We start from the raw sequence: 56282 nt of genomic DNA on the forward strand, positions 1-56282 counted from the left end.
TCAACTTCGCCATGGGCGTGGTCACCGGAATCGTGCAGGAGTTTCAGTTCGGCATGAACTGGTCGGCCTACTCCCGCTTCGTCGGCGACGTCTTCGGCGCACCTCTCGCCTTCGAGGGGCTGCTCGCGTTCTTCCTCGAGGCGACCTTCATCGGCCTCTGGATCTTCGGGTGGGACAAGCTCCCCCGCCTCGCGCACCTGGCGAGCATCTGGATGGCCGGCATCGGCGCCACCCTGTCGGCGTACTTCATCATCGCCGCCAACGCCTTCATGCAGAACCCGGTCGGGTACCAGATGTCGGCCGACGGCCACCGCGCCGAACTCGTGGACTTCTGGGCGATGCTCACGAACCCCGTCGCCCTCGCCGCCTTCCCGCACACGATCTTCGCGGGCTGGATGTTCGCCGCGATGGTCGTCGTCGCCGTCTCGGCCTGGCACATGGCGCGCGGTCGCAACACCGACATGATGCGCAAGACGCTCCGTTTCGGTCTGTGGTCGACGCTGGTGTCTTTCGTGCTCGTCGCGATCGTGGGCGACCAACTGAGCCTGGTCATGGTGGCCACGCAGCCGATGAAGATGGCGGCGGCCGAGGCGACGTTCAACACCGTCTGCGGCCAGGACGCGTCGTTCTCGATCTTCACACTCGGCACGCCCGATGGAACGAGCGAGCTGTTCTCCATCCGCGTGCCCTTCCTGCTCAGCATCCTGTCCACGCACTCCCTCGACGGCTGCGTCGAGGGCATCAACGACCTCAACACCCTCTACAGCCAGCAGATGTTCCCGCAGTTCGCCGACCAGGTCGACGGCAACTTCGCCCCCGTCCTCTGGGTCACCTACTGGGCGTTCCGCTGGATGATCGCCCTCGGCGGCATCGCGGCGCTCGTCAGTGTCGTCGGCCTCTGGGTGACCCGAAAGAAGGCGACCCGCCCGGTCGCCCCGTGGATGTGGCGCGTGGCGATCTGGGCCGCTCCGCTGCCGATGCTCGCGAGCCTCGTCGGCTGGCTCTTCACCGAGATGGGCCGGCAGCCGTGGATCGTCTTCGGGCTCATGCTCACGCAGGACGGCGTCTCGCCCAGCGTGCCCGGCTGGAGCGTGCTGATCTCGCTGATCGCCTTCACCCTCGTCTACGCCACCCTCGCCGTCGTGGAGTTCGGTCTCATCGTGAAGTTCGCGCAGAAGGGCCCCGAGCCCCTGCCCGATCCGGATGCCGAGCACGACGACTCCATCGAGAACACCCCGACCACGGTCTACTAGGAGCCCCTCATGGACCTCGCACACCTCTGGTTCTGGATCGTCGCCTTCCTCTTCGTCGGCTACTTCGTGCTCGACGGCTTCGATTTCGGCGTCGGCATGTCGCTCCCCTTCCTCGGCAAGGACGACATCGCGCGCCGCCAGATCATCAACACGATCGGCCCCGTCTGGGACCTCAACGAGACCTGGGTCATCGTCGCCGGCGCGGCCCTGTTCGCGTCGTTCCCGGAGTGGTACGCGACACTGTTCAGCGGCTTCTACCTCCCGCTGCTCGCGATCCTGCTGGCCCTCATCGCCCGCGGCGTCTCGTTCGAGTACCGCCACCAGCGCGACTCACTGAAGTGGAAGCGGACCTTCGACCGCATGATCGTCGCAGGATCCGCCGCCCCCGCCTTCCTCTGGGGCGTCGCGTTCGCGAACATCGTGCAGGGCGTGCCCCTGGATGCCGACCACGAGTACGTCGGCACCGTTCTGACGCTGCTGAACCCCTATGGCATCCTCGGCGGGCTCACGACCCTGAGCCTGTTCTTCCTGCACGGCGTGTACTTCGTGGCGCTGAAGACCGACGGCCAGGTGCGCGCCGACGCTCGACGCCTCGCGGGCCGCGCGGGCCTCGTCACGATCGCCCTGGCCGCGCTCTTCCTCATCTGGACGATCGCGAACGCCGCGGACGCTCCGCTGTTCCTCGGCGTGGTCGCCCTCTCCGGCGTCGCCGCGCTGACGCTGATCGGCTCGTGGGTCTCGAACGCCCGCGACCGAGAAGGCACCGCCTTCACCCTGGGAGCGGTGACCATCGTCGCCGCGGTCGCCGCGCTGTTCTTCGCGCTGTTCCCGAACGTCATGCCCTCCACGCTCGGGGCGGGCTCGAGCCTCACCATCGACAACGCCTCGAGCACCGAGTACACGCTGACCATCATGAGCTGGGCGGCGCTCATCTTCCTCCCGCTGATCCTCGCCTACCAGGGCTGGACCTACTGGGTGTTCCGCAAACGCGTGACCCGCGCCCGCATCGAGAAAGCCGCGCTCGTCGCCCACTGACCCATGAAACCCGTCGACCCGCGGCTGCTCCGCTACGCCACCGCCTCTCGCGCCTTCTTCGCCGTGACCGCGGCGATCGTGCTCGCGCAGACGGGGGTCGTCGTCGGGTTCGCGTGGGCACTCAGCGCCGCGCTGGTCGGCGTGATCCAGGGCCGACCGGTCGGCGAGTTGTGGGGAGACGTCGGGGTCGCGGCATCCCTCGTGCTCCTCCGGGGGGTGCTGATCGCGGCCTCGGAGCGCGCGTCGGCGCACGGCGCGGCGGCAGCGTCGCTGCAGCTGCGGGCAGCGCTCATCGGCGCGGTGAGCCGCCTCGGTCCGGGCTGGCTCGCCCGGCGCAATTCCGCGTCGTTGTCGCTCACGGCGGGTCACGGCCTCGAGGCGCTCGACGCGTACTTCGGTCGCTACCTGCCGCAGCTCGTGGCCACCGCGATCACCATGCCCATCCTCATCGGCGCCATCGCACTCGCCGACCCGCTGTCGGGCCTGATCGTCGTGCTGACGATCCCCCTGATCCCGCTGTTCATGGTGCTGATCGGCCTCGCGACCCGCGGCGTCCAGGAGCGGCAGTTCCGCACCCTCGGACGCCTCGCCGCGCGCTTCGCCGATACCGTCGAGGGACTCGGAACGCTGAAGGCGTTCGGGCGTCAGCATCGGGCGGCGCGCTCGATCGACACCATCACGCGCGACTACACGCGCGAGACGATGACGGTGCTGCGGGTGTCGTTCCTCTCGGGATTCGCGCTGGAGTTCCTCGCCTCCATCTCGGTGGCGATCGTCGCCGTCACCATCGGCTTCCGCCTGCTCTCGGGCGACCTCACGCTGCTGATCGGCCTCTTCGTGCTGCTGCTGGCGCCCGAGGCGTACCTGCCGCTGCGACAGGTCGGGGTGCAGTTCCACGCGGCCTCCGAGGGGGTCGCTGCCACCGACGAGATCTTCGACGCCCTCGACGCCGCGCGCGCGGTCGAGACGCGCGAAGAGCGGATCCCGGATGCCGGCACCCCGGCGCTCGGCTCGACCATCGCGCTCGACAGGGTCCGGGTGCACCGCGAGGGGCACGCTCTTCCGACGGTGTCGCTGTCGGTGTGGCCCGGCGAGGTGGTGCTCGTGACCGGCCCCAGCGGAGTGGGCAAGTCGTCGCTGGTCGCCGCCCTGCTCGGATGGGCGGAGCACGACGGCGAGGTGCGCGTCGACGGCGTCGCCGTGCCGCACGCCCGCGCCTCGGTGGCGTGGGCGGGACAGCGGCCGGCGCTCGTCTCGGGCAGCGTCGCCGAGAACGTCTCGCTCGGCTCGACCGCCGACCCGGCCCGGATCGTGGCGGCCTTGGCTGACGCGGGAGCGGCCGACGTCGACCCGGCCACCCCCCTCGGTGCCGGTGGAGCGGGGCTCTCGGGCGGGCAGGCGCAGCGCGTCGCCGTCGCGCGGGCGCTGTACCGCGCGCGGGTCGGCGGCACGCCCGTGCTCGTGCTCGACGAGCCCAGCAGTGCTCTGGATGCCGACACCGAGGCGCACCTGTGGACGACCCTGCGCCGCGAGGCCGACGCCGGTCGCGGGGTGCTGCTCGTCTCGCATCGCCGCTCCGCCCGGGCGATCGCCGACCGCGTGGTCGAACTGGCCTCCCCGCTCCTCGACCCGCGAACCCCGTCCCCCGAACCGGACGTCGACTTCCCGGAACCGACGCCCGAGGCTCCGGAGCCCGTCGAGGAGACCGCTGCCCGTGCGACGCGCAGCCCCCTTTGTTCCGAGGTGCGCTCGTGAACGCCCGCGTCCGCGGCATCCTGCGATCGGCGATGCCCTCGCGCCGGCGCTTCGCGCCCGCGGTGCTGTCGGGTTTCGGCACGGCGGCGAGCTCGATCGCGCTGCTCGCGGCGAGCGCCTGGCTCATCGCGCGGGCCGCCGAGCAACCGCTCGTGATGTACCTGTCGGTGGCCGTGGTCGGGGTGCGCGCGTTCGCGCTGTCGCGCGGGGTCTTCCGCTACCTCGAGCGCCTCACGAGCCACGATGCCGCCCTGCACCGGCTCGCGGGGGTCCGCTCCGACCTCGTGCGCGAGCTCGTGCCGCTCGCTCCCGACGGCCTCGCCCGCTCGCGTCGCGGGGGGCTGCTCTCGAGCGTCGTCGACGACGTCGATGAGCTGCAGAACCTCCCCCTGCGCGTCGTGCTGCCACTCACGACCGCCGCGCTGACCTCGCTCGCCGCTGTGATCTTCACCGCGTTCGTCTCGTGGCCCGCGGCTCTCGTCCTGCTGGGATGCCTCGTGGCCGCCTTCGGCCTCGCCGTCGCCCTGGGGTGGGCCGCGGGTGCTCGCGCCGAGCGCTCGATCGCGCCTCTGCGCGCCGGCGTCGCCGACGCGGTGCACGACCTTCTCACCAATCTCGACGTGCTGACCGCGTACGGAGCACTGGATGCCGCGGCCGAACGCGTCCACCGCGCCGATGCCGCCCTGCGTCGGGCCGCCGTGCGCCGCGGCGGAGCCCAGGGGCTCACCGCGGGCGCGGTGTCGGTGCTGGCGGGGGTCGCTTCTCTCGTCGCGCTGCTCGTCGCCGCCCCCGCGGTCACCGGCGGCTCGCTGTCGGGCCCGGGACTCGCGGTCGTCGTGCTGCTGCCGATGGCGGTGTTCGAGGTCTTCGGGCCGGTGCCGCTCGCCCTCGCCTCGTGGCGGCAGGTGCGGGCGGCGGCGGAGCGCATCGCCGAGGCCGTACCCGAGGCCGTCCCCGACGGACTCCCCCACGACGAACCGGCCCCGACCGATCAGGCGCCCGCCCTCGGCGCGGGGATCGAGCTCAGCGGCATCCGGGCGCACTGGCCGGCGCGCAGCGACACCGACGCAGACGCCGGCCGCCTCGACGACGTCGACCTCCGCGTCGGCCCGGGCGAGCGCGTCCTCGTGACGGGCCCGAGCGGGGCGGGAAAGACCACGCTCGCGCACGTGCTGACGCGCTTGCTGGACTACGAGGGGTCGTACCGGATCGGGGGACGCGAGGCCCGCGAGATCTCGGGAGACGACCTGCGCCGCACCGTCGGCCTGATCGAACAGGTGCCGTACCTGTTCGACGAGTCGGTGCGCCAGAACCTGCTGTTCGCGCGCGAGAGCGCGACCGACGAGGAGCTGTGGGCGGTGCTCGATCGCGTCGGACTCGCCGACTGGGCGCGAGAGCGCGGCGGCCTCGAGGCAGCCGTGGGCGATCGGGGCGGACTCGTCTCGGGCGGCCAAGCGCAACGCCTCGCTCTCGCCCGGGCGATCCTGCGCGACTTCCCGGTGCTCGTGCTCGACGAGCCCACCGCGGGCGTCGACCCCGCGGCATCCGATGCCCTTCTGCGTGACCTGCTCGGCGCGGTCGACCGCGATCGCGCCGTGGTCCTGGCCTCGCACGTCGAGGTTCCCGCGGGGCTCGTCGACCGCGCGGTGCGGCTCGAGAACGGACGGGTGGCGGCGGGCTGAATCAGGGGGCCGCCCCGCACGCCGGCAGCAGCACGTCGTCGACGATGGAGACGAAGTCGTCGCGTCTCGGGCCGGCGGGCGTCTGAGCGAAGGACAAGCCGCTCATCGCCGGGATGACCGCGGCGAGAGAGGCGACGCGATCCACGACCGACGTCGACAGAAGTCCCCTCTCCACCGCCCGGATCAGGAGCCGGCGGTACACCTCGACATACGGCTGAGTCACCTGCGTCGCGACCATGTCGCGCAGCGTCGCCGACCGATGCGACGCGGCGGAGAGCCCGGCGAAGAGCGTGAGACGACGGGATGCTCCCCCCAACCAGGGCGAGTCGATGACGGCGATCAGGTCGTCGCGCAGCGATCCTCGGTCGGGGAGCTCATCGATCTCGGGCGGGTACCCCATCGACCGGACGGCGGCGAGCACGAGATCGTCCTTCGTTCCCCAGCGCCGGTAGAGAGTGGTTTTTGCTCGGCCGGTGCGCGCGGCGACCTCGTCCAGACTGACCTGTTCGTAGGCCCGTTCCGCCAGCAGGTCGAGCGTGGCCGCCAGCACCATGCCGTCGCGGGTGAGGTCGCGGGGCCGACCCCGCTTCTTCTGGCTCGGCGGCGCGGGAGTGTCCATCCGTCGAGGATACGACAGCCACCCGCAATAACGCTACTCTGGAGTATCGTTATTCGTGTTCATCGCTTCGGTGAACCGGACGGGAGGTCCCATGCAGATCCAGAACAGCGTCGTCGTCGTGACCGGCGCCTCGTCGGGAATCGGCGCCGCGACAGCGAGAGCGTTCGCCGCCGCCGGGGCACGCGTGGTCCTCGCCGCCCGCCGCGAAGAACGCATCCGCGCCCTCGCCCTCGAACTGGGCGACGCGATCGCCGTCCGCTGCGACGTCACGAGCCAGACCGACATCTCCACGCTCGCCACGGCCGCGCTCGATCGCTTCGGCCGTATCGACGTGCTCGTGAACAACGCCGGACAGGGACTCCAGGCCACGGTCGAGCAGGTGTCGGTGAGCGACTTCCGGGACGTGCTCGAGCTCAACCTCGTCGCACCCCTCGCCATGATGCAGGCGGTCCTCCCCTCGATGAGAGCGAACGGGAGCGGAGCCGTCGTCAATGTCAGCTCGGGCACCACGTTCGCCGACGTGCCCGGCACCGGGTGCTACGTCGCGTCCAAGATCGCCCTGGAGCGGCTGTCCGCGGTCACTCGCAACGAACTGGCGGGAACGGGTGTCACCGTGTCGACCGTCATCCCCTTCGCCACGGAGACGGAATTCCTCACCTCGATCAAGGCCGGACGCTCCGACGCCGAAGCGATGACGGCGGGGGCGTCCTTCGATGACCCGCGGGTGGTCGCCGAGGCGATCGTCGACCTCGTGCGCACGGGTGAGGCCCGGAAAGACCTCGTTCCCGCGGCCTACGGCGGCACCCGCTGACGCGACGCGCCCGGAGGAGGCTACGCGGCGTCGACGCCCGGGCGCGAGAAGCGAACGGCGTCGGCGGGAACACCGATCCGCACCGGCATCCCCACGCTCACGCCGGCGGCGACGCTCGGAGCCACCTCGACCACACCCGCGTTCGTCACGACCCGCACCCCCGTCGGCGTCGACTCGAGATGGATCACCGTCGCCGGCGCCCCCTCGCCGAGTCGCGCATCCACCGCGCGATACACCGCCACGAGCGGGATCCCGTCGACCGCGGCGAGGCCGCGGGACACGGCATCCGTCGACTCGAGGCGCAGCTCACCCCGCACGAACGCCCCGCCCCGCGCCACACCCTCGAGACGCTCGAGTCCCGCGATCCGCGCCGCGACGTCGGTCACGGGGGCCGAGAGCACGTCGCGCACGGGCCCTTCCTGCGTGACCCGCCCGCGCTCCACGATGACGAGTCGATCGGCGAGGGCCGCGGCGTCGATCGCGTCGTGGGTGACGGCCACGGTCGTCACCCCGGCGAGGCGCTCGCTGAGCATGGCCCGGATCTCCGACGCCGTGACCGCGTCGAGGGCCACGAGGGGTTCATCGAGCAGCACGACCCGGGGCTCGGCCGCGAGCGCTCTCGCGACGGCCACGCGCTGCTGCTCCCCGCCCGACAACTGCGCGGGTCGACGGTCACCCATCCCCGGGAGACCCACGCGGGCGAGCCAGTCGTCGGCTCCGCTGCGAGCGGCGGATGCCGGGACCCCGGCCGATCGCGGACCGAAGGCGACGTTCTCGCGCACGGTGAGGTGTGGGAAGAGCCGGGCCTCCTGACCGAGCAGCACGATGCCGCGCTCCATCGGGGCCGTGCGCACCCGCGGCGCACGGTCGAGCACCCGGCCGTCGACGGAGATCTCGCCCTCGTCGAGCGGGGTGAGCCCGGCCAGGGCACCGAGCAGGGTGGATTTCCCGGCACCGCTGCGCCCCATCACGGCGACGGTCTCCCCCGGGGCGACGTCGAGCGCGATGTCGACGATGAAGTCACGGCGGCGCACCGCGATGTGGGCGCGGAGTTCCGCGGCATCCGGGATCGTCATCTGCCCACCCCCGGCCGCCATCCGCGTACGAGAAGCAGCACCGCGACGGCGGTGAGGAGCAGCAGCAACGACAGGGCCACCGCGGTGCCCTGCGAGACGCCCGCACCGTTGAAGGCGGTGTAGATCGCCAGCGGCATCGTCTGCGTCACCCCCGGGCGGTTGCCGGCGAACAGCGCGGTCGCCCCGAACTCCCCGATCGCGCGGGCGAAGCACAGCACGACCCCGGCGACGATGCCGGGGGCTGCCAGCGGGAGCGTGATGCGCCGCAGGATCGTCGCGCGCGAGGCCCCGAGAGAGGCCGCGGCCCTCTCGAACTCGACGCCGGTGCTGCGCAGCGCCCCCTCGACCGCGAGCACGAGGAAAGGCAGAGCGACGAACACCTGCGCCAGCACGACGGCGGGGGTCGTGAACGGCAGGCCGAGGAAGCCGAACCAGCCGTTGCGCCCGAAGAGGTACAACAGGGCGACACCGCCGACCATCGGCGGCAGCACGAGCGGCACGGTCACCAGCGCCCGCAGAGCGGCCGCCGTGCGGGCGGGACTGCGCGCGATCAGGAGGGCGAGAGGGATGCCGATCACCGCGCACCCCACGGTGGCCACGGCCCCGGTGCCGAGCGACAGTGCCAGGGCCGAGAGCGCGGCCTCGGAGGTCACGTCGCTCCACAGCGTCGCCCACTCCACGCGCGCCACCAGCGCGGTGAGCGGGACGAGGAGGAAGAGCAGGCCGGCCACCGCCGGCACGATCAGCCAGCGGGGGACGTATCCCGCCTCTCTCACGGTGCGCGGAACCCGGCGTCCGCGAGCACCCGCTGCCCGTCCTCACCGAGGACGAAGGCCACGAACGCGGCGGCGGCGTCGGGGTTCGGCGCATCGGTCAGGGCGGCGATCGGATAGCGGTTGACGACCGCATCCGCACCGGCGGGAACGATGGTCTCGACGTCGTCCCGGCCATTGACGTCGGTCGCGTAGACGAGACCGGCGTCGGCCTCGCCGGCGGCCACCTTGGTCAACACCGCGGTGACGTTCTGCTCGGAGCTGGCGGGCGTCACACGCACGCCGGCGTTCGACAGGAGGGTCGCCGAGGCGGCGCCGCACGGCACCTCGGGGGCGCACAGCACCGTCGTCACGCGGGCAAGGTCCGCGAGGGTCGCCACGCCGCCCGGGTTTCCCGTCGGCACGGCGATGACGAGCGTGTTCCCGGCGAACAGCCGGGGATCAGGGGCCTCCGCCGCCACCTTGGACATGTTCTTCTCGTCGGCCGAGGCGAAGACGTCGGCCGGAGCGCCCTCGCCGATCTGCGTCGCCAGGGTGCTCGATCCGTCGTAGACCGCGCTGACCGTGACACCGGGGTGGGCGGCCTCGAAGGCGGAGGCGATCTCGTCGAACGAGCGCTGCAGCGAGGCCGCGGCGTACACCTCGACGGTCCCCGAGAGCGAGTCCTCGGATGCCGCGGGCGCGGGCGCCGCGCTCGCACATCCGGCGAGCAGGACGGCGGTGCCGACGACGGCGAGCAGGTGGAGGGGGCGGCGCATGAGGGTCCTTTCGGCGCGGCCGGCGGCCCGCTGTCGCTTCAGTATTCCGCATCTGCGGACTTGAAGATTCGATATGTCCGTTTCTACCCGAAAGTCAGCTCGGCGGTGCGAGACGACGACGAGCCGTCTCGCGCAGGTGGCGACGAGGGGTGGACCGGCGAGTCCTGGCACGCCGGCGACCGAGGCGATAGGAACGGGGGATGCGAGGAACACCGTGAGCGACCTCCCGAGCCTGGGCGACTTCCTCCAGCGCCGACGCGAGGCCCTGCAACCCGAGGACGTCGGTCTCGCGCGCGGCGCGCGTCGGCGCACGGCGGGCCTCCGCCGCGAAGAGGTGGCCCTGCTCAGCCACATGTCCACCGATTACTACGCGCGCCTCGAGCGCGGCAACGGTCCGACCCCCTCGGAGCAGATGCTCACCGCTCTCGCGCAGGGCCTGCACCTGAGCCTCGCCGAGCGCGATCACCTCTTCCGTCTCGCGGGGCACCGGCCACCGTCTCGTCACTCGGGGACCGAGCACGTCAGTCCCGGTATGCTCCGCATCCTCGATCGCCTCGACGACACTCCCGCCGAGATCGTCACCGAGCTCGGCGAGACGCTGCGCCAGAGCCGTCTGGGCATCGCCCTCCTCGGCGACGCCGCGCTGCGGACGGGGCCGGCGCGGAGCATCGGCTACCGCTGGTTCACCGACCCCGCCTCCCGGGCCGCCTACCCGCCCGACGAGGCCGCCGACCTGTCGCGCGTCTACGCCGCGGGCCTGCGCGAGATGGTCGCCGCGCGGGGCCCGCAGTCTCGCGCCGCCGAACTGGCCGACGGCCTCCGCGCCCGCAGCCCCGAGTTCGCCACCCTCTGGGACGCGCACGAGGTCGGCGCCCGGCCGCCCGAGGTCAAGAGATTCCATCACCCCGAGGTGGGCCACCTCGACCTGTCGTGCCAGACCCTGCTCGACCCGGACCAGTCCCACCGGCTGCTCGTCTACACCGCGCAGCCCGGGAGCGAGAGTGCCGAGAAGCTGCGCCTGCTCGCCGTGATCGGATCGCCCTCGGTCCGCTGAGGGGTGGATCGCCGATCAGCGGGTGAGCGCGCACTGGCCCCCTCGGTGCGCGGACGGAAGCATCGACGTATCGACGCGAAAGGACCCGATCATGTCCCCCACCTCTTCCCCGCTCCGCGGCCGCCTGGCCCTCGTCACCGGTGCCAGCGACGGCATCGGGACGGTCATCGCGACCCGTCTCGCCGGCCTCGGCGCCGAGGTCGTCCTGCCCGTCCGTTCCCCCGAGAAGGGCCGTCGTGCGCTCGACGCCCTCCGTCGGGAGGTTCCGGATGCCGTGGCCTCGACCCGCGCCCTCGACCTGGCGGACCTGGACTCGGTGCACGCCCTCGTCGAGGCACTGCGGTCCGAGGGCCGGCCCGTGCACCTGCTGGTCAACAACGCCGGCGTCATGACCCCGCCGACGCGACAGGAGACCGCCGACGGCTTCGAGCTGCAGTGGGGCACGAACCACCTCGGTCACGCGGCCCTCACCCTCGGCCTCCTGCCGCTCCTCCGGGAGGGCCGCGCGCGCATCGTGCACCAGACGAGCATCGCCGCGCGCCGAGGCCGTTTCGACGAGGGCGCCGTCGACGCGACACCGTACGACGCCATGGCCTCGTACGTGCAGTCCAAGATCGCGGTCGGCCTGTTCGCCGAAGAGCTGCGGCGCCGCGGCCGCGCCGAGGGGTGGAACGTCACCAGCACGCTCGCGCACCCCGGGGTCTCGCCCACCAACCTGTTGGCGGCTCAGCCCGGCGTCGGCCGCACGCGCGAACTGGGCGCGCGCCGGGTCATCCGGGTGCTCTCCCGCCTGCACATCACCGGCTCCGTGGCATCCGCCGCCGAACCCGCCGTGCTCGCGGCGACCGCCACCCCCGCACAGGGGACGTTCTTCGGCCCCTCGCGCCTGATCGGTGGCCCGGCGCGTCCCTCGCCGCTCTGGTCGCCGTTCTCCGACGCCGCCGACGCTCGCCGACTGTGGGAGCTCACGGTCGACGCGATCGGGCCGCGCTTCGCGGGGTGAGGCGGTCGCCTATCCCTGGCCCGGCTGGCTCGACGTCGTCGCGTCGAATCCCCGTGTCTCAGCCGCGCGGCGCCTCGACGGTGACGACCGTCGCCTTCATCGAGGCCACCGCCAGAGAGCCCGGCTCGAGCGCGAGCTCCTCTGCCGCCTCGGCCGACATCAGCGACACCACCCGGTGCGGGCCGCACTGCAGGTCGACCTGGGCCATCACCCCGTCGATCCGCACGCGCGTGACGATCCCGACGAATCGATTGCGCGCGCTCGAGGCGATGCCGGTGGGATCGTCGGGCTCGTCGGCGAGCGCAACGGCCCGCTCGGCCAGCGCCGCCCCGGGAATCTCGGTCGGCGAGGTCCCGGTGGTGGGCAGCGCGCCCTGATCGATCCACCGACGCACGGTGTCGTCACTGACACCGAGCAGGCGTGCGGCTTGTGCGATGCGGAAGGTGTTCGGCATCCCCCGAAGGTACCCCCGCCCGCGCGACGGGAGCCGGGAGGAAGCGCGCCGACGGAAGGATCCCCGGGCCGAAATCGTCCTCCCTCCACCGAATCTCCTCCCCCGCGCACCCACGCCGCCCTCACCCTCCCCGTGCTGACCTAGGCTCGACCCATGGATGCCGAGCACGCGAGCACGACACGGGGGCCCGTGGCCGTCGCACTCGGCGCCACCGTGACCCGCGCGCCTGGCGCCACCGTGCTCCCCGCGACGGGAGCACCGGCCGTCTCGGCCTCCGGCGCGACCGTGCTCACCGAGACGCGCGCTCCCCGCGAGGGCGGTCTGCTCGACCGCTTCGGCCGTGTCGCGACCGACCTGCGCGTCTCGGTGATCGACAAATGCAACCTGCGCTGCACGTACTGCATGCCGGCCGACGGGATGCCGTGGCTCCCGCAGTCGCAGCTGATGTCGACCGACGAGATCCGGCGCATCGTCCGCGTGGCGGTGCGATCCCTCGGCGCCGAGGAACTGCGCCTCACCGGCGGAGAGCCCCTCGTCCGCAAAGACCTCGAGTTCATCATCGCCGGTATCCGGGAGGACAACCCCGACCTTCCGATCTCGATGACCACCAACGCCGTGGGCCTCGATCGCCGGGCGCAGGCGCTGAAAGACGCGGGGCTGAACCGCCTCAACGTCTCGCTCGACACCCTGCACCCCGAGACCTTCGCCGAGCTGACCCGCCGCCCCCACCTCGACAAGGTGCTCGCCGGCCTCCAGGCCGCGCGCGCGGCGGGCCTCGGCCCGATCAAGATCAACGCGGTGCTCCTGCGCGGGGTCAACGACACCGAGGTCGTCCCCCTCGTCGACTGGGCTGTCACGAACGGCTTCGAGATGCGCTTCATCGAGGACATGCCCCTCGACGGCGACCGGTCGTGGACGGCGACGAACGTCATCGCGGCGAGCGACATCCGCGCCGAGATCGAAACGGCGTTCGCCCTCGCGCCCGACCCTCGCGGTCGCGGCGCTGCCCCCGCGGAGCGATGGGAGGTGCGACGCCCCGGAGAGACCGCGGTCGCCGGACACGTCGGCATCATCTCCTCCGTCACCGAACCCTTCTGCGCCGCCTGCACGCGCACCCGCGTGACGGCCGACGGCAAGGTGCGGTCCTGCCTCTTCTCGCACGAAGAGACCGACCTGCTCTCCACCCTCCGCGCGGGCGCCGACGACGACGGCATCGCACAGGTCTGGCGGGATGCCATGTGGGCCAAGCCGCGCGCCCACGGTTCCGACCGCGTGGGACTGGCGCGCCCCGACTTCGTTCAGCCCGAGCGCACGATGAGCGCGATCGGCGGATGAGGCCGCTCGTCGAGCCGGTGGCATCCCTCGCCCCCGAAGAATTCATCCGCACCGCCCGTCATGCCGTGCTCGCCGGGATCGGCGAGGAGGGACAGCGTCGCCTCGCCGCCGCACGCATCGCCGTGGTCGGCGCGGGCGGTCTGGGTTCGCCGGTGCTGCTCTCGCTCGCGGCCGCGGGGGTGGGCGAGCTCATCGTGATCGACGACGACACCGTCGAGCGCACCAACCTGCAGCGCCAGCTCGCGCACCGCGTCGCCGACATCGGCACCGCCAAGACCGCCTCGGCCGCACGCGCCGTGCACGATCTCTCACCCCTCACCGTCGTGCAGGAACGCTCGGTACGACTGACCTCCGACAACGCCCGCGATCTGCTGCACGGTGCCGACCTCGTCATCGACGGGAGCGACACCTTCGACACGCGCGAGGCCGTCGCCGCGGCCGCCGAAACCCTCGGCATCCCGCTCGTCTGGGGAGCCGTGCAGGAGTGGGCGGCGCAGGTCACGGTGTTCTGGTCGAATCCGCCCGAGGGCCACGCCCCCGTCGTGCTCGGCGATCTCTTCCCGCCCGGGTCCGCGGGCGAACCGCCGACGTGCGCCCAGGTCGGCGTTCTCGGCTCGCTCTGCGTGCAGGTCGGCGGGCTTCTCGCGACCGAGGCGATCAAGCTCGTCACCGGGGCGGGCGAACCGCTGCTCGGCCGACTCGTCGTGATCGATGCCCTGCGCGCGCGACAGGACGCGATCCCGCTCACCCCCGCGGCGCGCCCCGCCGTTTCCCCTTGACCCCGGAGGCCCCGATGACCCCGCTGCTCACCGTGGAGGAGCACCGCGCCCGCGTGCTCGCCGCCGTCTCACGCCTCGCCCCCGAGACCGTCCGCCTCGCCGACGCGGCCGGCCGCACGCTCGCCGAGCCCGTTCTCGCCGCCCACGACCTGCCCGGCTTCGACAACTCGTCGATGGACGGCTTCGCGGTGCACGTCGCCGACGTCGAGGGGGCGGATGCCGAGAACCCGGCGACCCTCCGCGTGGTCGGCGACCTGCCGGCCGGGTCGTCGGCCGATCCGTCGTTCGGCGCCGGCGAGGCGGTGCGCATCATGACGGGCGCGCCCGTCCCCACCGCGGCCGACGCGATCGTCCCCTTCGAGGACACCACCGGTGGTCTCGCGGACTCGCTCGGCACCATCGACGTCCGTCGCGCCCCCGCCGCCGCGGGTGCGTTCATCCGCCGCCGGGGCGGTGACACCCGTGCGGGCGATGTCGTGCTCTCGGCCGGCGAGAGGCTCGGCGCCCTCGCGCTGTCCGCCGCCGCGGCCGCCGGCGTCGCCGAGCTCGTCGTGCACCGCCGCCCCCGTGTCGCCGTCGTCTCCACCGGCAGCGAGCTCGTCGCCCCCGGCACCGCGCCGGGGCGCGGCCAGACCCCCGACTCCAACTCGACACTCCTCGCGGCTCTCGTCGCGGGCGCCGACGCCGACGTGACGGTCATCGCCTCGCTCCCCGACGAAGCCGAGGCGATCAACTCCTTCCTCGAGCGCGCTCTCGACGCCGACGTCGTCGTCTTCACGGGAGGCGTCAGCGCCGGGGCCTACGAACCGGTGCGCCAAGCGCTGTCGGACCGCATCGCGTTCGAGAAGGTCGCCATGCAGCCCGGCAAGCCGCAGGCCTTCGGCGTCCTCGACGACGGCCGCCTCGTCTTCGGCCTCCCCGGCAATCCCGTGAGCGTCGCGGTCTCGTTCGAGGTGTTCGTGCGCCCCGCGCTCCTGGCGCTGCAGGGCCGCACGGTGATCGATCGGCGTCTCGCCCGGCTCACGGCATCCGAGACCTGGACGACCCCGCCCGGCCGACGCCAGTACCTTCCCGCCGCGATCGACCTCGTCGCGGGCACGGTCCGCCCCGCGACGGCCGGCGGCTCGGGCTCGCACCTCGCCGCCTCTCTCGCGCGCGCCGAGGCCTTCGCCATCGTTCCCGCGGAGGTGTCCACCGTGTCGGTGGGCGACCCGCTCGATGTCATGCTGATTCCATGAGCTTCACCCACCTGGATGCCGCGGGCCGCGCCCGCATGGTCGACGTCACGCTCAAGCAGCCCACCGTTCGCACGGCCACCGCGCGCGGATTCGTCCGGTGTGCGCCCGAGGTGGTCGCCGCCCTGCGCAACGGCACCGCACCCAAGGGCGATGTGCTCGCGGTCGCGCGGATCGCCGGCATCCAGGCCGCGAAATCCACCCCCGCCCTGCTCCCCCTCGCGCACGTCATCGGCGTGCACCGCGCCTCGGTCGACCTCGAGGTCACCGACGAGGGCGTCGAGATCGAAGCCACCGTCGGCACCGCCGACCGTACCGGCGTCGAGATGGAGGCGCTCACGAGCGTCTCGGTCGCGGCGCTCGCGATCGTCGACATGGTGAAGGGGCTTGACAAGGGCACCTTGATCGAGAACGTGCGCATCGTGTCGAAGACCGGCGGGAAGTCGGGCGACTGGCTGCGCCCGGGCGAACCCGGGGTCGGCCCGTCGGCGACCGCTCCCGGCGAGGTGCCGGCGACCGAGGGGGAACGCGCGTGAGCGTGCGCGTGCGCTACTTCGCCGCCGCGGCCGAGGCGGCGGGAACGGATGCCGAGGATCGCTTCGAACAGTCCCTGACGGCGCTGCGCGCCGCGGTCGTCGCCGACCACCCCGCTCTGGGCGAGATCCTGGATCGCTGCGCCGTGCTCGTCGACGGCACGCGCCGCGACGACGACGTCCCGCTCGCGGGCGTCACGCACGTCGACGTGCTCCCGCCCTTCGCCGGCGGCTGAGCCCCGGGACGCAGCCGATGCACCGGATTCGGATCCGTGCACGGGATTCGGACACACCGCGCCACGGCATCCGCATCCGCTGCACTCCCCCGAATCCGTTGCGGGCGCGAGAAGGCGTCAGCCCCCGAGGCCTTTCCATTCCGTCGTACCGTCGGCCTCGACCTGACGCTTCCACACCGGCAGGTCGGTCTTGATCGTCTCGATCACGGTGCGGCAGACCTCGAACGCCTCGGCGCGGTGACCGGATGCCACGGCGATCACGACCGCGGCCTCCCCGACGCCCAACCGGCCGACGCGGTGGCTGACGGCGACGATCGCATCGGTCCCCGCCGCGGCGGTCTCGGCGATGCGGTGCAGGGTCTGCTCGGCATCGGGGTGCGCGCTGTACTCGAGCGCCACGACCGCGCCCGAGGCATCGGGGTCGATGTCGCGCACGCGTCCGACGAAGGTGGTCACGGCTCCCGACGACGACTCCTCGACGGCATCGAGGTGCGCGTCGAGGTCGAGCGGGGTCTCGGACAGACGGGCGATGCGGACGGCGCTCATGAGTGGTCTCCTCCGGAGAGCTGATCGAGCACGTGCGGTGCGAGCTCGGCGATGACGGTGATCCCGGATGCCACGGCCCGTGTCGACCCGGGGAGGTTGACGATCAGGGTGCCGGGGTCGACGATGCCCGCGAGGCCGCGGGAGATGACGGCCATCGGGGTGTCGGCGAGCCCACGACGCCGCAGCTCCTCGGCGATACCGGGGATCTCGCGGTCGATCACGCGCGTCGTGCCCTCGGGCGTGCGGTCGGTGGGGGCGATGCCCGTGCCGCCGGTCGTGACGATGAGCCCCGTCCCCTCGGCGACGAGGGCGCGCAGAGCAGTCTCGACGCTCTCTGCCCCGTCGGCGACGATGACGGGGTCGGCGCAGTCGAATCCCGCCTCACGCAGCAACGACACCGCCAAGGGGCCGCCGCGGTCTTCACGGAGGCCCGCGGCCGAGCGATCGGACACGGTCAGGACGCGAGCGTGGTGGGGCACGCGGCTCAGCCTACGGGCGCGCACGGTGGCGTGGGCCCGGTTTCCGCAAGCGAACGGCCTATGCCGAGGGCGCCGCGGTCGTCTCGACCTCGGCGATCTCGGGGGCGATGCGTCCGGCCTTCGCCTTCGGCTCGAGGTCGTCGCGTTGCACGTGCTCGGCGGCGGCGGTGATGCGCCGGGCCATGCCGCTGAAGATCAGCCCGTGGAAGGGCAGCACGGCCAACCAGTAGAGGCGTCCCGCGAGTCCCGTCGGGAAGAACAGCGCCCGCTGGTCGAAGCGCGCCCCTTCACCCTCGGGCGTCGCGCGCAGTTCGAGCCAGGCTCCGCCCGGGACCTTCATCTCGGCGCGCAGGCGCAGCAGGTGACCGGGCTCGATCGCCTCGACGCGCCAGAAGTCCAGGGCATCGCCGACGGTGACCACCGACCGACTGCGACGGCCGCGGGCCAACCCCACGCCACCGACGAGACGGTCCATCCAGCCGCGGATCGCCCAGAGCAGCGGTGAGGAGTACCAGCCGTTCTCTCCGCCGATCCCCTCGATCACCGACCACAACTGGGCGGCGCTTGCCTTCGTGGTCATCGAGCGGATGTCGGTGTACACCAGCCGACCCGACCACTCCGGGTCGCTCGGCAGCGGATCGCTCGGGGCACCCGACACCTCGGCGTCTTGCCAGCTGGTCTCGATCGCGTCGTCGTTCACGCGCCCGAGCGCGCGGCGGACGGCCTCCCGGTAGGGCATGAGTCCGCCCTCGGGGCGCGGCACAAGGTCGTCGATCGCGCGATCCTTCACGACGCAGTCGTTCTGCAGCGACTCCACGAGCGGCCGGGCGATCGCCTTCGGGATCGGGGTCACGAGGTTGACCCAGTGCGAGGCGAGGCGCGGCGTCAGGACGGGCAGAGACGCGATCGCGCGCTGCGGCAGACCCGCCTCCATCGCGTAGCCGTTCATCATCTGGCCGTAGCGCAGCACGTCGGGCCCGCCGATGTCGACCGCCCGGTTGACGTTGGGGGCCACGCGGGCGGCGCCGAGCAGGTAGTGCAGCACGTCGCGCACGGCGATCGGCTGGATGTGGTTTCGCACCCATTTGGGCGCGGGCATGTACGGCAATACGTCGGTGAGATGGCGCACCATCTCGAACGACGCCGAGCCCGACCCGATGACGACGCCGGCCTGCAGCACGAGGGTCGGCACACCGCTGTGCAAGAGGATCTGTCCCACTTCGACGCGCGATCGCAGGTGCGCCGAGAGCGTGGCGTCATCGGGGTGCAGGCCGCCGAGGTAGACGATGCGCGAGACGGATGCGGCGGACGCCGCGTCGGCGACGGTCTGCGCGGCTACCCGGTCGGTGGCCTCGAAATCGCGGGCGCTGCCCATCGAATGGATGAGGTAATAAAGCACGTCGACGCCCTCGACCGCTGCACGGACGGCCGCGGCGTCGGTCGCGTCGCCCGTGGCGGTCTCGATCTCGTCGCCCCAGGGGAAGGCCTCGACCCGTCGAGGATCGCGGGCGAGCACGCGCACGCGGTACCCCGCCGACAGCAGGCGGGGAACGAGCCTGCCGCCCAGATAGCCGGTGGCGCCGAGCACCAGAGCTCTCGGTGCCGTCCCGTCGGAGCGGGGCTGGGCGACGAGCGCGGGTTCGCGGCCGGTGGGGGCGGAGAGCTCGGTCATGCCCGACACGGTACGCCGGACGTCCGACATCGCCGGGGGCTTGACGATCGTCCGAGACGCCTCGATAGCACGACCGCCCCGCGCACGCCCCGGACTGGAAACGAAACACGGATCGGGGTAACGCTAGAAGGATGAACGAGAAATCCCCCTCGGCATCCGAAGCCCCCCGGCTCGAAGTCGACGACGTCATCGTCGTCGACAAGAATCGCGTGCGCACCGCCATCGGCGGCACCGTCGTCGGCAACTTCATGGAGTGGTTCGACTTCGGCATCTACGGCTACCTCGCCGTCACGCTCACCGCCGTCTTCGCCTCCGACCTGCCCGACCCGTGGGGTCTGCTCGTCACGCTGCTCGGCTTCGCGATCTCCTTCCTCGTCCGCCCCTTCGGCGGCTTCGTCCTCGGCCCCCTCGGCGACCGGATCGGCCGACAGAAGGTGCTCTTCCTGACGATGGCGATGATGGCCTCGGCCACCGCGCTCATCGGCATCCTTCCCACCTCGGCGCAGATCGGCCTCTGGGCGATCATCCCGCTCTACCTGCTGAAGATGATCCAGGGCTTCTCCACCGGCGGGGAGTACGCCGGAGCGACCACCTATGTCTCTGAGTTCTCCCCCGACAAGCGGCGCGGCTTCTGGTCGTCGTGGCTCGACGTGGGCTCCTACGTCGGGTTCGCCGCCGGTGCCGGAGCGGTGGCCATCACCACGGCCATCGTGACGAACGTCTCGGGCCCCGACGCGATGACCGAGTACGGCTGGCGCATCCCGTTCCTGCTCGCCATCCCCCTCGGCATCGTCGCGATCTGGTTCCGTCTGAAGATCCCCGAGACCCCCTCCTTCGAGCAGACGCACGCGGCCGAGGCCGAGGCCGAGATCGACAAGGGCGACCCGATGTCCCGCCAGGGCCTCGCCGGGATCGTGCGCCACCACTGGAAGTCCCTGCTCATCGCTATTGCCCTCGTCGCGGCGACCAACACCGCGGGATACGCCCTCACCAGCTACATGCCGGTCTACCTCGAGAAGGAAGTCGGTATCTCGAACGTGGGCTCGGCCGTCGCCACCATCCCCGTTCTTCTGCTGATGTCGGCCATGCTGCCGATCTTCGGCAGGCTCAGCGACCGGGTGGGCCGCAAACCCATCTACGTGGCGGCCGCCGCGTCCGCGCTGGTCCTGCTGGTTCCGGCCTTCCTGATCATGCAGATCGGTGAGCTGTGGGCGGTCATGATCGCCCTGGTGCTCGCGGCGGTGCCGGTGGCCTTCTACGCGAGCATCGCGGCATCCACTCTGCCGGCGCTCTTCCCCACCGCCTCGCGCTTCGGGGCGATGGCGATCGCGTACAACGTGTCGGTGTCGTTGTTCGGAGGCACGACCCCGTTGTTCAGCCAGGCGCTGATCGACTGGACGGGCAACACGCTCATGCCGGCGTTCTACATCATGTTCTTCGCCGCGATGGGGTTGGTCGCGCTCCTGGCCATGCCGGAGACGGCCAAGCGCCCGCTGCTCGGTTCCGTCCCCACGGTGGAGACCCCGGCCGAGGCACAAGCGCTCGTCGCCCGACAGGACGACGATCCGCTGATCGACACGTCTACCATGCCCCTCGAGCTGAACCGGCCGTAACCGCCGACACGGCGACGGGACGGGATGCCGGGTGATCGGCATCCCGTCCCGTTCTTCGTCGTCGGGGGTTCAGCGGCGTCGGCCGTTGCCGAACAGCCCGCGGATGACGCCGTTCACGATGCTCTTCGTCGCCCCACGCCCGAGCAGACCGTCGAGGCCCGCGGCGGGCGCGCTCGTGCGGCTGCGCGGGGCAGCCGTCGACGTCAAGATGCGGTCGTACTCGCGTTGCGCCTTCTTCTGCGCCTCGGCGTTCGCCTTGTCGATCGCGGCCTTCTGCTTCGCGTACTCGGCGGCGTCGGCGGCGTCCTTCTTCGCGCGCTCGGCGGCAGCCTCGGCCTCGGCCGCCGCCTGCATGCGGGTGCCGAGGATCTCGCGCGCCGACTCGCGGTCGATCGAGGTGCCGTAGGTGGAGAAGAGGGGGGATGCCGACACCGCCGCCGCCAGGGCCTCGGCGGGGATGGGCGACATCGAGGCGCGCGGGGCGAAGATGCGCGTCCACGCGACGGGCGTCGGGGCTCCGCGTTCGCTCATCACCGTGATGATCGCCTCGCCCGTGCCGAGTTCCTGCAGCACGCGCTCGAGGTCGTATCCCGAGTCTGGGTACGTGCGGACGGACGCGCGCAGCGCCGCGGCGTCGTCGGGTATGAAGGCGCGCAGGGCGTGCTGTACCCGCGAGCCGAGTTGCGCGAGCACGTCGCCGGGGACGTCCTTCGGCGTCTGCGTGACGAAGAAGACCCCGACGCCCTTCGAGCGGATCAGCCGCACGGTCTGCGTGATCGCCTCGAGGAACGCCTTCGACGCATCGCGGAACAGCAGGTGCGCCTCGTCGAAGAAGAACACGAGCTTGGGCTTGTCCAGATCGCCCACCTCCGGCAGCGCCTCATACAGCTCCGCGAGCAGATACATGAGGAACGTCGAGTACAGCTGGGGCCGCGCCGCGACGTCGGGCACCTCCAGCAGGCTCACGATGCCCGCGCCCGTGGCATCCGTCCGAAGGAACACCGAGACGTCGAGCTCGGGCTCACCGAAGAAGGTGTCGGCGCCGACCGCCGCGAAGGCCACCAGCTCGCGCAGGATGACCCCCGCCGTCGCCGCGGACAGCCCACCGATACCCTTCAGCTCCGCCTTGCCCTCGGCGCTCGTGAGGAAGGTCAGCACCGCGCGCAGGTCGGAGAGGTCGACGAGTGCCAGCCCCTTCTCGTCGGCGTAGTGGAACACGAGACCGAGGCTCGACTCCTGCGTCGGGTTGAGTCCGAGCACGCGACTGAGCAGCAGCGGGCCGAAACCCGAGACCGTGGCTCGCACCGGGATGCCCGAGCCCGCGTTGTCGCCCAGGGCGAAGAACTCCGTGGGGAACGAGCGCGCCGACCAGTCCTGTCCGAGGGCGGCGGTGCGCGCGAGCAGTTTCTCGCTCGAGACGCCCTGGGCGGCCAGTCCCGACAGGTCGCCCTTGATGTCGGCGGCGAACACCGGCACCCCGTTCTCCGACAACTGCTCGGCGAGCAGCTGCAGCGTGCGCGTCTTTCCCGTCCCCGTCGCGCCGGCCACCAGACCGTGGCGGTTGGTCATCGAGAGGGGGATGCGCACGGGGACGGATGCCACCGGCTCGCCGTTCACGAGCACGCCGAGGTCGAGGGCGGGCCCGGTGGCGGCGTACCCGGCGGCGATCGTGTCGACCTGCGCGGCGGAGAGCGGGGCGACGGCGGAAGGGGCCGGGGCGGAAGGGGCCGGGGCGGATGTGCCCGCCGCGGGCACTGCGTCGTCCTCGTCGGCCGGCAGCGTCGCAGCATCCGCTGACGGCGGCGTCGCCGCAGCCCGCTCCTCCGGCGGTGCGGCCGGCGCCGGGTCGGACGACGCCTGGCCCGCCGCCCGCGCGCGTGCGGTCGCGGCCGCCGCCTCCGCCGCGGCGAGATCGGCCCGGGCGCGCGCCAGCCGGAGTTCGGCCTCGGCCGCCGCGGCTTCGGCACGAAGACGTGCGAGCTCGGCGTCGGCCGCCGAGGGATCGTCGGACGAAACGGAGGGCACGGCGCCGGGCTCGCTCATGCGCGACAGCCTACGACTCGGTCGCCGCTGCGGCATCCGTCTTGCGTGCGGAACGGATGGCCAGTCGGTCTTCGTCGCGGGCGCGCAGGCGCGAGAAAGCCGCCGCCAGGATCAGTGCCGCTCCGGCGCCGATGAGCGCCCCACCCGCGGTGTCCGAGAGCCAGTGCGCGTGCAGGTAGGTGCGGCTGAACGCCATGAGCATCACCCAGGCCACCCCGACGATCCTCACCCACAGGTGCGGGAACAGGACCGCGGCGACCACCGCGATGGTGGCCGCGTTGGCCGTATGCCCCGAGGGGAACGAGCCGTAGTCGCTCACGATGAGGATGTCCTGCGGTCGCGCTCGGCCGAACGTGTGCTTGACGACCTGCACGAGAAGGGCGCTGCCCACCGAGGCGGTGACGAAGTACAGCGCCGACCATCGCCGACGAGAGAGGAAGAGCGCCAGGGCACCCAGAACCGGCACGATCAGGACGGCGGTGAGATGCCCCCCGACCGTGTCCATCGCGATCGCGAAGACCAGGAGCGGCTGCGACGGCGCCGACGCGAACAGCTGATTCCACCACACGTCGATCGCGAACGGGCTCGGCCCGCGAAAGAACACCCACGCCCCGAGGCCGCACGCCAGAGCGATCAGCACCACACCCACCGTGGCACGGAAGCGCTGAGGGCGCGTGTCGAGCACATCGTCGATCGCGGAGGCATCCATCGCCTCATGATGCCGTCTCGTCGGCGACGGAGGAATGGGTCGGTCCCGGGAGCGAACCCCCGGGACCGACCTGCTACTGTGTGCGCCGCCGACCGGTCGACGCGGTCCGATCAGGGCGCGAGGCGCTCCACCGTGCGCGGGCGCACGAGCAGCCACAGCGACAGCACACCGATGACGGCGCAGCCGAGCATGACCGAGGCCATGGTCGTGGCGGTGATGCCCGAACCGGTGGCGAGCAGGCCGACCAGCGGTGAGATGATCCCGGCCACGCCGAAGTTCGCCGCCCCGATGATCGACTGTGCTGTTCCCGCCGCCTTGCCGTGGCGATCGAGGGCGAGCACCTGAGCGCAGGGGAACGTGAAGCCGCACGCGGTCATGAAGAAGAACAGCGGCACGATGGTTCCCCACAGCCCGAGGCCCAGCTGGTCGGTCAGCACGATGGCGCCCCCGGCCAGGACGAGCACCGCCGTCGATACAGCCAGCACCCACTGCGGACCGAACCGGGCGGCGAGGCGCGACGCCACCTGCACACCGACGACGACACCGATCGAGTTGGCCGCGAACAGCACGCCGTAGCCCTGCGCGCTGAACTGATAGGTCACCTGGAAGAGGAACGACGATGCCGAGAGGTACGAGAACAGTCCGCTGAAGGTCATCGCGCCGATGATGAGCACGCCGATGAAGACGCGGTCGCGGAACACGCTCGCATAGCGCTGCCAGACGGTCGTGGCACCGGGGCCGCCGCGGCGAGCGGGCGGGAGGGTCTCGGGCACGAACAGGATCGCCGAGACGAGCATGACGGCGCCGTACACGGCGAGGACGACGAAGATGCCGCGCCAGTTCATCACCAGCAGAAGGGCGGAGCCCGCGAGGGGCGCGAGCACGGGCGCGACGCCCGACACCATCGCCATGCGCGAGAGCATCACGACGAGCCGGCGACCGCCGAACAGGTCGCGGATGATGGCGGCGGCCACGACGCCGCCGGCGGCGGCACCCGCGCCCATCAGCACGCGCGCGATCGACAGGGTCTCGAGCGTCGGCGCCGAGGCGGCGAAGATGCTCGCGGCCACGTGCAGAGCCGTGACCGAGAGGAGGGGAAGCCGACGCCCGACCTTGTCGCTGAGCGGCCCCACGATGAGCTGTCCCAGCGCGAATCCGATCATCGTGCCCGTGAGGGTCAGCTGGATCGCGGCCGCGGTCGTCTGGAAATCGGCCTCGAGCACGGGGAACGCCGGCAGGTACAGGTCGATGGTGAACGGACCCAAAGCCGTGAGCGCGCCGAGCACGAGGATGTACAGGAATCGACGCGATGCCGGAATGGCATCACCCGGGTGCAGCACGATCGGCGCCGTGGCGGGGTTCGTGCCGATCGCGCGGATCGCGCCGGTGTTCGTCGGCGCGGGGCGGGACGACGAGGGGATGACGGGGTGGGAGGCAGTATCGAGCACGCGTCTGGTTTCGTTTCGCAACACGGACAGCCCGACGGAATCGGGCTGAGAAATAAGGGGGATCGTCGAACCTCGAATCGATTCGACATCGTCATACTATCGTGGCCACCCGTACCCCACCATCCCGGGCTCGCGGTTTCCTCCCAGGCCATCGGCCCATTCACCCGCATAGGCTGGGGGCGTCGGCGGCTGCCGATGTGTCCCGCCGCGAAGAGAGACAGAACACAGCGCATGACCTCCCCCTCCGACAAGCGAGCCAGCGGCAACCCCGCCAAGCAGGCGCAGATCGACCTCACCGTCAAGCAGCAGCGCGAGCAGAAGCGCCAAGAGAAGCTCGCCGAGTACCAGAAGCAGGTCGCGAAGCGCAAGCGCGGCAAGCTCGTGTGGTGGGTCGTGGGTTCCACGGCCGCGGTCGCGGTGATCGGTCTCGTGGTGGCATCCTTCGCCTTCGCCCCCGCTCCCCCCACGAGCTACCAGGCCGGCAACAGCACGGGCCGTGAGATCAGCGGTGTGCAGACCTTCGAGAACCGCTCCGACCACGTGCAGGGTGCCGTGACCTATGAGCAGAACCCGCCCGCCGGCGGCCCGCACAACCCCTACTGGTTGAACTGCGGCGTGTACACCGAGCCCCAGCAGAACGAGAACGCCGTGCACTCGATGGAGCACGGTGCCATCTGGGTCACGTACGACCCCGCTCGCGTCGACGAGGCCGGCGTCGACGCCCTCAAGGCGGTCTTGCCCTCGAGCTACGCGATCCTGTCGCCGTACCCGAACATGGACACCCCCGTCGCCGTCAGCGGGTGGAACCACCAGCTCAAGGTCGACGACCCCACCGACCCCCGCATCAAGGAGTTCTTCACGGAGTTCTGGCGCAGCCAGAACGTCCCCGAGCCCAACGCCGCGTGCTCGGGCGCCATCGACGGTCCGGGCAAGGCCTGATGAGCGAGGACGCCCCGGTCGCGCGTCCCGCGGTCCGCTGGGTCGTCGTCGCTCTCGTCGCCGTGGCGGTGATCGCCGTCGCGTTCGCGGTCGGGCGCTTCACCGCGTTCGGCGCGACGGCGGCACCCGCGCACCCCGGCGAGAACTCGGCGGAGGCCGGCTTCGCCCGAGACATGCAGGTGCACCACACGCAGGCGGTGCTCATGGCGATGGAGATCTACCGAAAGACCGACGACGACGAGCTCCGCACCCTCTCGTACGACATCGCCACCGCCCAGTCGGGCCAGCGCGGCGAGATGTACGGGTGGCTCGTGCAGTGGGGCCTCCCCCAGTCCTCGAGCCAGCCGCTCATGACGTGGATGGAGAAGTCGGGCGAGCACAGCCATGGCGATACCGCGGCGCTCACGCAGGAGCAGCTGCTCACCGAGATGGGCATGGCCACCGACGCCCAGCTCGACGAACTGCGCAGTGCCCAGGGGCAGCCCGCGGACTGCGTGTTCCTCCGGCTGATGATCCGTCACCACGAGGGTGCGATCCCCATGGCCCAAGCCGTTATCGAACTCGGCTCCGACGCACGCGTGAAAGAGGTCGCCGGCGCGATCGTGACCGGCCAGTCCGCCGAGCTCGACGCGATGCGCGACATCCAGTCGCGCCTGTCCTGCAGCGCCTGACGCCCGCGTTCGGTCCGCGTCGCGGCATCCGCTCCCGCCCCCCTCACGCATAAACGCGATCCGCACCCGTAAACGCGCGCTCCTCGCGTTTTCACGTGCGGATCGCGTTTATGCATGGGGATTGCGTTCATGCGCTTTCTCGGTCGCCGTTCCCGCTCCGCGGCCGCGCGCCGGCCCGTCCGCGGCCCGTCGCCAACGCCCGCCCACCGCGCGGCACGCGTTTCCGCTCGTCACGCGGCATCCGCTCCCGCTCACCGCGCGGCACGCGCCCCCGCCCACCGCGCGGCACGCGCTCCCGCTCACCGCAGGGCATGCGCTCTCGCGCGTCGCACAGCATCCACTCCCGCTCACCGCGCGGCACGCGTTCCCGCCCACTTTGCGGCGCGCGCTCCCGCTCACCGCAGGGCATGTGCTCTCGCTCGTCGCGCGGCATCCACTCCCGCTTACCGCGCGGCACGCGATCCCGCCCACTGCACGGCACGCGCTCCCGCTCACCGCAGGGCATGGGCTCCCGCCCCCTTACGCATAAACGCGATCCACACCCATAAACGCGCGCTCCTCGCGTTTTCACGTGCAAATCGCGTTTATGCGTGGGGGTCGGCGGGTGAGCGGGGAACGGCGAAGGGGCGCGACACCCTTCCGGATGCCGCGCCCCTTCGGTCGAGACGGGCTCAGCCCTTCGTCGCTCCAGCCAGCAGACCGCGCACGAAGAAGCGCTGCAGCAGGAAGAACACGATGAGCGGAACCAGGATCGAGATGAACGTTCCCGCGGACTGCAGGAACCACTGGTCGCCCCAGGTGCCCGACAGCGAGTTCAGCGATTGCGTCAGAGGCAACGAGGACGATGGCGCGAAGATCGTCGCCACGAGCAGGTCGTTCCACACCCAGATGAACTCGAGCACCGCGAACGAGGCCAGAGCGGGAGCGGCGAGCGGCAGGATCAAGCGGAAGAAGATCTGCCCGTGTCCGGCACCGTCCACGCGCGCCGCCTCGATGACCTCAGCGGGGATCTCGGCGATGAAGTTGTGCAGCAGGAAGACCGCCAGCGGCATCGCGAAGATCACGTGCGCGATCCAGACGGTCGCGAAGCTGTGCTCCACACCGCGCAGGTCGAATCCCGGGAAGATCGTGACGTCGTTGATGGTCAGTCCGCGCGAGAACAGGCTCAGCAGGGGCACGAGGGCCATCTGCAGCGGCACGATCTGCAACGCGAAGATGAAGATGAAGAAGAAGTTGCGTCCCTTGAAGTCGATCCACGCGAACGCGTACGCGATGAGCGAAGCCACAGCGAGCGCGAACAGCACGACCGGGATGGTGATCGCGAGCGAGTTCAGGAACGACTGCGCCAGGGTCAGTGCGGTCCCGCCGGAGGTCAGCGCGAGACGGTAGTTCTCCAGCGTGAACGACGGGTCGGTGAACACCGTCCACCACCCCGACGACTGGGTGTCGGAACCCGGTCGGAACGAGGTGACGAAGAGACCGAACGTCGGGATCGTCCAGAAGAAGGCGATCACGATGGCCGCGATCGTCGCGCCCTTCGAGGTGAGGCGCTTGCGCGCCATCGCCTCGTGCTTACGCGTGTCGCGCGCGACCTGGCGGGCGGAGCGGGTGTCTGTGGTGGGTTCGATCACCACGGTCGAGGTGGTCATCGCACTTCCCTCTGCTTCCGGATCTGGCGCACGTTGAAGATGATCAGCGGCAGCACGAAGATGAACAGCACCACGGCCAGCGCCGCGGAGTGCCCGTAGCTCTGGAAGCGCTGCTGCTGGTTGACCATCTCGAAGGCGAGCACGGTCGAGTCGTTTCGCCCACCGGTCATGACGGCGACGATGTCGTAGATCTTCAGCGCACCGATCGCGATCGTCGTGAGGACCACGATGAGCGAAGAACGGATGCCGGGAACGGTGACGTTGACGAAGCGCTCCCAGGCGCTGGCGCCGTCGAGTTCGGCCGCTTCGTTCTGCTCCGGCGGCACGGCCTTGATGGCGGCCGAGAGGATGACCATCGCCAGTCCCGTCTGACTCCAGATGAAGACGACGACGAGCAACAGCGTGTTGATCAGCGGCGACGCCGCGAGCCACGAGACCGGCTGCCCGCCGAACGCCGTGACGATCGCGTTCAGCACGCCGATCTGGTCGCCCTGGCGGAAGTCGTAGACGAACTTCCAGATGATGCCGGCGCCGACGAACGAGATCGCGAACGGCGCGAAGATGAGCACCTTGAGGTACTTCTCCCCCGCCGCGCGGTCGATGAAGACCGCGTAGGCCAGACCGATCGCCGTGGCGATGGTCGGGGCCAGGAGCACCCAGATGAGCGTGTTGATGACCGACCAGAACCCTTCGGGGTTCGTGAAGGTCCAGATGTAGTTCTCGAGACCGACGAAGTTGTCACCGGTCTTGTCGAAGAACGACTGGAAGAAGGTGGTGATGGCCGGGTAGACCAGACCGATCAGCAGCAGGATCGACGCGGGGGCCGCGAACAGGATCAGCTGGAAGAGGTACCCCGCACCCTGGCGCGAGCGGTAGTCGGCATAGAAGAGGATCGCACCGAGCAGGATCGCGATGCCGAGCACGTAGACGACGGCGTTCTGGTACGGGCGCAGAAGCATGAACGCCAGCACCGGAATACCGAAGCAGGCGATGAGCCGCAGCCAGAAGTAGCCCTTGCCGGAGCGCGGTGCGTATTCGATGAGAAGCAGCAGAAGACCGACGACCGCGCCGAAGGCGACGATGACGAGGGGGATCTGGACGAGGGGGCTGAGCCCGCCGAGCCAGATGAAGAAGCTGTTGAGGCTGAAGCCCAGGGTGGTCGGCTTGGTCTCGGCGGGAGCCCGCGTGACCATGAAGAGGAAGAGCGCCACCACCAGGATGAGCCCTACGAGCACCACGAGCAGCGTGGTGCGATTGCGTGCGCCGGAGCCGCGCGTACGACGCTCGGCTCGTCCGCCCGGCGGAGGTGACGCCGTCGGCGCCTTCTCCGCGTTCTTGATATCGGTCATGACGTCCCTCCCGAACACGCCTTCGTGCTCATCGTTGAGTGCCCGTGTGGTGCGTGCGGGCGGAATAGAAGTATGGACCCGGATGGGCCGCCCGCGTGGCGGGCGGCCCATCGGTGGTGCGGCGGCTGATTAGTTGTTATAGCCGGTCTGGATGTCGCTCAGCACCTGGTCGGTCGGCGTACCGTCGATCCAGCTGACCATGCCCTTCCAGAACGAACCCGAGCCGACGGTGGCCGGCATGAGGTCCGAGGCGTCGAAACGCAGCGTGGTGTTCGGATCCTGGACGACCTTCATGGCCTCCTGGAGGAACTCGCTCGAGGCGAGCGACGGGTCGGCACCCTTGTTGGCCGAGATCACGCCGCCGAGCTTGACGCGGGCGTTGGCGAAGTCGGGCGTCGACATGAACTCGGCGACCTTCTGGACGTTCGCGTCGTCGGAGAAGGTCGTGACGAACTCGCCACCGCCCTCGACCGCGAGCTTGCCCTCGGTCACGCCCGGGAGCAGGAACGCGTAGACGTCGCCGTCGGGAGCGACGGTCGGCGTCTGTCCCGCGGCGTTCTTGACCGTGAGGAAGTTCGACGACAGGAACGAGGCCTGGTGCGTCATCGGGCAGCTGCCGTCGGCGACCTTGGCGGCCACGTCGGCGAAGGCGACCGAGTTGATGCTCTTGACGTCGCCGAAGCCGGCGTTGACGTACGAGGGGTTCAGCAGGATCTTGCCGGTGGCCTCGAAGGCCTCCTTGATCGGCGCGTCGGTGAACTTGACCTCGTTGGCGACCCACTTGTCGTAGACGTCGGCGCCGGACTGACGCAGCACCATGTCTTCGATCCAGTCGGTTCCGGGCCAGCCCGACGCGTCACCCGAAGCGAAACCGGCGCACCAGGGCGCCGCGCCCGTCTTCTGCTGGATCGTCGCTGTGAGGGTCATGAGCTCGTCGAGCGTCTTGGGGATCTCGACGCCCCACTCCTTGAACTTCGCGGGCGAGTACCAGACATAGCCCTTGAGGTTCGCGAGCATGGGGGCGGCGTAGAACGTGCCGTCCTCACTGCCGTAGGACTTCCAGTCCTCGCCCCAGTACTGGTCGACGTTCGACGACACGGTGTCGGACGCCTTCTTCACATCTCCCGTGCCGATGAGGGTCTTGAGCAGACCCGGCTGGGGAACGATCGCGATGTCGGGGGCATCGCCACCGGTCACCTTGGTGACGATGTTGCCCTCGAAGCTCTTGTCGCCGGTGTAGACGACCTTGATACCGGTGTCCTTGGTGAACTGGTCGAACGACTGGTTCAGCAGATCGGCCTCGCTACCGGTGATGCCGCCGGAGATGCGGACCGTCGTCTCGCCTCCGGAACCGCTCGTGCCGCCGCTGTCGCCTTCCGCGCAGCCCGCGAGAGCGATCGCACCGATCGCCAACAGCCCGACGGGCGCCAGCAGACGGTACCGCTGTGACATACCCATGTGGTCTCTCCTCTTTGAGTGTCTTGGTGCACCGGATCCCGTCGGGAACCGATTCCAGGCAACCGTAGAGGCAATCCACAAGAGTTGCAACCGACCTCAGGTCACGAACGGATAACTAGCGGAAAGACGCGGAAAACGGCCAGCAGATCGGGCCGGGACCGGTTCCACTTTCGCGAATTCTCGGATACTGTTTTCGAGGTCGACACGGATGTCGACCCCTCACGAGGAAGATCACGGCATGAGCGGAATCGCCGATGTGGCACGCCTGGCCGGCGTGTCGAAGTCGACGGCGAGCCGCGCCCTCACGGGCGGCGGCTACGTCTCCGACGGCACGCGCCAGCGCGTCGCCGACGCCGCGGCATCCCTCGGTTATGTGCCCTCGACGAGCGCGGTGAGCCTCGCGACGGGGCGGACGCGCACGATCGCCCTGATCGTTCCGAAAGTGAACCGCTGGTACTTCGGCTCGATCGTCGAGGGCGTGGAACGCACCCTGATCCCGCTCGGCTACGACGTCACGCTGTACGTCGCGGAGCCCGGCTCGAACGACCGCGAAAGCCTGTACTCGACCTACCTCGCCCGCAAACGCTTCGACGGCATCATCGCCGTCGCCCTCGAACCCGACGACGCCGACCTGGAACGCTTGGCGAACATCGGCAAGCCCGTGGTGAGCATCGGCAACGCCTTGAGCGGGGTGCCCACCCTCGGCCTCGACAACATCGCCATCACGCGCATCATCACGCAGCACCTCATCGCGCTCGGTCACACCGACATCGCCTTCGTCGGCAGCACCCCGCGCAGCGATGCGCCGGCGAAAGACGTCGACGAACGCTCCATCGGGTACCGCAACGCGATGAACGACCACGGCCTGGCCGTGCGGATCCGCAGCGTCCCCTCGACACTCACGATCACCGACGCATACGCGGCTGCGGCATCGTTCCTGGCCGACGCGGCATCGCGTCCTACGGGAGTGGTCGCTGCCTGCGACGAGGTCGCGATCGGCGTCATCATCGCCGCGCGCCGCATGGGCATCTCGGTCCCCACCGAGCTCAGCGTCGTCGGGATCGACGGGCACGACTACGCCGAGATGTTCTCGCTCACCACGATCGAGCAGTTCCCGCAGGCACAGGGAGTCGAGGCGACGCGCATGCTGCTCTCGATGATCGAGGGAACGGGCGATCACCCCGCGTGGCGCACCGAAGCGGACACGCGGCTCGTCGTGCGCGCCTCGACCGCTCCCCCGCGCTCCGCATAGACGGGAAGGGTCCCGGATGCCGTGGCATCCGGGACCCTTCCCGTCCCCGATCAGTCGGCCTGGCGCGTCGCGCGCCGACGGGCCACGAGTCCCAGGCCCAGCAACGCGAGGGCGGCGAGCACGCCCGCACCCATCCACGCCGTGTCGGAGCCGGTGGTGGGCAGAGCACCCGAGCCGGAACCCTGACCCGAACCGCCCTGGCCCTGGCCCTGGCCCGCTCCGTCGCCGGGGGTGCCGACACCGTCACCGGGCGCCGCGACCCGCACGGGGACGATCACGTCGGTTCCGCTGGGCTGCGCCACCAGACGCAACTGCAGTGTTCCGACCGCGTCCGCGGGCACGCCCAGGGTGACGGTCGCGGACCCGTTCACGACGGGGACGCTCGTCGCCGCCGGGGCGGCGAGAGCCGCGATCCGCGCCGTGGGAGCGGCGAACAGGGCGAGGCGGGTCGAAGCGGCCTCGGCCCCGAAAGAGGCGTCGAGGGTCGTGTTCTCCGGCGCACCCAGCGACGTGAGATTCAGGTTCGACACCGTCACCGTGAGGTCGGCACCCGGGGCGGCCGTCGTGGAGCCCGAGACCTGCACCCCGCGGGCGGTGAAGTCCGGCGTCAGACCGGGGTTGTCGGTGAGGTACCGGATCCACGCGTCGCGGTCGATCAGCCCGGAGTCACGGGTGTCCGTGCCTCGCGCGAAGACCGAGAAGCTGTCACCGCCGCCGAGCAGGAAGTTGAACGAGCCCACGCGGTACCCCTTCGCCGGGTCGACGGCCTGACCGTCGATCCAGACGCCCGTGACGCGCTGACCGGCCGGAAGCGACGCGTCGTACGTGAACCGGAGGTTCTCCGACACGCCGAGCGCGAGGTTGGCATCGTCGGTGCGCTTCGAGAAGTCGCCCCACTGCTGCTCGAGCACCTGTCGGATCTGATCACCCGTGAGCGTCGTGGTCCACAGGTTGTTCAGGAACGGCAGGACGGCATTGGCCTCGGCCAGGGTGATCACGCCGTCCGAGCCGTAGAGCAGCTCGTCGCGCAGGCCGCCCGGGTTGACGAATGCGACCTCCGCACCGCCACGGTCGGCGTCGTCGAGGGAGTCGAGCAGAGCATCCGCGACCAGCCCGCCCAGGGCGGACTGCTTGGTGCGGTCGCCGCGCGCGCCACCGGTGTAGACGCCGTCGACGTACGAGCCGCCGCTGAAGGCCGTCGTGATGTCCGCGCTCACCGAACCCACTTCCTTCTGCCCCACCACATCCGCCTCGGCACGGGCTGCCTTCACGATCGCGTCGACCTCGGCCACGCGCGGGTAGGTCCGGATGAGCTCCGCGTCCAGCGCCGCGTTGACGGCCGCGTCCTTGCCCCCGAGTCGAGCGACGTTACGCGCGGAGGAGCTCACGACGTCACCGTCGTCGTCGACATTCAACACGATCTGACCGATGTTCTCGCCGTAGCTGCCGGTCTGGACGATCGGGCGGGTGCCCTCGCGGCCCGGGATCGGCGCGTTCCACGCGTAGAGCTGGTGCGTGTGACCGGTGAAGATGGCATCCACCTCGGGTGAGGTCTGGTTCACGATCTCGGCGAACGGGCCACCCGCCGCGAGGGCCTGCTCGAGCGTCGTCGTGGCCTGACCGGTACCGGAGCCCTCGTGGTACTGGGCCACGATCACGTCGACCTGGTCGTCGATCTGGGCGACCACACGGTTGACCTCGGCGACCGGATCCCGGAACTCGATCCCCTGGATGCCGCTGGGTGTGACCAACGTCGGGGTCGACTCCGTGATGGCTCCGATGACGCCGACGCGCACGCCGTCGACCTCGAAGATCGCGTACTCCTGCAGGAGCGGCTTGCCGTCCTTGAAGACGTTCGCGGCCAGGTAGGGGAAGTCGGCGAGCGTGTCGACGCGCCCCGTGAGGTCGTCTGCACCCTTGTCGAACTCGTGGTTCCCCGCGGCCGAGGCCCTCAGGTCGAGCGCGTTCAGCACGTCGATGGTCGGCTTGTCGCCGAAGTACGACGAGGCGAACACCGAGGCGCCGATGTTGTCACCGTTGGAGATGAAGAGGGAGTTCTTCTCTCCGTACTGCGCGCGCACCTGCTCGACGGTTCCGGCGAATCGCACCGTGTTGGCGTCGATGCGACCGTGGAAGTCGTTGATGCCGATCAGGTTCACCTGGGTGGTCGGCGACAGATCGAGGCCGACGATGACCGGATCGTGGTCGCTGGAGCGGTACGGCGTCGTGTCGTAGAAGTTCACCGCGTTGTAGTTGAAGCGGCTGTACTCCAGGGCGAGCGCCTCGACGGCGTTGATGTTCCAGATGTCGGCGCCGGTGACCAGCTCACGCGCCGAGGGCGACGCGAGGACGTGGTCGAGCGAACCCGACTGGCCGCTGAACGAGTACGAGTACTTGCCCGTGCCGGCCTCCAGCGGCTCGAAACCGAAGTCCCGCAGCTTCTGGATCGGGTCCTCCTGCGAGTAGGAGTTGAAGTCTCCGAGAAGGAACACGTCATCCGTGCCGACGGCGGCCGAGCGCGTCTTCGCGAAGTTCCCGAGGGCCTCCGCCTGACGCACCCGATCGCCGTTGAACGCGCCCTGGATGCCGTTGGCGTTGTCACCCGCGGCCTTGGGGTTGCTGTCGCCCTTCGACTTGAAGTGGTTCACGATCGCCAGGATCTTGGCATCCGGGAACGCGACCGGGGCGAACGCCTGCGCGAGCGGCTGGCGTGCGTTGCGGAATGCGGCGTCGTCGAGGATCACGCTGTCGCCCACGGGAGCGGCGACGGCCTTCTTGTAGATGAAGGCCGTGCGGATGACGTCCTCCGTCGCGGGCAGGGCCGCGGGCGAGGGCACGAACGCCCACTGCTGCGAACCGAGCGCCGTGTTGAGGGCGCCGACGAGGGTCGACAGCGCCGCGTCGCGGTTCTTGCCGAACTTCGCGGAGTTCTCGATCTCTTCGAGCGAGACGACGTCGGCGCCGAGGCCGTTGATCGCGGCGACGATCTTGTCCTGCTGGCGCTTGAGGTTGGCGTCGTTCGCGGCGCCACGGGGACCGGGCGCGGGGCACGTGTCCGCGGTGATCGGGTTGCCCTCGCGGTCCCGGTAGACCGAGGTGCATCCGACGCTCTCGGCGGTCGTGGTGAAGTAGTTGAGGACGTTGAAGCTCGAGATCTTCAGATCACCGCCGACCGGCGCGGGCGCCTTCGTGCGGGTGTTCGCGAAGGTCGCGGGCTGCACGTCCTTGGCGTTGTCTACCGTCAGCTGCTGCGTCGGCTGGAACTTCCAGGCGTTGTTGCGGTAATCGAGGACCACCGGCTTCGTGAAGGTCACCGGGGCGCCGACGCGCACCGGGTTCGTCAGCGACACGTACGGCAGGGGGATGCCCTTGTTGGCGTCGCTCAGGAAGTTGATCGACGCGCCGTCGTCGAGCACCACGGCTCGGGCGTTGTTGTCGGCGACCGCCGCGACGTACTCGGGGCTGTCGGGAACAGCCACGTCGGTGGGGGTGCGCAGCGGCGTGGTGCCCGCGGCGAGACCCACCTCGGCGTACTGGTTGGTCGAGTACGAGTTCGTGACGGTGAAGTCACCCTGCGGCGCGAGGAGCATGCCCTCGAAGCGCTCGCGCTCGTCGTCGGTCTTCGGCCACGTGATCTTCGCGGGCTGCACGGCGGCCGCCTGCTCGGTGAGCACGCTCACCCCGGAGGCCTCGGCGGTGATCTGCGTCTGGCCCGAGAACTCTTTGGCCGTACCGGTCACCTCGACGTGCTGGCCGACGGCCACCTTCGCCGTCGCGGCCGAGCCGTACACGAACACGGCGTCGGATGCCAGATGCGTCTGGGGATCGATCTCGCCACCGGTGCCGGGGGTCTGAATGAAGAAGCCGTTGTAGCCGCCGGTCGGATACGCGGCGGTCACGATGCCGCGCGTGGTGACGGTCTGATCGGCCAGGGGTGTGGTGGCACCCGTGCCCTGGATCTCGCTGATCGGGATGACCGTTCCCGGCGTGACCGGGGGCGCCTGCGTCGGCGAGGTGGAGGGCGAGGGCGAGGGCGAGGCCGATCCCGACGGGTCGGGGTTCGGCGTGGCACTACCCGAGCCCTGCGGCGTCACGGTCGTGGTGTTGGTGAAGTCCGCGGAGTTGTCGTTGGTGTCGACGAAATCGGTGCGGACGAGAGCGTTGGGCGTGGTGTTGCCTTCGGCGACCGTGGCGGCCTTCGTCTCGAAGCTGACGGCGGAGCCGTAGCCGAGGAAGTCGACCACGCGGGCATCGGTGACGTTGCCGGCTGCCGGTGCGACCGCCTCGCCGACGTTGGCGAGAAGGAGCTGGCCGTTGGTCCCCGAGGGCGTGATGGTGGTGCTCGTCAGGTCGGCGGCGGGCAGGTCCGCACCGGCCGGCGGGTTGCCGTTGCCGGGGAGGGCGATGAGGTAGTAGCCGCCCGCGGCGATCGAGCCGGTCAGCTTCTGCACGTTACCCTTGGCGACGTTCGTCGCGGCGCGATACTGCAGCGACCACCCGCTGAGATCCTGCGCGGTGTCACCGGCGTTGTAGAGCTCGACGAACTTCCGGTTGAAGAAGGCGCCGGAGCTCCCACCCTTCAGGTAGGCCTCGTTGATCACCACCTTGGAGCCGACGGCAGCCGACGCCGGCAGCGGGACGATCGCGGAACCGAGCAGGGCGACGCCGAGGGCGGCGCTCAGTGCGGCGGTGAAACGGCGCGCGGACACGCGCGAAGCATCGGAGGGCATGGGTCTCCAAGTACCGGCGTGCACAAGGCGACGTCGGAGGTGGGGGGATCGACGGGGGGTTCTCAACGACCGTAAACGATCCACATACCCTTTTCCCAGGCTTCTTTATTTCGATCTGGTGAACATCAGTACCTCGGCGGGTGAAACCGCGTCTCACGGGAGCGAAGGCGACGTCGTCCTCGAACGGCCGACGACCCCACCTCCGGCGGGAAACGACGAAGGCCCGGATGCCAGTGGCATCCGGGCCTTCGTTTATCGCGTTGAAGCGACCGCGTGAAGCGAAATTACTTCAGGGTCACCGAAGCGCCGGCCTCCTCGAGGGCAGCCTTGGCCTTCTCGGCGGTCTCCTTGTTCGCGCCCTCGAGCACGGCCTTGGGAGCACCATCGACGACGGCCTTGGCCTCGCCGAGGCCGAGCGAGGTGAGCTCGCGGACGACCTTGATGACCTGGATCTTCTTGTCACCGGCGGCCTCGAGGACGACGTCGAACGAGTCCTTCTCCTCGGCCTCTTCGGCGGGGGCAGCGCCACCGGCGGCGGGGCCGGCAACGGCCACGGGGGCGGCAGCGGTGACGTCGAAGGTCTCCTCGAACGCCTTGACGAACTCGGAGAGCTCGATGAGGGTGAGCTCCTTGAACGCGTCGAGCAGCTCTTCGGTGCTGAGCTTAGCCATGTTGTATCTCCTTGATCGGGTTAATCATCCGGGCCGGGTCAGGCCGCGGTGTCCTGCTTCTCGCGCAGCGCGTCGACCGTGCGAACGGCCTTCGACGGAAGCGCCTGGAAGACGTATGCCGCCTTGGTCATCGTCGCCTTCATCGCACCGGCGAGCTTCGCCAGCAGGACTTCACGGCTTTCGAGATCGGCGAGCTTGTTGACCTCATCCGCGGTCAGAGCGGCGCCATCGAAGTAGCCGCCCTTCACCACGAGCTGAGGGTTAGCCTTGGCGAAGGCACGCAGGCTCTTCGCGACGGCGACAGGGTCACCGTGCACGAACGCGATGGCAGACGGGCCCTTGAGCTCGTCGTCCAGTCCCGTGACCCCCGCGTTAGCCGCGGCGATCTTGGTCAGCGTGTTCTTCACCACGGCGTAATCCGCGTCCTGACGGATGTCGTTGCGCAGCTGCTTGAGCTGGGCAACCGTCAGACCGCGGTACTCGGTCAGCAGAACGGCGGTCGAGCTCTCGAAGTTCTTCGTGAGCTCGGCGACCGATGCATCCTTCTGCGCCATGGCCACTCCTTGTGTGAACGAGGCGCTCCGCGGTGGCGGGGCGCCGGCCGAAGACACCGGGTCCGGACAAAAAGAAGAGCTCCGGCGCAGGCGCACGGAGCTCGGATTCCCGAAGGAGAGTTCGTTTACCTGCGTAGGTCCTCTGCTTTTCAGCAGACGCTTCGATCGGAATGCGAGCACTCCGATAACCGACGGTCTTTGGCTTGACCACTAATGTACCCGACGCCCGCTCCCCCGCCAAACCGGCCCGCTCTTCCCGCCAACCCCGCCCTCGCCGCCCGGCCCGCCCGGCCCGCCCGCCCCGCCGACCCCGCAGGGTTGCCGACGACGCACGCGTTCGTCGTGACCGCGTCCGATTCGCCCCCAACAACTGCGTCCTCAGCGAACGCGTGCGTCTTGGCCCCGCCAGCATGACGATTACGGCCCGCATCAGCGCGGCGGTCGCACTCCGAATGCCGCCAGGCGGGCCGCGAGCGCCTCCGGCGAGACGATGTCGGCGAAGCCTCCGCGACACACTCGCCACTGCGTGACCCCGCGAATCCAGTCCTCACGCCGCTTCTCATCCAATAGCACGTCTTCGACGGAGCGGCCCCGGCGCATCGAGACGTCTCTGTACTTCACTTCTCCGTCGAACTCCCAAAACGTTTGCGCGTCAGGCAGGGCGATGTCGACGAAGTAGTCGAACCCACGAGGTCCTTTCACCGCCACCTGCAGGTCCAGGCGACGGAAACCGAGTCGATGCAGCTGCAGCCTGCTCACGCTCTCGCCCGGGAGCTCCGCCCGACCGTCGGCGAAGTCAACGATCCATTCGGCAGCGCGCACGCCGCGTCGCCCCCTCGCACGCTCAACGCGCTCCCGCATGACGTCACGCCAGAGCGCCTGCGCATCGGGATCGAACCGCCGATCCTTGACTGAGACTCGACGCAGGGCCCCGTCGGCGCAGCTCAGAGCCACCTCGCGCGGTTGCGTGCACGCGATATCGAGTACGGTCCGCTCGAGAGAGGTGCAGCGGATGCCGTCGACGACGACAGCGTCCGCCGGGTCGAGCACCCCCGTATGCCGTCGGATCGTACGTCCACTTGGAGGATGCGAAGCGCGAGGAACCGTCGTGTGAACAGGCTCTTCGCGGAACCGATACACCGGGAGACCGTGCAGTACAGCCGCCGAGAGATGTGAGAGCACGCCGACGGCGTCCCGCGAGCGGTCGACGGCGGCCAGGACGGCGAAGCGATGACGGTCGCTCGGCCGCGCCGCTTCCCACTCCTTGCGAGCAATGTAGACGCCCGCCTGAATCCGGTGCCAATCCCCCGCAGCCCCGGCCTTGCGCATCTCAGCATCCGACACACCGCGCTCACTGAGCTCGTCTCGGGAGAACAGCGACCGTCGGGCTCGCACGACCGCTGATTCCGTCTGCATACGCCCACCCTGTCGAATCCGGCAGCATGGCGTCGTGCGTTATCCACAGCCACGCGCCCAACAGAAGGCACGGAGAGGGCTTCGAAGACGCATCCCATCAGCGAAGACGCAGAGCATCGCGAGTGACCGCGTGCGTCCTCGCGAGACGGGTGCGTCCTCACCAGATGACTGCGTCCTCACCAGACGTGTACGCCCCCACGAGACGACTGCGTCCACGCGAGACAGGTGCGTCTCGGAACCCGGACAGCGCCCACCACCCGCCCCACCCGCCCCGCCTCAGGAGACCCGCGACTCCGGCAGCATCGCCCGCGTCATGCGCACGATGCGAGACGGTGTGCGCGCACCGAGCCATACGGTGCACACGGGTGCCTCACCGCAGGACCACTCGGCGCACCACGCGTGGATCGCCGCCGCGAGCCTCTCGCCGCGCGGGCGCAGCTCGCCGTCGAGCGTGCGGTCGAGCCAACTCACCCGTGCCGACGGGGCGTCGAACGCCTCGATCTCCCCCACCCCGCAGACCTCGACCAGAACGGTCGCGTGCGCCTCGGGAGAGAGGGCGGCGACGATTCGCCTCATGTCGGGGACGTTCCGCGCGTCGCCGCCGAGCAGCACCGCACCTTCGAGATCGCACCAGCGACCACCGTCGGGGCGACGCAGCGAGGGACCGTCCGAGCTCATGCACATAACTTAGGTCACCCTTACTTCGCCCACAAGACCCCGGATGCCGACGCGCCGCCCCTCGCGCGCGAACCTCGGGCGGACCGGGTTAGGGTCGAACGCATGTCCCCCGAGCTCGTCGCCTCGCGAAGCGCCGACCTGGACGCCCGGATCGTCGCCGACTCGCGCGACCGCGTCGCCTGGATCCGCGCCCGATCCCGGGGGATCACCGCGACCGATGTGGCCACCCTCACGAGCGCCAATGCGATCTCGAGAGCCGCGGATGCCAAGCTCATGGGCTCGAACTTCTCGGGCAACGCCTTCACGGCCCACGGTCGCCGTCGCGAGCCCGAGATCGCCGCCTGGGTGGCGGCGACCCACGGCATCCGTCCGTCGTCCGCGCTCTATCACGCGGTGGTCGAGAAGCGTCATCTCGCGACCCCCGACGGCGTGGTCGTCGACGGCGAGGGGCGCATCGTGCTCGCCGAGATCAAGACCACCAACAAGGCGTGGCGCTCGATCCCCAAGACGTACATGCGCCAGATTTGGTGGCAGCAGCACGTGCTGGGCGCCGAACGCACCCTCGTCGCGTGGGAGCAGCACGACGGCTTCGTGCCGATGCACGACGAGCCGCGATGCCAGTGGATCGACCGAGACGAGCGCGAGATCGCGAAGCTCGTCGGGTTGGCCACCTCCCTCATCGACGAGCTCTACCGCCGCACCATGGAGGCGCGGCGACCGGCTCCGGTGCGACAAGAACCCACGGACAGGTATCGGGCCCTCGCCCTCCTCGATTAATGGTTGACGCAAGTCAATCAATAGGCGTATCGTTGACATCAGTCAACTACTCGCGCCAGTGTCGTCGCGGCATCCGTCCCCCTTTCGTGGAGCTCCCGCATGACAACCTCTTCTCTCGAGGCGCCCGCCCAGCGGCGCGTCCTTCCGGCCCTCATCGGCCTGCTGCTCGGCACCTTCGTGTCGATGCTCGCCTCGACCGTCGTGTCGACCTCGCTGCCCGTCATCGTGCACGACCTCTCCGGCGACCAGAACGCCTACACCTGGGTCATCACCGCGACCCTGCTCACCACCGCGATCTCGACGCCCATCTGGGGCAAGCTCGCCGACCTCTTCAACCGCAAGGTCCTCATCCAGATCGCCATCGCGATCTTCGTGCTCGCGACCGCCGCCGCCGGCTTCTCGCAGAACACCGACATGCTCATCGCCTTCCGCGCGGTGCAGGGGCTCGGCGCCGGCGGTCTCGCCGCCCTCAGCCAGGTGATCATGGCCGACATCATCAGCCCCCGCGAGCGGGGTCGCTACATGGGCCTGTTCGGCGCGGTCATGGCGGTCGCCACGGTCGGCGGCCCGCTGCTCGGCGGCGTCATCACCGACGCCTTCGGCTGGCGCTGGAACTTCTTCGTCGCCCTCCCCTTCGCGGTCGCAGCGCTCCTCATCCAGCAGCGCACGCTGCATCTTCCGGCGCGGGCGAAGCGCGCGGTGAAGATCGACTACGTCGGCATCGTCCTGCTCTCGGCCGCCGTCTCACTCCTGCTCATCTGGGTCACCAACGCCGGCAGCACCTTCGAGTGGGCGAGCACCGAGACGCTCCTCATGGTCGGCGGCGCGGTCCTCGCCGCGATCCTCTTCGTCGTCGTCGAACTGCGATCGTCCGAGCCGCTCGTCCCGCTCACCCTGTTCCGCGACGCCACCTTCACCCTCGCCACCATCGCCTCGATCGCGACGGGTCTTGCGATGTTCGGCACCTCGGTGTTCCTCAGCCAGTACATGCAGATGGCCCGTGGCGCCACGCCGACCGAGGCGGGCGTCATGACGATCCCGATGATCGGCGGTCTGCTCGTCTCGTCAATCGTCGTCGGCGCCCTGATCTCGCGCTTCGGTCACTGGAAGCCGTTCCTCATCGCCGGTGGCGTGCTGTTGATCGCGGGCTCCTTCCTGTTGTCGACCATCCACTACGACACGAACTTCGCCCTCGTCTCGATCTACATGGCCCTGCTGGGCGCGGGCGTCGGCATGACCATGCAGAACCTCGTCCTCGTGGTGCAGAACACCGCCAACCCCACGCAGATGGGCGCGGCGAGCTCCGGGGTGACGTTCTTCCGCAGCCTCGGCGGCACGATCGGCGTCTCGGTGATGGGCGCCGCTCTCGCGAGCATGGCGACAAGCCTGTTCAACGACCGCGCGGCCGACCTCAAGGCCGCCATCATCGGCCTCGGCGCCGACGGAGCCTCGGTCGCGCAGACCCTGCAGTCGGGAGCCATCCCGCAGGTGTCGACCCTCCCCGAGAGCGTTCGCGTCATCGTCGAGGACATCTACGCGCAGTCGATCGCGCACTCGTTCCTCATCGCCGTGCCCGTCGCGGTCGTGAGCCTCGTCGCGATCCTGTTCCTGCCGAACCGTCCGCTGACCCGCATGACCACCACCGAGCGCGTCGCAGCGAGCGAGGCCGACTTCGCCACCGTGTCCGTTCCCGAGGCCATGGCCACGCTCTCGGCCACCGGCACCGTCCCGACACAGGATGCCGGCTCCTCGCGCCGTGCACGCCGTGCGTCCGAGATGGGAGAGGATGGCTGACGTGACGAGCGATAAGGACGACGACCGCCGCGAGGCCGTGCAGGCCCTCGAGTCGTCGTTCTCGGAGCTCATGACGGTGTTCCGCCGCTTCGTCTCCGAAGCGGCGGAACGCGTGAGCCCGGGGATGCTGCCGGCGACGTTCAAAGCCCTCTCCGTGGTGAGCCGCTTCGGTCCGCTGACCCTGTCCGCGCTGGCCGAGCGTCTGGCCGCCGACAAGGGGTTCCTGAGCCGTTCGATCACCGAGCTCGAAGAGCTCGGCCTCGTCACGCGCACGCCGGATCCGAACGACCGTCGCTCACGGCTCATCGCCGTCACCGAGGTCGGCCACGGCCGCCTGGCCGAGGCACGCGCGCCGCATGAGAGCCGCCTGTTCGACGCGATCGCCGACTGGACGATCGACGACATCCGTCACCTCTCGACGCTGCTGCACGCTCTCGCCGTCGGCGAAGTCCCCGCTCGCGACTGATCGCGCTTCCCGCGCGAGCGCGGCGGGCGGGCTTCGCGACACGGTGACCGAGGCGTAACACCGTCGAGACAATGGCCGGGTTGACTGTGGGAACCGCGGCGAGGTCGCCGCGAACCGACCGCAGCGAGAGTGAGCGCCCGATGAGATTCCGATCGACGCATCCCGATACCGTCCTCCAGCCCGCTCCGTCGGTGCCGGACACGATGCGCGCGGTGGTTTTCGACGGCCCGGGCGACCCCGAGGCACTGCACCTCGCCGAGATCGAGGTCCCCACGCCGGTACTGAGCGAGGTGCTCGTGCGGGTGGTCGCGGCCGGCGTCAACCCGATCGACGCGAAGACCCGCGCGGGACGAGGCCTGTCCGGCGCTATCTCGTCGTGGCCGGCCGTGCTCGGACTCGACGTGAGCGGAGTGGTCGTGCGTGCCCCCTTCGACGCGCACCCCTTTCCCGTCGGCACCGAGGTCTACGGCATGGCCACCGTGCCGCGCACGAGCGGCTCATACGCCGAGTACGTCGTCGTCCCGACCCTCTCCCTCGCCCGAAAGCCCTCGTCTCTCTCGCACGTCGAGGCGGCCGGTGTGCCGGTGGCGGCCCTCACCGCCTGGGGCATCGTGGTCGAGACGGCCCTCGCCCATCAGGGCCAGCGCATCCTGGTGCACGCGGGCAGCGGCGGCGTGGGCCACTTCGCGGTGCAGTTCGCCGCCTACTTCGGCGCGCACGTGATCGCGACCGGATCACCGCGCAACCTGGAGTGGCTCCGCGAGCTGGGTGCCGCCGAGGTGGTCGACTACACCTCGACGCGGTTCGAAGAGGTGGTCTCCGACGTCGACGTCGTCATCGACCTCATCGGCAACGTCTCCGACGACACCGGCACCCGCTCGCTCGAGGTGCTGCGTCCGGGTGGTCTGCTCATCGAGGTGCCCACCGGGGCGTGGCCCGGCTTCCGCGAGGCGGCCGCGGAGCGTGGCATCCGCTCCACCGATTACAAGACGATTCCCGACGGCGGGGCTCTGGCGACCATCACGCGGCTGCTCGAGTCGGGAGCCGTGCGCGTGTACGTCGAGCACGTCTTCGAACTCGACGACGCCGCCGCGGCGCACACCGAGATCGAGCGGGGGCACACGCGCGGCAAGATCGTGCTGAGCGTGAGCGACGACTGAGCTCAGCCCGCGGCCAGCATCCGGCGCCCCTCGTCGACGATCTCGTCGGCGATCTCGTCGAGCAGTGGCGAGGTGAGGTTCCACTGCTGCCAGTAGAGCGGCACGTCGATGGGGTCGTCGCCGAGACGCACGAGTTCGCCCGCACGCAGCGCCCCCGCCGACTGGAATCCCGGGAGCAAGCCCCACCCGAGGCCCAGTTCGACGGCGGTGGCGAAGTCCTGCGATGCCGGAACCCGGTGCCGCGGCGGAGCCGCTGCGGGCACTCCTCGGCGAGCCAACCACTGCGTCTGCAGGTCGTCGCGCCGGTCGAAGTCCACCACGGGCGCGGCCCGGAGCGCCTCGGCGTCGACCCCTCCGGCGAACCATTTCGCCGCGAACGAAGTGGTGGCCACCGCCTCGTACCGCAGCACGCCGAGCCGTCGCACACGACACCCGGCCACGGGCGCCTCTCGCGAGGTGACCGCGGCCATCACCGTGCCGGATTCGAGGAGCCCGGCGGTGAAGTCCTGGTCATCGCGGTGCAGATCGAACACGACGGCGCGACGATCCGCCACTCGGGCGAGCGGCGGCAGGAACCAGGTGGCGAGGGAGTCGGCGTTCACCGCCAGCGGGACGGATGCCACGGCTCCCCCTTCCGCGCCGATCGCGGCGAGGGCGTCGTGCTCGAGCAGGGCGAGTTGGCGAGCCAGTCGCACCACGGCACCGCCTGCTTCGGTGGCGCGCACGGGCTTGCTGCGCACGAGCACCACGCGCCCGAGCTGATCCTCGAGCGCTCGGATGCGCTGACTCACCGCGGAGGGGGTGATGTGCAGACGCCGGGCGGCGGCATCCAGGGTCCCCTCTTCGACGACGACAGCGAGCGTCCGGGCCAGATCGAAGGGTATCGGCATGAAGGAATGCTAACGGTGCTGCAGAATCCTGAGCTGGTCTACGCCTCACTCCGTCCCTAGCGTCGCCTACGTGCTCCCCTCCCTGCTCGCCGGCCTCGGTCTCGGCTTCTCTCTCATCGTCGCCATCGGCGCCCAGAACCTCTTCGTCTTGCGTCAGGGCATCCGCCGCGAGCAGCTCCTCGCCGTGGTGGCGGTCTGCGCGCTCTCCGATGCCGTTCTGATCCTGCTCGGCGTCTCGGGCGTGGGCTTGGTGCTGCAGGCGGTGCCGTGGCTGATCGTGGTCGTCCGGTGGGCGGGGGCCGCGTTCCTCGTCGGCTACGGCCTCCTCGCCGCGCGCCGCGCCCTGCGTCCCAGCGGCGCGACGCTGCACCTGGACACCTCGACATCCCCTTCCGCACCGACGGCCGGCGGCACGACGATACAGACCCGTCCGGCGCGCACCACGCTGACGGCGACGGTGCTGACATGCCTCGCCCTCACCTGGCTCAATCCGCACGTGTACCTCGACACGGTCTTCCTGCTCGGATCCGTGGCGTCGACGCACGGCGACGGGCGCTGGGCCTTCGCGGTGGGGGCGTGCATCGCGAGCCTGGTCTGGTTCTCGGCCCTCGGCTTCGGTGCGCGGTTCCTCGGCCGGTGGCTCGACACCCCGCGCGCCTGGCGCGTTCTCGACGGCATCATCGCCGTGGTGATGTTCGCGGTCGCGCTCTCCCTCGTGCTGCCGCACTGAACCGACGACACCAGGGCCCGGCGGCGTCGGCGAGAATGGGCCGATGCGAACGGTGACGATGACGGTGACGGGCCGCGTCCAGGGCGTCGGCTTCCGATACTCCCTGCGCACAGAGGCGGAGCGTCTCGGCGTCGACGGCTGGGTGCGCAACCGCCGGGATGGTTCGGTGGAGGCGTTCCTCTCGGGAGACCCCGACGACGTCGAGGGCGTGATCGCCTGGGCGCACGATGGGCCGGCCGGGGCCCGCGTCGACGATGTCGACGTCGTCGAGGGCGCCGAGCACGCGGCATCCGGGTTCGAGATCCGCGCCACCGCCTGAGTCAGACCGGGAGGCCGGCCGTGAGTTCGGCGAGGACGTCGGCGGCGTCGTCGAAGCGCGACAGCGCCGCGGCCTGCCCCGCCCACAGCGACACCAGCTCGCCGTCGCCCCGCGCGGTCGCCGCAGCGCGGAACACCCCGGTCAGCCAGTTCTGCGCGGGAAAAGGAGCGATCATCCCCGACGCCTCGAGCTCGTGCATCGCTCGATTCGGGATGCCGCGAGCCAGCCGCCCGCTCATCGCCCGAGTCAGCACCGTGTCGGTGTCGGCCGCTCGTCCGATCGCGTCGCGATGGGCTGCGGTCGCCGCCGACTGCCGGGTGCGCAGGAACGCCGTCCCCACCTGCACCCCCTCGGCGCCCAGAGCGAGAGCGGCCGCGACCCCACGCCGATCGGCGATGCCGCCCGCGGCGATGACCGGGACACCGACGGCGTCGACCACCTGCGGAACGAGGGCGAACGTTCCGACCAGAGACGCCGACGCCTCTCGCAGGAACGACACCCGGTGCCCGCCTGCCTCCGAGCCGGTGGCGACCACGGCGTCGACTCCCGCCGCCTCGAGCGCGACTGCCTCGGCGACCGAGGTCGCCGTGCCGATCACGCGGATGCCGTGCTCACGCGCCGCGATGAGGGTGTCGGCATCCGGAATCCCGAAGACGACGCTCAGCACGTCGGGCCGGGCCGCGAAGACGGCGTCGAGCTGGTCGGCGACGGGCGGCAGGAACGCCGTCGGCGGGGTGGGCGCGTCGACACCGGCCGCGGCGAACAGCGGGGCCGCGGCGTCGACGAACGGCTGCACGTCGATGTCTTCGGGGCGCACCTCGTCACCGCGCGGAAGCCAGAGGTTCACGGCGACGGGCCGCGGGGTGGCGGCGCGCAGCTGCGACACCGTGTCGTGGATGCGGTCGGGCGTGTAGCCGTACAGTCCGAAGGACCCGAGCCCTCCCCCGTCGCTGACGGCGGCGGTCAGAGCGACGGACGACAGTCCGCCGAACGGGCCGAGGACGATCGGCACGTCGATGCCGAGAAGGTTCTCGAGGCGGCTCATCCCTCGACCCTACGGCGCCGGCTGTTACTCCGCGCTCTCCGAGGGGTCGGGGCCGTCGAGCGGGCGCAGCAGACGATCGAGGAAGCGTCGAGTACGCTCCTTCTTCGGCTGGCGCAGGAGCTCGGACGGCGCTCCGCGCTCGACGATCACTCCCGCGTCGAAGAACAGCACCTCGTCGGCCACCTCGCGCGCGAAGCCGAGCTCGTGCGTGACGATGACCATCGTCCACCCCTCGTTCGCCAGTTCGCGGAGGACCGTGAGAACCTCGCCCACCAGCTCGGGGTCGAGTGCGCTGGTCGGCTCGTCGAATAGCAGCAACGAGGGCTGCAGGGCCAGAGCGCGCACGATGCCGACGCGCTGCTGCTGTCCGCCGGAGAGCTCGGACGGGTACGCGTCGCGCTTCTCCGACAGGCCGACGCGGGCGAGCAGGGTCTCGGCACGGGCGACAGCCTCGGCTTTCGGGACGCCGTGCGCCTGGATCGGCCCCTCGATCACGTTCTGGATGACGGTGAGGTGCGGGAAGAGATTGTGGTGCTGGAACACCATCGCCGAGCGATCGCGCAGCCCGGTGCGATCGGACTTCGACACCTTCTGCGAGAAGTCCACGACCGGCCCCCCGTCGAACGCCAGCACACCGGCATCCGGGGTCTCAAGAGCGTTCAGGCACCGCAGCACCGTGGTCTTGCCAGAGCCGGAGGGCCCGATCAGCACGAGCACATCGCCGCGGCGCACCTCGAGATCGACACCGTCGAGGACCCGGTTGGTGCCGAAGCTCTTCCGCAGTCCCGAGACGGCGAGCAGCGGGGCGGTGTCAGTGTGCGACATGGCGGTCCAGCCTCTTTTCCAGGGCGTTCTGCCCGAACGACAGCACGAGGCAGAACAGCCAGTAGATGAGCGCGGCTTCGAGATACACCGCCATGAACTCGTACGAGAAGGCAGCGATGGCCTGCGCCTGGCGGAAAAGCTCGGTGACGAGGATGAGGGATGCCAGCGAGCTGTCCTTCACGAGCGAGATGAACGTGTTCGACAGGGGCGGCACCGAGACGCGAGCCGCCTGCGGCAGGATGATGCGCGTCAGCGTCTTGCGGCGGTTCAGGCCCACCGTGTGCGCCGCCTCCCACTGCCCGCGCGGGACGGACAGGATGGCCGCGCGGATGACCTCCGCCGCGTACCCGCCGACGTTCAGCGAGAACGCGATGACCGCCGCGGGGAAGGGATCGATCGTCAGTCCCAGCGACGGCAGGCCGTAGAAGATCACGAACAGCTGCACCAGCAGGGGCGTGCCGCGAATGATCGAGATGTAGAACCGGGCGAAGCCCGACAGCACCACGTTGCGCGAAAGGCGCAGCAGGGCCATGGCCAGCGCGATCACGAGACCGATCGCGAACGAGGCCAGGGACAGCGGGATCGTGCCCGTGATGCCGGCCAGAACCATCGGCCAGAACGAGTCGACGAGCAGGGTCCAGATGTCGTTCATGAGCCTCCTTCCTCACACGCGAGCGGATCATCCGCCTCCCACGTTAGAGCGGGGAAGCGGATGATCCGCGGGGGTTTACACCAGCTGGTTACTTCGTGACGTCGGCGCCGAAGTACTTGTCGCTGATCGTGGCGAGGGTTCCGTCGGCGCGGAGTTCGTCGAGCGCTCCGTCGACGGCATCCGCCAGCTTGTCCTGGCCCTTCTTGAAGGCGAAGGCGCTCTCGGAGGAATCCTCCGTGGTGGCGGCGATCTTCAGGCCGGTCGGGCTGTTGGTCTTCTCGTAGTCGAGGTAGGTGAGCTGGTCGTTGACCGTGGCGTCGACGCGACCCTGCTTGAGCAGGGCGACGGCCTGGGCCCACCCCTCGACGGCCTCGACCTGGGCGCCGCTCGACGTCGCGAGCTCGTACCAGTTGCTCGTGAGCGACTGGGCGGTGGTCTTGCCCGACAGGTCGGCGAAGCTCGAGATGGCATTGTCGCTGTCGGTCGTCACGATGACGCCGCGCGAGACGGTGTACGGCGAGCTGAAGGTGTACTTCTCCTGGCGCTCGGGGTTGATCGAGACCTGGTTGGCGATGACGTCGAAGCGGCCGGCATCCAGGCCCGCGAAGATCGCGTCCCACTGGGTCTCCTGGAACTTCACCTGCAGACCGAGCTTGTCGGCGACGGCCTTCGCGATCTCGACGTCGAAGCCCGTCAGCTCGCCCGCACCCTCGTGGTACGAGAAGGGACGGTAGGTACCCTCGGTGGCCACGGTCAGCGTGCCGCCGGAGATCAAGCCGAGATCCGACCCCGCGTCGGGGTTCGCCGCTGTGGAACCGCCACTGCAGGCGGTCAGCGCGAGGGCGCTGAGGCCGAGGGTGGCGGCGAGGACGGTCAGACGGCGACGGGGCATAGCTGTTCCAGACATGTGTGAGTGGTGTGGGGGGTACGCGGTGCAGGCGTACCCTCCAGCAGAACACGCTCGGGCGCGACGGTCTTCCCACATGACGCCGTATTGCACGATCGTGCAGGCGCAGTGCCGCCCGGAAACGCGAAAGCCCCGCCGACACGAGGTGCGGCGGGGCTTTCGGTGACCGATGTCAGACGATGACGTTGACGTCCAGCGGGATGCCGGGACCGAAGGTGGTCGAGACGGCGCCCTTCTGGATGTAACGACCCTTCGAGCTCGAGGGCTTGAGGCGGACGATCTCCTCGAGAGCTGCCTTGAGGTTCTCGTCGAGCTGCTCGGCCGAGAACGATGCCTTGCCGACGACGAAGTGCACGTTGGCGTGCTTGTCGACGCGGAACTCGATCTTTCCGCCCTTGATCTCCTCGACGGCCTTGGCCGGGTTGGGGGTCACGGTGCCGGTCTTGGGGTTCGGCATGAGGCCGCGGGGTCCGAGGACCTTACCGAGACGACCGACCTGGCCCATGAGCTCGGGGGTCGAGACGGCGGCGTCGAACGACGTGTAGCCGGCCGCGACCTTCTCGATGAGCTCGGTGCCACCGACCTCGTCGGCGCCGGCGGCGAGAGCCGCCTCGGCCGCGGGGCCGTTGGCGAAGACGATGACGCGCGCGGTCTTACCCGTGCCGTGGGGGAGGATGACCGTGCCGCGGACCATCTGGTCGGCCTTACGGGGGTCGACCGAGAGCTTCAGCGCGACCTCGACGGTCGAGTCGAACTTCTTCGAGCCGGTCTCCTTCGCGAGGGCGACGGCCTCGGTCGGGGTGTAGAACGTGTCGGCCGCGATCTTCTCAGCTGCGGCGCGGAATGCCTTGGACTTGGTAGCCATTGTTATCTCCCTCAGTCCTCGACCGTGATGCCCATGGAACGGGCGGTGCCGGCGATGATCTTCGAGGCGGCCTCGATGTCGTTCGCGTTCAGGTCGGGCTGCTTCGTGGTGGCGATCTCGCGAACCTGGTCCTTGGTGAGCTTGCCCACCTTGACCGTGTGGGGCGTGGACGAACCCTTGGCCAGTCCAGCCGCCTTCTTGATGAGCTCCGCCGCCGGCGGGGTCTTCAGGATGAAGGTGAAGCTGCGGTCTTCGTAGACCGTGATCTCAACGGGGATGACGTTGCCGCGCTGGGCTTCGGTCGCCGCGTTGTAGGCCTTGCAGAACTCCATGATGTTGACGCCGTGCTGACCGAGCGCCGGACCGATCGGCGGTGCGGGGTTGGCCGCGCCTGCCTTGATCTGGAGCTTGATCAGGCCGGTCACCTTTTTCTTGGGTGCCATATCCTTTTCCTCTCTCGAGCGGAAACCTCGCGGCTCCCTCTCTCCCGCACGCCCGGCGGTTCCGGACAGCGGTCGTTGCGCACTGACACACGCAACCTTGCCATTGTACGCGACGTCGGGGCTTTCGGCATCCCGCGTCGTCCGTCCCCGCGGCCATCGCGCCCCACCGTCCCCGCGCCGCACCCTCCCCCGCGCCGCACCCTCCCCCGCGCCGCACCCTCCCCCGCGCTCCGCGCTCCGCGCTCCGCCCTGACGCATAAACGCGATCCGCGCGCATAAACGCGTGTGCATCGTGTTTATGCGCGCGAGGAGCGTTTATACGAGGCCCCTTCGCGAGTTATCCACACCCCGCGGCACGCACCCGCCCGCGAACTGGCACCCTCACCGGATGGACATCGTTCCCCGATCGCTACGCGCCTCCCCGGCACCACTGATCCGCGCCTCGCACGCGCCCCGATCCGGACCACCGTTGTGGCGAGACGAATCCCTGCTCCGCGTGCGCGCCGGTGTGTACACGGTCCGCGCCGCATGGGAGGCACTGAAGCCGTGGGAGCGCTACCTCGTTCGGGTCCATGCGTTCGCTTCGGCGAGACAGGATGCCGTGTTCTCACACGAGTCCGCCGCCTCGCTGCTGGGACTCCCCGTCTTCGGGCACCCGCGAGCGATCCACATCTTCGACGGACGCCGGTCGAGATCGGTGACGTACGGCGACGTCACCGTTCACACGAGCGCCGACGAGAGAACGAACTGCTCGATCGCCGGCATCCGCGTGAGCGCCATCGAGGACGTCGTGATCGACCTCGCCCGGGTGCTGCCTCCCGCATTCGGGCTCGCCGTCGCCGATGCCGCGGCCCGGTCTTTCGGCCTCGACACCCCGCGATTGCTCGATCTCGCCGCCGCGCAGCAGACCACGTTCGGGGCGCGACGCGCGCTGTGGGCGCTGTCGCGCGCGACGCCGCTGGCGGAGTCACCGGCAGAGTCGGTCAGTCGAGCGGTCATCGAGTGGTGCGGGTTCCCCACCCCCGCGCTCCAGACGGAGCACGGCGTCGACGGACGCATCTACCGGTCGGACTTCTGCTGGCCTGAGCGGAAGATCATCGGCGAGGTCGACGGGTGGATGAAGTACAGCGACACGGATGCCGCCGCAGCGGCCGAGGCCGTCCGGGCCGAGAAGCGCCGTGAGGACGCTCTTCGACGGCAGGGGTGGCACGTCGCCCGGTGGGACTACGCGGGAGCTCTCCGCGTCGAGGCGCTGCGTGGCGCCCTCCTCTCCGCCGGGCTGCAGCCCGTGCGTCGCTCCGAGGGGGCCGCCCTGGTCTCCGTCGGGAGGAACACCCGCTCGATGTGACACGCATAAACGCCATTCACGCGCAGAAACACGTGGACATCGCGTTTATACGAGTGGATCGCGTTTATGCCTGGGTTCGGGGCGGGAACGGCGAACGCCCCGGGCGCGGCGCGGGGGCGGGGCGGGCGCGGGGCGGCGCGGGCGCGGCGCGGGCGCGGGGCGGCGCGGGCGCGGCGCGGGGCGGGGGCGGGGCAGGGCGTTCGGGGCGGGGCCGCGCGGGGGCGGGGCACGGCGTTCGGGGCGGGAACGGCGAACGCCCCGCCGGCCGGAGCCGAGCGAGGCGTTCGCGAAGACGCGGGAGCGTCAGATCATCTTGGTGACCTGGTCGAACGACAGCTCGACCGGGGTCTCGCGCTCGAAGAGCGACACGAGCACCGTGAGCTTGCCGCTCTCGGGCTTGATCTCGCTGATCGTGCCGGGCAGACCCGCGAACGAGCCTTCCTTGATGGTGATCGTCTCGCCGGTCTCGAAGTCGACCTCGGCGGGGATGACACGGGCCGTGGTGGCCGAGCCCTTGGCGGCGGCACCCTTGACGGGGGCGGCCTCCTTGACCTCGACGAGGCTCTTCAGCATGTTGAAGGCTTCTTCGAAGCGCAGCGGGGTCGGGTTGTGGGCGTTGCCCACGAAGCCGGTGACACCGGGGGTGTGGCGAACGACCGACCAAGTGTCTTCGTTGAGGTCCATGCGCACCAGCACGTAGCCGGGGATGCGCACGCGGTTGACCATCTTGCGCTGGCCGTTCTTGATCTCGACGACGTCCTCCATGGGGACCTCGACCTGGTAGATGTCGTCCTCGACCTCGAGCGTCGACTTGCGCTGCTCGATGTTGGCCTTCACCTTGCGCTCGAAGCCGGCGTAGGAGTGGATGACGAACCACTTACCGGGGAGCGAGCGCAGCTCGGTGCGGAACGCCTCGTACGGGTCGGCGTCTTCGTCGGACTCGGTGCCGTCGACATCGGCGGGCGACTCGGCAGCCTCGGCTTCGTCGATCTCGCTCGAGGCGGCGGCGACCTCGTCGACGAAGTCCTCGTCGAGCACGGGAGCGTCGGGCTCGCCGTTGACGTCGGGACCGTCGTAGGGGGTGACCTCGTCGGCGGCCTCGGCAGCCTCTTCCGCCTGCTCCTCCGCGAGGGAGTCGTTGAGGACCTCGGCGGCGGCCTCGGCCTCGCTGGTCTCGTCGATCTCGAGAGCGTCGTTCACGATCGCGTCCGCCTCCGGGTCGGTGATGTCGATGTCGCCGAGATCGGCGTCGTCGGTGTCGGTCTCGTCGTCGACGATGTGGACCGCGGCATGCTCGGCCGAGTCGGAGGCGCGCTCCTGGGACTCGAGCACGTTGCCCTCCTGGGCTTCGTCGTCCTCGCTGGACTGCTCGGCGGCCGTCGCCCAGTCGGCGTCGTCGACATATCTTTCAGACACTGTGATCTCTTCCGTTCAGAGGCGGCCGCTCTCGGCGCCGCGCGTCCGTCCAGACGCCGGTCAGGCGCCGGCGGTACCGGGGACGCCGAAGACGGCGGTGGTGATCCACACGAACAGCACGTCGAGGCCGTAGACGATCGCCATCATGACGACGACGAACCCGAGGACGACGGCGGTGAACTTGATCAGCTCCTGCCGCGTCGGCGTGACGACCTTGCGCAGTTCTGCGAAGACCTGACGAATGAACAGGGCGATCCGCGCGAAGAAGTTGAGCTTCTTCTCGCGGGGCGCGCCGCGCTCGGCGACGATCTCGCCCTTCGCCTCGTCCTGCGTCATCGAACCACCTAGGTCTGTTGTCTGTGCCAGCGTGCGCTGTGCGCAGGGCGGACAGGAATCGAACCTGCAACCTGCGGTTTTGGAGACCGCTGCTCTGCCAATTGAGCTACCGCCCTAAGATCCCGAGGGATCCAGGATGCGAAATCCACGCGCTTCCGCCTGGAATCTCCCGGGGGAGGGATGCCACGCGCCCGGGGGCACGGCGAAAGAATGCAGATTTCGACTGCACTGCAAGTGTACGGCATCGGGCGGACCGCCGACGAACGGAGCCCCCCGGCAGTCTCACGGCGAGCGCTCGTGGATAGGCTGGGAAACGGTCGCCACCTTGGCCCCCGACTCATCGGCGACCGGTGAGAGTTCAGGAGCATCCCGATGAGTTCGCACGCGCCCGCCCAGCACTTCCAGGTCGATCTGCGCGGCGTCATCGACCTGTTGAGCCGCCACATCTACTCCGGTCCCCGCGTGTTCCTGCGCGAGCTCCTGCAGAACGCCGTCGACGCGATCGCCGCGCGTCGAGAGGTCGACGGCGGCGGCGGTCGCGTCCGGATCACCCCGATCAGCGCGTCATCCGATGAGTTCGTCCTCCGCGACGATGGGGTGGGCCTGACACTCGACGATGTGGCGGATCTGCTCGGGACGGTGGGCCGCAGCTCCAAGCGCGATGTGTTCGATCTGCCGCGCTCCGACTTCCTGGGGCAGTTCGGCATCGGCATGCTTTCGTGCTTCATGGTGTGCGACGACATCGTCATCCGCTCCCGCAGTGCCCGTGGCTCCGCGCCCGTGCAGTGGAGGGGGCGCACGGACGGGACCTTCGAGGTCGGCGCCGCCCCCGACGACACCCCGGTGGGGACGAGCGTGCACCTGCGCCCGCGCGGCGACAGCCGCGCGCTGTTGAGCACCGCTACCGTCATCGAGCTGGCCGAGACCTTCGGGCGTTTCCTCCCGATCTCGGTGAGCGTCGACCTCCCCGCCGGCGGCGAGACGACCATCACCGCCGCTCCCCCGTTCCTCGGCGATGACCGCGAGGAACAGGCGGCGTACGGGCGCGAACTGCTGGGCGCGGAACCGCTCGCGATCATCCCGCTCGCCGTCCCCGCCACTCAGACACGCGGCCTGGCCTTCGTGCTGCCGTTCGCCCCGGCATCCACCGCTCGTCAGAGCACGCGGGTGTACCTGCAGCGCATGCTGCTCACCGAACGCGCCGAGGATCTCCTCCCGGACTGGGCGTTCTTCGTCCGAGCGGTGGTCGACTCGGCGGGACTGCACCCGACGGCGAGCCGCGAGGCGCTCGTGGCGGACGACGCGCTCGAGCAGACCCGGACGGAGCTGGGGGATGCCATCCGCCGGTGGATTCTCGACCTCGCGCTCAGCGATCCCCTCCGCCTGGCGCAGGTCGTGAGCGTGCACGAGGTCGCGCTGAAGTCGCTGGTCCGCCACGACGACGAGCTGGCGCGGTTCATCGTGCCCTGGCTGTCGGTCGAGACGAACGTCGGACGCCTCCGCATCGACGACCTCGTCGGGCGCTCCTCCCCCGTCCGGTTCGCCGAGTCCGTCGAGGCGTTCCGACAGGTCGCGAGTGTCTCCCCGGCCGGTTCGATCCTCGTCAACGGCGGCTATCTCTACGACGACGAACTCATCCGGATGCTTCCCGAGGTCATGCCCGACGTGCGCGTCGAAGCCGTCGACGTCGTCGACGAGATCGACCGTCTCGACCCGCCTCCATGGGATCAGCGCGCGCTCGCCCTCGCCTTCGAGGAACGCGCTCGTGATGCCCTGGGCACCGTCGAGGTGGTGGCACGCGCCTTCGAGCGCGCGGAGACGCCCGCCCTCTTCGTCGCCGACCCCGACGTGCTGCGCGCACTCGACCGCGGGCGCGCGCGCAGCGCGGGGGGATCGCTCTGGGCCGGAGTGCTGGATCGTGCCGAGCGCGCCGGTGCGCGGCCGCTCGACCAGGCACACGACAGGCCCGCCTCGCGTCTGTGCGTGAACTGGACGAACCCGACCGTGCAACGCCTCGCGCATGCCCCCGAGGGGCGGGCTT

The 56282-nt window shown here is 70.1% G+C and carries 52 protein-coding genes and 1 tRNA gene (2 of these 53 only partly in view); 24 read left to right on the forward strand and 29 right to left on the reverse strand.

From position 1 onward, the window contains the following. The 4 genes in view from DEU35_RS08260 to cydC are tightly spaced (at most 9 nt apart) and all read left to right on the forward strand, a layout consistent with a single transcriptional unit that may run on beyond the window. Positions 1–1253, forward strand: partial view of a cytochrome ubiquinol oxidase subunit I gene (locus DEU35_RS08260; protein ID WP_103206005.1) — the 3' portion only. The gene continues 187 nt to the left of window position 1, outside the view; 1253 of the gene's 1440 nt are visible here — the last part of the coding sequence; the start codon falls outside the window, past its left edge; the stop codon is at positions 1251–1253. 9 nt (positions 1254–1262) lie between these two features. Continuing rightward, entirely contained in the window at positions 1263–2288 is a 1026-nt protein-coding gene (gene cydB, locus DEU35_RS08265) for a cytochrome d ubiquinol oxidase subunit II (RefSeq protein WP_116239198.1), read from the forward strand. A gap of 3 nt (positions 2289–2291) precedes the next feature. Then, the gene (gene cydD, locus DEU35_RS08270; protein WP_116239199.1) at positions 2292–4043 is read left to right on the forward strand and encodes a thiol reductant ABC exporter subunit CydD; all 1752 of its coding nucleotides are present in this window, start codon (positions 2292–2294) and stop codon (positions 4041–4043) included. Beyond that, positions 4040–5725 (forward strand): thiol reductant ABC exporter subunit CydC, encoded by a 1686-nt coding sequence (cydC, locus tag DEU35_RS08275; protein ID WP_258873426.1) that lies wholly within the window; start codon positions 4040–4042, stop codon positions 5723–5725. Before cydD ends, cydC begins: the two co-directional genes overlap by 4 nt. Before the next feature lies 1 nt (position 5726). On the opposite strand, the gene DEU35_RS08280 is transcribed toward cydC, so the two are convergent. Further along, on the reverse strand, positions 5727–6344 hold the full coding sequence (locus DEU35_RS08280) for a TetR/AcrR family transcriptional regulator (RefSeq protein WP_116239200.1): 618 nt from the start codon (positions 6342–6344) through the stop codon (positions 5727–5729). A 91-nt stretch (positions 6345–6435) separates the two neighbouring features. Between DEU35_RS08280 and DEU35_RS08285 the strand changes: the two genes are divergently transcribed. Beyond that, entirely contained in the window at positions 6436–7155 is a 720-nt protein-coding gene (locus DEU35_RS08285; protein ID WP_116239363.1) for an SDR family oxidoreductase, read from the forward strand. A gap of 20 nt (positions 7156–7175) precedes the next feature. Here the strand turns inward: DEU35_RS08285 and DEU35_RS08290 are convergent, their stop codons facing one another. Genes DEU35_RS08290 through modA form a run of 3 tightly spaced genes read right to left on the reverse strand, consistent with a single transcriptional unit; the run spans position 7176 to position 9762 of the window. Next, positions 7176–8231 (reverse strand): sulfate/molybdate ABC transporter ATP-binding protein, encoded by a 1056-nt coding sequence (locus DEU35_RS08290; RefSeq protein WP_258873428.1) that lies wholly within the window; start codon positions 8229–8231, stop codon positions 7176–7178. After that, positions 8228–9007, reverse strand: a complete 780-nt coding sequence (gene modB / locus DEU35_RS08295) for a molybdate ABC transporter permease subunit (protein WP_103206001.1) — start codon at positions 9005–9007, stop codon at positions 8228–8230. The genes DEU35_RS08290 and modB overlap by 4 nt, the downstream gene beginning before the upstream one ends. Next, on the reverse strand, positions 9004–9762 hold the full coding sequence (gene modA / locus DEU35_RS08300) for a molybdate ABC transporter substrate-binding protein (protein ID WP_116239202.1): 759 nt from the start codon (positions 9760–9762) through the stop codon (positions 9004–9006). Before modA ends, modB begins: the two co-directional genes overlap by 4 nt. Positions 9763–9976: 214 nt before the next feature. Between modA and DEU35_RS08305 the strand changes: the two genes are divergently transcribed. Both DEU35_RS08305 and DEU35_RS08310 read left to right on the forward strand, forming a co-directional pair. Further along, entirely contained in the window at positions 9977–10816 is an 840-nt protein-coding gene (locus tag DEU35_RS08305; RefSeq protein WP_258873429.1) for a helix-turn-helix transcriptional regulator, read from the forward strand. A gap of 91 nt (positions 10817–10907) precedes the next feature. Beyond that, on the forward strand, positions 10908–11819 hold the full coding sequence (locus DEU35_RS08310) for an SDR family oxidoreductase (protein WP_116239204.1): 912 nt from the start codon (positions 10908–10910) through the stop codon (positions 11817–11819). A 58-nt stretch (positions 11820–11877) separates the two neighbouring features. Here DEU35_RS08310 and DEU35_RS08315 read toward each other — a convergent pair whose 3' ends face one another. Then, positions 11878–12273: a molybdopterin-binding protein gene (locus DEU35_RS08315; RefSeq protein WP_103205997.1), complete on the reverse strand. Its 396-nt coding sequence runs from the start codon at positions 12271–12273 to the stop codon at positions 11878–11880. Between the two features lie 153 nt (positions 12274–12426). On the opposite strand from DEU35_RS08315, the gene moaA reads away from it, so the two are divergent. From moaA to DEU35_RS08340, 5 genes are read left to right on the forward strand one after another with little or no spacing between them, the layout of a single operon-like run. After that, on the forward strand, positions 12427–13608 hold the full coding sequence (gene moaA / locus DEU35_RS08320) for a GTP 3',8-cyclase MoaA (protein ID WP_116239205.1): 1182 nt from the start codon (positions 12427–12429) through the stop codon (positions 13606–13608). Then, on the forward strand, positions 13605–14387 hold the full coding sequence (locus DEU35_RS08325) for a HesA/MoeB/ThiF family protein (protein ID WP_116239206.1): 783 nt from the start codon (positions 13605–13607) through the stop codon (positions 14385–14387). Before moaA ends, DEU35_RS08325 begins: the two co-directional genes overlap by 4 nt. Positions 14388–14401: 14 nt before the next feature. Beyond that, positions 14402–15625, forward strand: coding sequence for a gephyrin-like molybdotransferase Glp (gene glp, locus DEU35_RS08330; RefSeq protein WP_116239207.1), 1224 nt, complete (start codon positions 14402–14404; stop codon positions 15623–15625). Beyond that, complete coding sequence (gene moaC, locus DEU35_RS08335; protein ID WP_116239208.1) at positions 15622–16158, forward strand: cyclic pyranopterin monophosphate synthase MoaC; 537 nt, start codon at positions 15622–15624, stop codon at positions 16156–16158. Before glp ends, moaC begins: the two co-directional genes overlap by 4 nt. Beyond that, the gene (locus tag DEU35_RS08340) at positions 16155–16391 is read left to right on the forward strand and encodes a MoaD/ThiS family protein (protein WP_116239209.1); all 237 of its coding nucleotides are present in this window, start codon (positions 16155–16157) and stop codon (positions 16389–16391) included. Before moaC ends, DEU35_RS08340 begins: the two co-directional genes overlap by 4 nt. 117 nt (positions 16392–16508) lie before the next feature. Here DEU35_RS08340 and DEU35_RS08345 read toward each other — a convergent pair whose 3' ends face one another. Genes DEU35_RS08345 through DEU35_RS08355 form a run of 3 tightly spaced genes read right to left on the reverse strand, consistent with a single transcriptional unit; the run spans position 16509 to position 19088 of the window. Beyond that, positions 16509–16937, reverse strand: coding sequence for a molybdenum cofactor biosynthesis protein MoaE (locus DEU35_RS08345; RefSeq protein WP_103205991.1), 429 nt, complete (start codon positions 16935–16937; stop codon positions 16509–16511). Then, entirely contained in the window at positions 16934–17416 is a 483-nt protein-coding gene (locus DEU35_RS08350; protein ID WP_103205990.1) for a molybdenum cofactor biosynthesis protein B, read from the reverse strand. The genes DEU35_RS08345 and DEU35_RS08350 overlap by 4 nt, the downstream gene beginning before the upstream one ends. A 58-nt stretch (positions 17417–17474) precedes the next feature. Next, positions 17475–19088 carry an SDR family oxidoreductase gene (locus tag DEU35_RS08355; RefSeq protein ID WP_116239364.1) on the reverse strand — a complete coding sequence of 538 codons (1614 nt, stop codon included), beginning with the start codon at positions 19086–19088 and terminating at the stop codon, positions 17475–17477. 131 nt (positions 19089–19219) lie between these two features. Here DEU35_RS08355 and DEU35_RS08360 point away from each other — a divergent pair, with 131 nt between their 5' ends. Beyond that, complete coding sequence (locus DEU35_RS08360; RefSeq protein ID WP_116239210.1) at positions 19220–20701, forward strand: MFS transporter; 1482 nt, start codon at positions 19220–19222, stop codon at positions 20699–20701. A gap of 69 nt (positions 20702–20770) precedes the next feature. On the opposite strand, the gene DEU35_RS08365 is transcribed toward DEU35_RS08360, so the two are convergent. From DEU35_RS08365 to DEU35_RS08375, 3 genes are all read right to left on the reverse strand, one after another. After that, positions 20771–22744: a helicase HerA-like domain-containing protein gene (locus DEU35_RS08365; RefSeq protein WP_116239211.1), complete on the reverse strand. Its 1974-nt coding sequence runs from the start codon at positions 22742–22744 to the stop codon at positions 20771–20773. 10 nt (positions 22745–22754) lie between these two features. Beyond that, a complete protein-coding gene (locus tag DEU35_RS08370) occupies positions 22755–23453 on the reverse strand; it encodes a phosphatase PAP2 family protein (RefSeq protein ID WP_103205987.1) in 699 nt (232 codons plus the stop codon). Between the two features lie 110 nt (positions 23454–23563). After that, positions 23564–24901, reverse strand: a complete 1338-nt coding sequence (locus tag DEU35_RS08375; RefSeq protein ID WP_174799649.1) for a multidrug effflux MFS transporter — start codon at positions 24899–24901, stop codon at positions 23564–23566. A gap of 231 nt (positions 24902–25132) precedes the next feature. On the opposite strand from DEU35_RS08375, the gene DEU35_RS08380 reads away from it, so the two are divergent. Both DEU35_RS08380 and DEU35_RS08385 read left to right on the forward strand, forming a co-directional pair. Continuing rightward, a complete protein-coding gene (locus tag DEU35_RS08380; protein ID WP_103205986.1) occupies positions 25133–25840 on the forward strand; it encodes a DUF3105 domain-containing protein in 708 nt (235 codons plus the stop codon). After that, positions 25840–26511, forward strand: coding sequence for a DUF305 domain-containing protein (locus DEU35_RS08385; protein ID WP_116239212.1), 672 nt, complete (start codon positions 25840–25842; stop codon positions 26509–26511). Before DEU35_RS08380 ends, DEU35_RS08385 begins: the two co-directional genes overlap by 1 nt. Positions 26512–27182: 671 nt before the next feature. Here the strand turns inward: DEU35_RS08385 and DEU35_RS08390 are convergent. From DEU35_RS08390 to DEU35_RS08400, 3 genes are all read right to left on the reverse strand, one after another. Continuing rightward, positions 27183–28160 carry a carbohydrate ABC transporter permease gene (locus tag DEU35_RS08390; RefSeq protein ID WP_103205984.1) on the reverse strand — a complete coding sequence of 326 codons (978 nt, stop codon included), beginning with the start codon at positions 28158–28160 and terminating at the stop codon, positions 27183–27185. Beyond that, positions 28157–29509 (reverse strand): carbohydrate ABC transporter permease, encoded by a 1353-nt coding sequence (locus DEU35_RS08395; RefSeq protein ID WP_246078346.1) that lies wholly within the window; start codon positions 29507–29509, stop codon positions 28157–28159. Before DEU35_RS08395 ends, DEU35_RS08390 begins: the two co-directional genes overlap by 4 nt. A 129-nt stretch (positions 29510–29638) precedes the next feature. After that, positions 29639–30967, reverse strand: coding sequence for an ABC transporter substrate-binding protein (locus tag DEU35_RS08400; RefSeq protein WP_103205983.1), 1329 nt, complete (start codon positions 30965–30967; stop codon positions 29639–29641). A 238-nt stretch (positions 30968–31205) separates the two neighbouring features. Between DEU35_RS08400 and DEU35_RS08405 the strand changes: the two genes are divergently transcribed. Then, complete coding sequence (locus DEU35_RS08405; protein WP_103206414.1) at positions 31206–32219, forward strand: LacI family DNA-binding transcriptional regulator; 1014 nt, start codon at positions 31206–31208, stop codon at positions 32217–32219. 50 nt (positions 32220–32269) lie between these two features. On the opposite strand, the gene DEU35_RS08410 is transcribed toward DEU35_RS08405, so the two are convergent. The 5 genes from DEU35_RS08410 to DEU35_RS08430 form a co-directional block, all read right to left on the reverse strand. Then, positions 32270–36928 carry an ExeM/NucH family extracellular endonuclease gene (locus DEU35_RS08410; protein WP_258873431.1) on the reverse strand — a complete coding sequence of 1553 codons (4659 nt, stop codon included), beginning with the start codon at positions 36926–36928 and terminating at the stop codon, positions 32270–32272. A gap of 305 nt (positions 36929–37233) precedes the next feature. Then, positions 37234–37620: a 50S ribosomal protein L7/L12 gene (gene rplL, locus DEU35_RS08415; protein WP_013585572.1), complete on the reverse strand. Its 387-nt coding sequence runs from the start codon at positions 37618–37620 to the stop codon at positions 37234–37236. A 38-nt stretch (positions 37621–37658) separates the two neighbouring features. Then, entirely contained in the window at positions 37659–38174 is a 516-nt protein-coding gene (gene rplJ, locus DEU35_RS08420; RefSeq protein ID WP_094735742.1) for a 50S ribosomal protein L10, read from the reverse strand. 429 nt (positions 38175–38603) lie between these two features. Continuing rightward, entirely contained in the window at positions 38604–39590 is a 987-nt protein-coding gene (locus DEU35_RS17130) for a hypothetical protein (protein WP_141378424.1), read from the reverse strand. Between the two features lie 276 nt (positions 39591–39866). Next, entirely contained in the window at positions 39867–40268 is a 402-nt protein-coding gene (locus DEU35_RS08430) for an SIP domain-containing protein (RefSeq protein WP_141378425.1), read from the reverse strand. Between the two features lie 102 nt (positions 40269–40370). Between DEU35_RS08430 and DEU35_RS08435 the strand changes: the two genes are divergently transcribed. The 4 genes from DEU35_RS08435 (at position 40371) to DEU35_RS08450 (ending at position 44465) form a co-directional block, all read left to right on the forward strand. Continuing rightward, positions 40371–41045: a YqaJ viral recombinase family protein gene (locus DEU35_RS08435; protein ID WP_103205979.1), complete on the forward strand. Its 675-nt coding sequence runs from the start codon at positions 40371–40373 to the stop codon at positions 41043–41045. 99 nt (positions 41046–41144) lie between these two features. Next, positions 41145–42839: an MDR family MFS transporter gene (locus tag DEU35_RS08440; protein ID WP_116239215.1), complete on the forward strand. Its 1695-nt coding sequence runs from the start codon at positions 41145–41147 to the stop codon at positions 42837–42839. After that, on the forward strand, positions 42832–43305 hold the full coding sequence (locus DEU35_RS08445) for a MarR family winged helix-turn-helix transcriptional regulator (protein ID WP_103205977.1): 474 nt from the start codon (positions 42832–42834) through the stop codon (positions 43303–43305). Before DEU35_RS08440 ends, DEU35_RS08445 begins: the two co-directional genes overlap by 8 nt. 140 nt (positions 43306–43445) lie before the next feature. Then, positions 43446–44465 carry an NADP-dependent oxidoreductase gene (locus DEU35_RS08450; protein WP_103205976.1) on the forward strand — a complete coding sequence of 340 codons (1020 nt, stop codon included), beginning with the start codon at positions 43446–43448 and terminating at the stop codon, positions 44463–44465. A gap of 2 nt (positions 44466–44467) precedes the next feature. On the opposite strand, the gene DEU35_RS08455 is transcribed toward DEU35_RS08450, so the two are convergent. Further along, positions 44468–45355 (reverse strand): LysR family transcriptional regulator ArgP, encoded by an 888-nt coding sequence (locus DEU35_RS08455; protein WP_116239216.1) that lies wholly within the window; start codon positions 45353–45355, stop codon positions 44468–44470. Positions 45356–45425: 70 nt separating this feature from the next. Here DEU35_RS08455 and DEU35_RS08460 point away from each other — a divergent pair, with 70 nt between their 5' ends. Both DEU35_RS08460 and DEU35_RS08465 read left to right on the forward strand, forming a co-directional pair. Then, entirely contained in the window at positions 45426–46085 is a 660-nt protein-coding gene (locus tag DEU35_RS08460; protein WP_116239217.1) for a LysE/ArgO family amino acid transporter, read from the forward strand. A 43-nt stretch (positions 46086–46128) separates the two neighbouring features. Further along, positions 46129–46404 carry an acylphosphatase gene (locus DEU35_RS08465; protein WP_116239218.1) on the forward strand — a complete coding sequence of 92 codons (276 nt, stop codon included), beginning with the start codon at positions 46129–46131 and terminating at the stop codon, positions 46402–46404. A 1-nt stretch (position 46405) separates the two neighbouring features. Here DEU35_RS08465 and DEU35_RS08470 read toward each other — a convergent pair whose 3' ends face one another. The 6 genes from DEU35_RS08470 to rplK all read right to left on the reverse strand — a co-directional run bounded on the left by DEU35_RS08470 (position 46406) and on the right by rplK (position 51141). After that, on the reverse strand, positions 46406–47449 hold the full coding sequence (locus DEU35_RS08470) for a nitronate monooxygenase family protein (protein WP_116239219.1): 1044 nt from the start codon (positions 47447–47449) through the stop codon (positions 46406–46408). 24 nt (positions 47450–47473) lie between these two features. After that, positions 47474–48274: an amino acid ABC transporter ATP-binding protein gene (locus DEU35_RS08475; protein WP_116239220.1), complete on the reverse strand. Its 801-nt coding sequence runs from the start codon at positions 48272–48274 to the stop codon at positions 47474–47476. After that, on the reverse strand, positions 48261–48926 hold the full coding sequence (locus DEU35_RS08480; protein WP_103205970.1) for an amino acid ABC transporter permease: 666 nt from the start codon (positions 48924–48926) through the stop codon (positions 48261–48263). The genes DEU35_RS08475 and DEU35_RS08480 overlap by 14 nt, the downstream gene beginning before the upstream one ends. A gap of 88 nt (positions 48927–49014) precedes the next feature. Continuing rightward, positions 49015–49818, reverse strand: coding sequence for an amino acid ABC transporter substrate-binding protein (locus DEU35_RS08485; protein ID WP_103205969.1), 804 nt, complete (start codon positions 49816–49818; stop codon positions 49015–49017). A gap of 187 nt (positions 49819–50005) precedes the next feature. Beyond that, positions 50006–50698, reverse strand: a complete 693-nt coding sequence (gene rplA, locus DEU35_RS08490; RefSeq protein ID WP_094734955.1) for a 50S ribosomal protein L1 — start codon at positions 50696–50698, stop codon at positions 50006–50008. Between the two features lie 11 nt (positions 50699–50709). After that, entirely contained in the window at positions 50710–51141 is a 432-nt protein-coding gene (gene rplK / locus DEU35_RS08495) for a 50S ribosomal protein L11 (protein ID WP_013585556.1), read from the reverse strand. 601 nt (positions 51142–51742) lie between these two features. On the opposite strand from rplK, the gene DEU35_RS08500 reads away from it, so the two are divergent. After that, on the forward strand, positions 51743–52489 hold the full coding sequence (locus tag DEU35_RS08500; RefSeq protein ID WP_147301853.1) for a hypothetical protein: 747 nt from the start codon (positions 51743–51745) through the stop codon (positions 52487–52489). Positions 52490–52792: 303 nt separating this feature from the next. Here the strand turns inward: DEU35_RS08500 and nusG are convergent, their stop codons facing one another. The 3 genes from nusG to DEU35_RS08515 all read right to left on the reverse strand — a co-directional run bounded on the left by nusG (position 52793) and on the right by DEU35_RS08515 (position 54357). Next, positions 52793–53905 (reverse strand): transcription termination/antitermination protein NusG, encoded by a 1113-nt coding sequence (gene nusG / locus DEU35_RS08505; RefSeq protein ID WP_103205967.1) that lies wholly within the window; start codon positions 53903–53905, stop codon positions 52793–52795. 60 nt (positions 53906–53965) lie between these two features. Next, positions 53966–54241, reverse strand: coding sequence for a preprotein translocase subunit SecE (gene secE, locus DEU35_RS08510; protein ID WP_056230372.1), 276 nt, complete (start codon positions 54239–54241; stop codon positions 53966–53968). A 43-nt stretch (positions 54242–54284) separates the two neighbouring features. Continuing rightward, positions 54285–54357 (reverse strand) — tRNA-Trp (locus DEU35_RS08515). Between the two features lie 256 nt (positions 54358–54613). Here DEU35_RS08515 and DEU35_RS08520 point away from each other — a divergent pair. After that, on the forward strand, positions 54614–56282 hold the 5' portion of the coding sequence (locus DEU35_RS08520; protein WP_116239222.1) for an HSP90 family protein. It continues 155 nt past the right edge of the window; the window shows 1669 of its 1824 coding nt (coding positions 1–1669); its start codon is at positions 54614–54616; its stop codon lies off the right edge, out of view.

It is taken from the genome of Microbacterium sp. AG157, assembly GCF_003385695.1.
Lineage (GTDB): Bacteria > Actinomycetota > Actinomycetes > Actinomycetales > Microbacteriaceae > Microbacterium > Microbacterium testaceum.

What these genes read in the sequence shown, in the direction of transcription:
- cydB (WP_116239198.1), top strand. Translation starts at nt 1,263, where the DNA reads ATGGACCTCGCACACCTCTGGTTCTGGATCGTCGCCTTCCTCTTCGTC.
- cydD (WP_116239199.1), top strand. Translation starts at nt 2,292, where the DNA reads ATGAAACCCGTCGACCCGCGGCTGCTCCGCTACGCCACCGCCTCTCGC.
- DEU35_RS08280 (WP_116239200.1), bottom strand. Translation starts at nt 6,344, where the DNA reads ATGGACACTCCCGCGCCGCCGAGCCAGAAGAAGCGGGGTCGGCCCCGC.
- DEU35_RS08285 (WP_116239363.1), top strand. Translation starts at nt 6,436, where the DNA reads ATGCAGATCCAGAACAGCGTCGTCGTCGTGACCGGCGCCTCGTCGGGA.
- DEU35_RS08290 (WP_258873428.1), bottom strand. Translation starts at nt 8,231, where the DNA reads ATGACGATCCCGGATGCCGCGGAACTCCGCGCCCACATCGCGGTGCGC.
- modA (WP_116239202.1), bottom strand. Translation starts at nt 9,762, where the DNA reads ATGCGCCGCCCCCTCCACCTGCTCGCCGTCGTCGGCACCGCCGTCCTG.
- DEU35_RS08310 (WP_116239204.1), top strand. Translation starts at nt 10,908, where the DNA reads ATGTCCCCCACCTCTTCCCCGCTCCGCGGCCGCCTGGCCCTCGTCACC.
- DEU35_RS08315 (WP_103205997.1), bottom strand. Translation starts at nt 12,273, where the DNA reads ATGCCGAACACCTTCCGCATCGCACAAGCCGCACGCCTGCTCGGTGTC.
- moaA (WP_116239205.1), top strand. Translation starts at nt 12,427, where the DNA reads ATGGATGCCGAGCACGCGAGCACGACACGGGGGCCCGTGGCCGTCGCA.
- DEU35_RS08325 (WP_116239206.1), top strand. Translation starts at nt 13,605, where the DNA reads ATGAGGCCGCTCGTCGAGCCGGTGGCATCCCTCGCCCCCGAAGAATTC.
- glp (WP_116239207.1), top strand. Translation starts at nt 14,402, where the DNA reads ATGACCCCGCTGCTCACCGTGGAGGAGCACCGCGCCCGCGTGCTCGCC.
- moaC (WP_116239208.1), top strand. Translation starts at nt 15,622, where the DNA reads ATGAGCTTCACCCACCTGGATGCCGCGGGCCGCGCCCGCATGGTCGAC.
- DEU35_RS08345 (WP_103205991.1), bottom strand. Translation starts at nt 16,937, where the DNA reads ATGAGCGCCGTCCGCATCGCCCGTCTGTCCGAGACCCCGCTCGACCTC.
- DEU35_RS08355 (WP_116239364.1), bottom strand. Translation starts at nt 19,088, where the DNA reads ATGACCGAGCTCTCCGCCCCCACCGGCCGCGAACCCGCGCTCGTCGCC.
- DEU35_RS08360 (WP_116239210.1), top strand. Translation starts at nt 19,220, where the DNA reads ATGAACGAGAAATCCCCCTCGGCATCCGAAGCCCCCCGGCTCGAAGTC.
- DEU35_RS08365 (WP_116239211.1), bottom strand. Translation starts at nt 22,744, where the DNA reads ATGAGCGAGCCCGGCGCCGTGCCCTCCGTTTCGTCCGACGATCCCTCG.
- DEU35_RS08370 (WP_103205987.1), bottom strand. Translation starts at nt 23,453, where the DNA reads ATGGATGCCTCCGCGATCGACGATGTGCTCGACACGCGCCCTCAGCGC.
- DEU35_RS08380 (WP_103205986.1), top strand. Translation starts at nt 25,133, where the DNA reads ATGACCTCCCCCTCCGACAAGCGAGCCAGCGGCAACCCCGCCAAGCAG.
- DEU35_RS08385 (WP_116239212.1), top strand. Translation starts at nt 25,840, where the DNA reads ATGAGCGAGGACGCCCCGGTCGCGCGTCCCGCGGTCCGCTGGGTCGTC.
- DEU35_RS08390 (WP_103205984.1), bottom strand. Translation starts at nt 28,160, where the DNA reads ATGACCACCTCGACCGTGGTGATCGAACCCACCACAGACACCCGCTCC.
- DEU35_RS08395 (WP_246078346.1), bottom strand. Translation starts at nt 29,509, where the DNA reads ATGACCGATATCAAGAACGCGGAGAAGGCGCCGACGGCGTCACCTCCG.
- DEU35_RS08400 (WP_103205983.1), bottom strand. Translation starts at nt 30,967, where the DNA reads ATGGGTATGTCACAGCGGTACCGTCTGCTGGCGCCCGTCGGGCTGTTG.
- DEU35_RS08405 (WP_103206414.1), top strand. Translation starts at nt 31,206, where the DNA reads ATGAGCGGAATCGCCGATGTGGCACGCCTGGCCGGCGTGTCGAAGTCG.
- rplL (WP_013585572.1), bottom strand. Translation starts at nt 37,620, where the DNA reads ATGGCTAAGCTCAGCACCGAAGAGCTGCTCGACGCGTTCAAGGAGCTC.
- rplJ (WP_094735742.1), bottom strand. Translation starts at nt 38,174, where the DNA reads ATGGCGCAGAAGGATGCATCGGTCGCCGAGCTCACGAAGAACTTCGAG.
- DEU35_RS17130 (WP_141378424.1), bottom strand. Translation starts at nt 39,590, where the DNA reads ATGCAGACGGAATCAGCGGTCGTGCGAGCCCGACGGTCGCTGTTCTCC.
- DEU35_RS08430 (WP_141378425.1), bottom strand. Translation starts at nt 40,268, where the DNA reads ATGAGCTCGGACGGTCCCTCGCTGCGTCGCCCCGACGGTGGTCGCTGG.
- DEU35_RS08435 (WP_103205979.1), top strand. Translation starts at nt 40,371, where the DNA reads ATGTCCCCCGAGCTCGTCGCCTCGCGAAGCGCCGACCTGGACGCCCGG.
- DEU35_RS08440 (WP_116239215.1), top strand. Translation starts at nt 41,145, where the DNA reads ATGACAACCTCTTCTCTCGAGGCGCCCGCCCAGCGGCGCGTCCTTCCG.
- DEU35_RS08445 (WP_103205977.1), top strand. Translation starts at nt 42,832, where the DNA reads ATGGCTGACGTGACGAGCGATAAGGACGACGACCGCCGCGAGGCCGTG.
- DEU35_RS08450 (WP_103205976.1), top strand. Translation starts at nt 43,446, where the DNA reads ATGAGATTCCGATCGACGCATCCCGATACCGTCCTCCAGCCCGCTCCG.
- DEU35_RS08455 (WP_116239216.1), bottom strand. Translation starts at nt 45,355, where the DNA reads ATGCCGATACCCTTCGATCTGGCCCGGACGCTCGCTGTCGTCGTCGAA.
- DEU35_RS08465 (WP_116239218.1), top strand. Translation starts at nt 46,129, where the DNA reads ATGCGAACGGTGACGATGACGGTGACGGGCCGCGTCCAGGGCGTCGGC.
- DEU35_RS08470 (WP_116239219.1), bottom strand. Translation starts at nt 47,449, where the DNA reads ATGAGCCGCCTCGAGAACCTTCTCGGCATCGACGTGCCGATCGTCCTC.
- DEU35_RS08475 (WP_116239220.1), bottom strand. Translation starts at nt 48,274, where the DNA reads ATGTCGCACACTGACACCGCCCCGCTGCTCGCCGTCTCGGGACTGCGG.
- DEU35_RS08480 (WP_103205970.1), bottom strand. Translation starts at nt 48,926, where the DNA reads ATGAACGACATCTGGACCCTGCTCGTCGACTCGTTCTGGCCGATGGTT.
- DEU35_RS08485 (WP_103205969.1), bottom strand. Translation starts at nt 49,818, where the DNA reads ATGCCCCGTCGCCGTCTGACCGTCCTCGCCGCCACCCTCGGCCTCAGC.
- rplA (WP_094734955.1), bottom strand. Translation starts at nt 50,698, where the DNA reads ATGGCTACCAAGTCCAAGGCATTCCGCGCCGCAGCTGAGAAGATCGCG.
- rplK (WP_013585556.1), bottom strand. Translation starts at nt 51,141, where the DNA reads ATGGCACCCAAGAAAAAGGTGACCGGCCTGATCAAGCTCCAGATCAAG.
- secE (WP_056230372.1), bottom strand. Translation starts at nt 54,241, where the DNA reads ATGACGCAGGACGAGGCGAAGGGCGAGATCGTCGCCGAGCGCGGCGCG.